This is a genomic window from Miniimonas arenae (assembly GCF_006351005.1).
Lineage (GTDB): Bacteria > Actinomycetota > Actinomycetes > Actinomycetales > Beutenbergiaceae > Miniimonas > Miniimonas arenae.
In genome coordinates this window covers 1-57,671 of record NZ_VENP01000010.1, presented here as the reverse complement: position 1 = coordinate 57,671, position 57,671 = coordinate 1, and the positions used below count along the sequence as shown (strand labels likewise).

General features: G+C 73.7%; 52 protein-coding genes (1 of these 52 running past the window's edge). 12 read left to right on the top strand and 40 right to left on the bottom strand.

Going from position 1 to position 57,671, the window contains the following annotated elements; all coding sequences use genetic code 11:
• From FH969_RS04440 to FH969_RS04405, 8 genes are all read right to left on the bottom strand, one after another.
• A protein-coding gene (locus tag FH969_RS04440; protein ID WP_139986271.1) for an MDR family MFS transporter crosses the window boundary here: on the bottom strand, positions 1–641 show its start. Its footprint begins 943 nt before the window's first position; 641 of the gene's 1,584 nt are visible here — the first part of the coding sequence; it begins with the start codon at positions 639–641; the stop codon falls past the left edge of the window.
• Positions 638–1,366, bottom strand: coding sequence for a TetR/AcrR family transcriptional regulator (locus FH969_RS04435; protein ID WP_139986270.1), 729 nt, complete (start codon positions 1,364–1,366; stop codon positions 638–640). Before FH969_RS04435 ends, FH969_RS04440 begins: the two co-directional genes overlap by 4 nt.
• Positions 1,367–1,479: 113 nt before the next feature.
• On the bottom strand, positions 1,480–3,915 hold the full coding sequence (gene ligA / locus FH969_RS04430) for an NAD-dependent DNA ligase LigA (protein ID WP_139986269.1): 2,436 nt from the start codon (positions 3,913–3,915) through the stop codon (positions 1,480–1,482).
• 240 nt (positions 3,916–4,155) lie between these two features.
• A complete protein-coding gene (locus FH969_RS04425) occupies positions 4,156–5,193 on the bottom strand; it encodes a uroporphyrinogen decarboxylase/cobalamine-independent methonine synthase family protein (protein ID WP_139986268.1) in 1,038 nt (345 codons plus the stop codon).
• The gene (gene mnmA / locus FH969_RS04420) at positions 5,190–6,377 is read right to left on the bottom strand and encodes a tRNA 2-thiouridine(34) synthase MnmA (RefSeq protein WP_108719957.1); all 1,188 of its coding nucleotides are present in this window, start codon (positions 6,375–6,377) and stop codon (positions 5,190–5,192) included. The genes FH969_RS04425 and mnmA overlap by 4 nt, the downstream gene beginning before the upstream one ends.
• 104 nt (positions 6,378–6,481) lie before the next feature.
• The gene (locus FH969_RS04415; protein WP_108719958.1) at positions 6,482–7,312 is read right to left on the bottom strand and encodes an ABC transporter permease; all 831 of its coding nucleotides are present in this window, start codon (positions 7,310–7,312) and stop codon (positions 6,482–6,484) included.
• A 23-nt stretch (positions 7,313–7,335) separates the two neighbouring features.
• Positions 7,336–8,391 carry an ABC transporter permease gene (locus tag FH969_RS04410; RefSeq protein WP_246071697.1) on the bottom strand — a complete coding sequence of 352 codons (1,056 nt, stop codon included), beginning with the start codon at positions 8,389–8,391 and terminating at the stop codon, positions 7,336–7,338.
• Entirely contained in the window at positions 8,384–9,331 is a 948-nt protein-coding gene (locus tag FH969_RS04405; protein ID WP_108717871.1) for an ABC transporter ATP-binding protein, read from the bottom strand. Before FH969_RS04405 ends, FH969_RS04410 begins: the two co-directional genes overlap by 8 nt.
• 268 nt (positions 9,332–9,599) lie before the next feature.
• On the opposite strand from FH969_RS04405, the gene FH969_RS04400 reads away from it, so the two are divergent.
• On the top strand, positions 9,600–10,895 hold the full coding sequence (locus tag FH969_RS04400; protein WP_139986267.1) for a DUF4921 family protein: 1,296 nt from the start codon (positions 9,600–9,602) through the stop codon (positions 10,893–10,895).
• 30 nt (positions 10,896–10,925) lie between these two features.
• On the top strand, positions 10,926–11,987 hold the full coding sequence (locus FH969_RS04395) for an NAD-dependent epimerase/dehydratase family protein (RefSeq protein ID WP_108717873.1): 1,062 nt from the start codon (positions 10,926–10,928) through the stop codon (positions 11,985–11,987).
• 18 nt (positions 11,988–12,005) lie between these two features.
• On the opposite strand, the gene FH969_RS04390 is transcribed toward FH969_RS04395, so the two are convergent.
• The 5 genes from FH969_RS04390 to FH969_RS04370 are packed head-to-tail and all read right to left on the bottom strand — an operon-like array spanning position 12,006 to position 16,148.
• On the bottom strand, positions 12,006–13,199 hold the full coding sequence (locus tag FH969_RS04390; RefSeq protein ID WP_139986266.1) for a cysteine desulfurase family protein: 1,194 nt from the start codon (positions 13,197–13,199) through the stop codon (positions 12,006–12,008).
• Positions 13,196–13,456 carry a hypothetical protein gene (locus FH969_RS04385; RefSeq protein ID WP_139986265.1) on the bottom strand — a complete coding sequence of 87 codons (261 nt, stop codon included), beginning with the start codon at positions 13,454–13,456 and terminating at the stop codon, positions 13,196–13,198. Before FH969_RS04385 ends, FH969_RS04390 begins: the two co-directional genes overlap by 4 nt.
• 43 nt (positions 13,457–13,499) lie before the next feature.
• Entirely contained in the window at positions 13,500–14,456 is a 957-nt protein-coding gene (locus FH969_RS04380; RefSeq protein WP_108717876.1) for an aminoglycoside phosphotransferase family protein, read from the bottom strand.
• Positions 14,457–14,469: 13 nt separating this feature from the next.
• On the bottom strand, positions 14,470–15,315 hold the full coding sequence (locus tag FH969_RS04375) for an electron transfer flavoprotein subunit alpha/FixB family protein (RefSeq protein WP_108717877.1): 846 nt from the start codon (positions 15,313–15,315) through the stop codon (positions 14,470–14,472).
• Positions 15,312–16,148, bottom strand: a complete 837-nt coding sequence (locus tag FH969_RS04370; RefSeq protein WP_108717878.1) for an electron transfer flavoprotein subunit beta/FixA family protein — start codon at positions 16,146–16,148, stop codon at positions 15,312–15,314. Before FH969_RS04370 ends, FH969_RS04375 begins: the two co-directional genes overlap by 4 nt.
• 123 nt (positions 16,149–16,271) lie before the next feature.
• Between FH969_RS04370 and glgX the strand changes: the two genes are divergently transcribed.
• Both glgX and FH969_RS04360 read left to right on the top strand, forming a co-directional pair.
• On the top strand, positions 16,272–18,611 hold the full coding sequence (gene glgX / locus FH969_RS04365) for a glycogen debranching protein GlgX (protein WP_139986264.1): 2,340 nt from the start codon (positions 16,272–16,274) through the stop codon (positions 18,609–18,611).
• Entirely contained in the window at positions 18,608–19,819 is a 1,212-nt protein-coding gene (locus tag FH969_RS04360; RefSeq protein WP_139986263.1) for a hypothetical protein, read from the top strand. Before glgX ends, FH969_RS04360 begins: the two co-directional genes overlap by 4 nt.
• Positions 19,820–19,898: 79 nt before the next feature.
• On the opposite strand, the gene FH969_RS04355 is transcribed toward FH969_RS04360, so the two are convergent.
• Positions 19,899–21,023 (bottom strand): 6-phosphofructokinase, encoded by a 1,125-nt coding sequence (locus tag FH969_RS04355; protein WP_108717881.1) that lies wholly within the window; start codon positions 21,021–21,023, stop codon positions 19,899–19,901.
• A gap of 182 nt (positions 21,024–21,205) precedes the next feature.
• On the opposite strand from FH969_RS04355, the gene FH969_RS04350 reads away from it, so the two are divergent.
• The 3 genes from FH969_RS04350 (at position 21,206) to glgB (ending at position 28,723) form a co-directional block, all read left to right on the top strand.
• Positions 21,206–23,239 (top strand): alpha-1,4-glucan--maltose-1-phosphate maltosyltransferase, encoded by a 2,034-nt coding sequence (locus FH969_RS04350; protein WP_180359667.1) that lies wholly within the window; start codon positions 21,206–21,208, stop codon positions 23,237–23,239.
• A gap of 128 nt (positions 23,240–23,367) precedes the next feature.
• A complete protein-coding gene (treS, locus tag FH969_RS04345; RefSeq protein ID WP_108719960.1) occupies positions 23,368–25,050 on the top strand; it encodes a maltose alpha-D-glucosyltransferase in 1,683 nt (560 codons plus the stop codon).
• Entirely contained in the window at positions 25,043–28,723 is a 3,681-nt protein-coding gene (glgB, locus tag FH969_RS04340) for a 1,4-alpha-glucan branching protein GlgB (RefSeq protein WP_246071696.1), read from the top strand. The genes treS and glgB overlap by 8 nt, the downstream gene beginning before the upstream one ends.
• A 103-nt stretch (positions 28,724–28,826) precedes the next feature.
• Here glgB and FH969_RS04335 read toward each other — a convergent pair whose 3' ends face one another.
• The 3 genes from FH969_RS04335 to FH969_RS04325 are packed head-to-tail and all read right to left on the bottom strand — an operon-like array spanning position 28,827 to position 32,167.
• The gene (locus tag FH969_RS04335; RefSeq protein WP_139986262.1) at positions 28,827–29,771 is read right to left on the bottom strand and encodes a tetratricopeptide repeat protein; all 945 of its coding nucleotides are present in this window, start codon (positions 29,769–29,771) and stop codon (positions 28,827–28,829) included.
• A gap of 60 nt (positions 29,772–29,831) precedes the next feature.
• Complete coding sequence (locus tag FH969_RS04330) at positions 29,832–30,833, bottom strand: DUF8094 domain-containing protein (RefSeq protein WP_139986261.1); 1,002 nt, start codon at positions 30,831–30,833, stop codon at positions 29,832–29,834.
• A complete protein-coding gene (locus tag FH969_RS04325) occupies positions 30,830–32,167 on the bottom strand; it encodes a hypothetical protein (protein ID WP_139986260.1) in 1,338 nt (445 codons plus the stop codon). Before FH969_RS04325 ends, FH969_RS04330 begins: the two co-directional genes overlap by 4 nt.
• 157 nt (positions 32,168–32,324) lie before the next feature.
• On the opposite strand from FH969_RS04325, the gene FH969_RS04320 reads away from it, so the two are divergent.
• Positions 32,325–33,935, top strand: coding sequence for a coiled-coil domain-containing protein (locus FH969_RS04320; protein WP_139986259.1), 1,611 nt, complete (start codon positions 32,325–32,327; stop codon positions 33,933–33,935).
• 4 nt (positions 33,936–33,939) lie between these two features.
• The gene (locus FH969_RS04315) at positions 33,940–34,347 is read left to right on the top strand and encodes a hypothetical protein (RefSeq protein WP_108717886.1); all 408 of its coding nucleotides are present in this window, start codon (positions 33,940–33,942) and stop codon (positions 34,345–34,347) included.
• A 243-nt stretch (positions 34,348–34,590) separates the two neighbouring features.
• On the opposite strand, the gene FH969_RS04310 is transcribed toward FH969_RS04315, so the two are convergent.
• From FH969_RS04310 to FH969_RS04290, 5 genes are read right to left on the bottom strand one after another with little or no spacing between them, the layout of a single operon-like run.
• Complete coding sequence (locus FH969_RS04310; RefSeq protein ID WP_234417747.1) at positions 34,591–35,367, bottom strand: alpha/beta fold hydrolase; 777 nt, start codon at positions 35,365–35,367, stop codon at positions 34,591–34,593.
• A 33-nt stretch (positions 35,368–35,400) separates the two neighbouring features.
• Positions 35,401–36,153 carry an alpha/beta hydrolase gene (locus FH969_RS04305; protein ID WP_108717887.1) on the bottom strand — a complete coding sequence of 251 codons (753 nt, stop codon included), beginning with the start codon at positions 36,151–36,153 and terminating at the stop codon, positions 35,401–35,403.
• Positions 36,154–36,184: 31 nt separating this feature from the next.
• Entirely contained in the window at positions 36,185–36,565 is a 381-nt protein-coding gene (locus tag FH969_RS04300) for a type II toxin-antitoxin system VapC family toxin (protein WP_108719963.1), read from the bottom strand.
• Positions 36,562–36,819 carry a ribbon-helix-helix protein, CopG family gene (locus FH969_RS04295; protein ID WP_108717888.1) on the bottom strand — a complete coding sequence of 86 codons (258 nt, stop codon included), beginning with the start codon at positions 36,817–36,819 and terminating at the stop codon, positions 36,562–36,564. The genes FH969_RS04300 and FH969_RS04295 overlap by 4 nt, the downstream gene beginning before the upstream one ends.
• 19 nt (positions 36,820–36,838) lie before the next feature.
• Positions 36,839–38,515, bottom strand: a complete 1,677-nt coding sequence (locus tag FH969_RS04290; protein WP_108717889.1) for an ABC-F family ATP-binding cassette domain-containing protein — start codon at positions 38,513–38,515, stop codon at positions 36,839–36,841.
• Between the two features lie 367 nt (positions 38,516–38,882).
• Here FH969_RS04290 and FH969_RS15935 point away from each other — a divergent pair, with 367 nt between their 5' ends.
• Both FH969_RS15935 and FH969_RS16200 read left to right on the top strand, forming a co-directional pair.
• Positions 38,883–40,559 (top strand): rhamnogalacturonan lyase family protein, encoded by a 1,677-nt coding sequence (locus FH969_RS15935; RefSeq protein ID WP_484203923.1) that lies wholly within the window; start codon positions 38,883–38,885, stop codon positions 40,557–40,559.
• Between the two features lie 16 nt (positions 40,560–40,575).
• A complete protein-coding gene (locus FH969_RS16200; RefSeq protein ID WP_218975260.1) occupies positions 40,576–41,814 on the top strand; it encodes a rhamnogalacturonan lyase family protein in 1,239 nt (412 codons plus the stop codon).
• A 106-nt stretch (positions 41,815–41,920) separates the two neighbouring features.
• On the opposite strand, the gene FH969_RS04280 is transcribed toward FH969_RS16200, so the two are convergent.
• The 14 genes from FH969_RS04280 to FH969_RS04215 all read right to left on the bottom strand — a co-directional run bounded on the left by FH969_RS04280 (position 41,921) and on the right by FH969_RS04215 (position 52,902).
• Positions 41,921–42,229 carry a hypothetical protein gene (locus FH969_RS04280; RefSeq protein WP_108717890.1) on the bottom strand — a complete coding sequence of 103 codons (309 nt, stop codon included), beginning with the start codon at positions 42,227–42,229 and terminating at the stop codon, positions 41,921–41,923.
• A gap of 23 nt (positions 42,230–42,252) precedes the next feature.
• A complete protein-coding gene (gene nucS, locus FH969_RS04275; RefSeq protein WP_108717891.1) occupies positions 42,253–42,975 on the bottom strand; it encodes an endonuclease NucS in 723 nt (240 codons plus the stop codon).
• A gap of 31 nt (positions 42,976–43,006) precedes the next feature.
• Entirely contained in the window at positions 43,007–43,429 is a 423-nt protein-coding gene (locus FH969_RS04270) for a DUF2550 domain-containing protein (protein WP_139986258.1), read from the bottom strand.
• A gap of 10 nt (positions 43,430–43,439) precedes the next feature.
• Positions 43,440–43,694, bottom strand: a complete 255-nt coding sequence (locus tag FH969_RS04265; RefSeq protein WP_139986257.1) for a F0F1 ATP synthase subunit epsilon — start codon at positions 43,692–43,694, stop codon at positions 43,440–43,442.
• Positions 43,691–45,169, bottom strand: coding sequence for a F0F1 ATP synthase subunit beta (atpD, locus tag FH969_RS04260; RefSeq protein ID WP_139986256.1), 1,479 nt, complete (start codon positions 45,167–45,169; stop codon positions 43,691–43,693). Before atpD ends, FH969_RS04265 begins: the two co-directional genes overlap by 4 nt.
• Positions 45,170–45,187: 18 nt before the next feature.
• Complete coding sequence (locus tag FH969_RS04255) at positions 45,188–46,078, bottom strand: F0F1 ATP synthase subunit gamma (protein ID WP_139986255.1); 891 nt, start codon at positions 46,076–46,078, stop codon at positions 45,188–45,190.
• Between the two features lie 2 nt (positions 46,079–46,080).
• Positions 46,081–47,712, bottom strand: a complete 1,632-nt coding sequence (gene atpA / locus FH969_RS04250) for a F0F1 ATP synthase subunit alpha (protein ID WP_139986254.1) — start codon at positions 47,710–47,712, stop codon at positions 46,081–46,083.
• 69 nt (positions 47,713–47,781) lie between these two features.
• Complete coding sequence (locus FH969_RS04245; RefSeq protein ID WP_139986253.1) at positions 47,782–48,594, bottom strand: F0F1 ATP synthase subunit delta; 813 nt, start codon at positions 48,592–48,594, stop codon at positions 47,782–47,784.
• On the bottom strand, positions 48,594–49,181 hold the full coding sequence (locus FH969_RS04240) for a F0F1 ATP synthase subunit B (protein WP_108717898.1): 588 nt from the start codon (positions 49,179–49,181) through the stop codon (positions 48,594–48,596). The genes FH969_RS04245 and FH969_RS04240 overlap by 1 nt, the downstream gene beginning before the upstream one ends.
• Entirely contained in the window at positions 49,181–49,402 is a 222-nt protein-coding gene (gene atpE / locus FH969_RS04235; RefSeq protein ID WP_108717899.1) for an ATP synthase F0 subunit C, read from the bottom strand. Before atpE ends, FH969_RS04240 begins: the two co-directional genes overlap by 1 nt.
• Before the next feature lie 110 nt (positions 49,403–49,512).
• The gene (gene atpB, locus FH969_RS04230; protein ID WP_234417749.1) at positions 49,513–50,301 is read right to left on the bottom strand and encodes a F0F1 ATP synthase subunit A; all 789 of its coding nucleotides are present in this window, start codon (positions 50,299–50,301) and stop codon (positions 49,513–49,515) included.
• Between the two features lie 201 nt (positions 50,302–50,502).
• Complete coding sequence (locus FH969_RS04225) at positions 50,503–50,961, bottom strand: Cg1360 family ATP-synthase-associated protein (protein ID WP_139986252.1); 459 nt, start codon at positions 50,959–50,961, stop codon at positions 50,503–50,505.
• Between the two features lie 67 nt (positions 50,962–51,028).
• A complete protein-coding gene (locus tag FH969_RS04220; RefSeq protein WP_139986251.1) occupies positions 51,029–52,150 on the bottom strand; it encodes an MraY family glycosyltransferase in 1,122 nt (373 codons plus the stop codon).
• Positions 52,147–52,902, bottom strand: coding sequence for an L-threonylcarbamoyladenylate synthase (locus FH969_RS04215; protein ID WP_246071695.1), 756 nt, complete (start codon positions 52,900–52,902; stop codon positions 52,147–52,149). The genes FH969_RS04220 and FH969_RS04215 overlap by 4 nt, the downstream gene beginning before the upstream one ends.
• Before the next feature lie 168 nt (positions 52,903–53,070).
• Between FH969_RS04215 and FH969_RS04210 the strand changes: the two genes are divergently transcribed.
• Positions 53,071–53,454: a VanZ family protein gene (locus tag FH969_RS04210; RefSeq protein ID WP_108717903.1), complete on the top strand. Its 384-nt coding sequence runs from the start codon at positions 53,071–53,073 to the stop codon at positions 53,452–53,454.
• A gap of 91 nt (positions 53,455–53,545) precedes the next feature.
• Here the strand turns inward: FH969_RS04210 and prmC are convergent, their stop codons facing one another.
• The 4 genes from prmC to rho form a co-directional block, all read right to left on the bottom strand.
• Positions 53,546–54,421 carry a peptide chain release factor N(5)-glutamine methyltransferase gene (prmC, locus tag FH969_RS04205; protein ID WP_139986250.1) on the bottom strand — a complete coding sequence of 292 codons (876 nt, stop codon included), beginning with the start codon at positions 54,419–54,421 and terminating at the stop codon, positions 53,546–53,548.
• Positions 54,418–55,512: a peptide chain release factor 1 gene (prfA, locus tag FH969_RS04200; RefSeq protein ID WP_108717905.1), complete on the bottom strand. Its 1,095-nt coding sequence runs from the start codon at positions 55,510–55,512 to the stop codon at positions 54,418–54,420. The genes prmC and prfA overlap by 4 nt, the downstream gene beginning before the upstream one ends.
• 100 nt (positions 55,513–55,612) lie before the next feature.
• Entirely contained in the window at positions 55,613–55,828 is a 216-nt protein-coding gene (rpmE, locus tag FH969_RS04195; protein ID WP_108717906.1) for a 50S ribosomal protein L31, read from the bottom strand.
• Positions 55,829–55,932: 104 nt separating this feature from the next.
• On the bottom strand, positions 55,933–57,671 hold a 1,739-nt coding region (gene rho, locus FH969_RS04190; RefSeq protein ID WP_180359666.1), incomplete at its 5' end, for a transcription termination factor Rho.

Here is a 57,671-nt window from a genome sequence, read left to right as displayed (position 1 = left end):
TAGTCGAACGGCTTGGAGTCCTTGTGGCTGGGAAGCTTGAGCGCGAACCAAGACACGACGATCGCGGCGATCCCGACCGGCACGTTGACCCAGAACGACCAGCGCCACCCCGGACCCTCGGTGAACCAGCCACCGAGCAGCGGGCCCACGACGGCGGAGATGCCGAACAGGGCGCCCATCGGACCCATGTACTTGCCGCGCTCGCGGGCCGGGACGATGTCGGCGATGATCGCCTGCGACAGGATGATGAGGCCACCGCCGCCGAGCCCCTGCACACCGCGCCAGGCGACGAGCTCGGGGAACGTCTGCGCGAAGCCCGAGCCCGCGGACCCGATCGTGAAGAGCGCGATCGCGACGAGGAACGGCCACCGCCGCCCGACGACGTCGCCGACCTTGCCGTAGAGCGGCATCACGACGGCGATCGCGAGGATGTAGGCGGTGATCAGCCAGCCCTGGTGCTCCACGCCGTCGAGCTCGCCGACGATCGTGGGCATCGCGGTGCCAACGATCGACTGGTCGAGCGAGGAGAGGAACATCGACGCCATCAGGGCGCCGAAGATGATCCAGATCGTGCGCTGGGTGAGGACGACGGGCGCTCGGCCCGCGTCGTGCTCGACGAGCGCCGGAGTCGGCTCGGTCATGGTGCTCCCTGTGCTTCCTGCTGGTGGATGGTGCCGCCCGCCAGGCGCCGGACCTGGGCGAGCACGTGGGTGACGGCGTCCTCGGGACTGCCGAAGACGCCCGGGGCGTGGTGGGGCGCGCAGCGCACGACGGCGGAGCCCGCCTCGGTCGCGGGAGTCGCGTCGGGCGGGGGGTCGCCGGGCGCGTGGTGGCCCGGCGTCGCGTCGCCACGCCAGGTGAGGACCGCGGCGCGGAACATGGCCACGACCGTGGTCGCGGTGACGACGGGGTCCACGCCGCTGGGACGCACCTCCTCGCGCCGGGTGATCAGGTCCTGCAGGGCGCGGCGCTGGGTCTCCATCCAGGCGAGGTGCCGCACGAGCAGCTTGGGCTCGGAGTGCACGAGCTCGAGCAGCTCGGCCAGCTCGTCGCGACCCTCCTCGTCCTGCGCGAGGATCTCGGCGACCAGCCGGCCGCAGTCCTCGAGCAGGTCGCCGGTCGGGCCGCCGGCCGCGAAGGCCTCGCGCGTCTGCGGGGCGCCGATGGCGGTGTCGACCGGGACGCCGAGCACGGCGTCCTCCTTCGTGGCGAAGTAGTTGAAGAACGTCCGGGGTGACACGCCGACGACGTCGCAGACGTCCTCCACCGTGACCCCGTCGAGGCCGCGCTCCCGCACGAGGCGACGTGCGGCGTCGACGAAGGCGTCGTGACGGGCGGCCTTCTTGCGGGCGCGGAGCGTGGGCACCTGGAGATTATTGCACCCACTGCAAATGTGCAGCGACCGCAGGGTGGGTGACGTGCCTCACCCTCAGGAGGACGCCAGGGACGCGCCGTGGTGCGCGACGCGACCGGCCCCCCTCAGGCGTCGTCCGCCGCGGGTTCGTCCGCGGCCGCGTCGTCCGCGACCGCCTTGTCGGCACTCTTCGGCGTCGCGGACTCGTCCTGCTCGGCGTCCGCCTCCTCGACAGGACCCGGGATGGCGTCCCGGCCCCGTGCCAGGAGGTCCCCGAACGCCGACTGGTCGAGGATCGGCAGGCCGAGCTCCCGCGCCTTGGCCTCCTTCGACCCCGCGCCGGGGCCGAGCACCACGACGTCGGTCCGCTTCGACACCGAGCCGGCCGCCTTCCCGCCACGGGCCAGGATCGCCTCCTTGGCCTCGTCGCGCGAGTACCCCTCCACGGCCCCGGTCACCACGACGGTGAGCCCGGCGAGGATGCCGCCCTCCCCCGGCGCGGCACCCGCGCCCGGCCCGGGGTGGCCCGGTGTCGCGGTCCGCACGCCGTCGCGTTCCCAGTTCCGGACGATCTGCTCGTGCCAGGGAACCTCGAACCACTCCCGGAACGAGGCCGCGATCACGGGACCCACGCCGTCGACCGCGGCCAGCTCCTCCTGGCTGGCCGCACGCATGGCCGTGAGCGAGCCGAAGTGCGCGGCGAGCGCGCGGGCCGCCACCGGTCCCACGTGGCGGATGTTGAGCGAGACGAGCACACGCCACAGGTCCTTCGTCTTGGCTCGGTCCAGCTCGTCGAGCAGGGTGAGCGCAGCCGCCGACGGGACGAACTCGGGCAGGGCCTCGCCGGCGGCCTCCGCCTGCGCGCGCCGCGCCTTCGAGTACGTCACCTTCCGGCGGAACGGCGTGCGGACGCGGACCTCCCCGGACTCTTCCCGACGCGGAAGCCCGGTCTCCGGGTCCCGCACGATCGCCACGACGGGCATGAGCGTGTCGAGGCTGCGCTCCCGGACCCGGCTGCGGGTCTCCTCGTCCGCGTCCGCGGGGTATCCGACGAGCGCGAACAGGTCGGCCTCGTTGTGCAGGGGTGGCTGCGCCGGAGACTCCGGCTGGGTGAGCGCGGCCGCGGTGACCTCTCCGAGAACCTCGATGTCCAGCCCGCCGCGCGAGCCGATGTGCCCCAGCCGGCCCCGCACCTGGGCGGCGCAGGTCTCGGCGTTGGGACAGCGCAGATCGACGTCGCCCTCCTTCATCGGACGCAGCTCGGTGCCGCACACCGGGCAGCTCGTCGGCATCTGCCAGTCCGTGCGCGGGTAGTCGTCGTCCGGCGCGGCGGGCGCCGGGCCGAGGATCTCGGGGATCACGTCGCCCGCCTTGCGCAGCACGACCATGTCCCCGGGCCGAACCCCCTTCGCCCGGACGACGTCCTGGTTGTGCAGCGTGGCCTGGCGCACGGTCGACCCCGAGACGAGGACCGGCTCCATCACGCCGAACGGCGTGGCGCGGCCCGTGCGCCCGATCCCGACCTCGATGGCGAGGAGCCTGGTGTACACCTCCTCGGGCGGGTACTTGAACGCGATCGCCCAGCGTGGAGTGCGGGAGGTGAACCCGAGCCGGCGCTGGTCGGCGAACGCGTCGACCTTGATCACGAGGCCGTCGATCTCGTGGCGGAACCCGTGCCGGTCCTCGCCGACCTGCTCGATCCGGCGCGAGACGTCGGCCAGGTCGTGCGCCGGCTCGGTGTACGGCGAGATCGGCAGGCCCCACGACGCCAGGAGCCGGTAGGTCCCCGAGAGCGAGTCCGGCGCGTCCTCGCCCGGGTCCGCGACGCCCCAGTCCAGCGCCCCGAGCCCGTGCACGTACATGTCGAGCGGTCGGGAGGCCGTCACGGCCGGGTCCTTCTGGCGCAGCGATCCCGCCGCAGCGTTACGCGGGTTCGCGAAGGGAGCCTTGCCGGCGGCGACCTGCGCCTCGTTCACCGCCGCGAAGCCCTCGACCGGGAAGAAGATCTCCCCGCGCACCTCCACCACCGCGGGATGGGCGTGCGGATCACCCGCGAGCTCGTGCGGGATCGAGCCGATGGTGCGCACGTTCGCGGTCACGTCCTCGCCCGTCACACCGTCACCGCGCGTAGCGGCACGGACCAGGCGCCCGCGCTCGTAGGTGAGCGCGATGGCGAGGCCGTCGATCTTGAGCTCGGTCAGGAGCCGGGGTGGCGCCTCGAGCACGCGCAGCGCCCGGTCGTACCAGGCGGCGATCTCCTCGGCGGAGAACGCGTTCTCGAGCGAGTACATCGGTTCGAGGTGACGCACGGCCGAGAACGTCGCCGACGGCGCGCCGCCCACCACCTGGGTCGGGGAGTCCGGGGAGCGCAGGGCCGGAAAGTCCTGCTCGAGGGAGATGAGCTCGCGCATCATCGCGTCGAACTCCGCATCGCTGATCGTCGGCGCGTCGTCCTCGTAGTAGGCGGCCCGGGCGGCCCGGATCTCCTCCGCGAGCGCCTCCCAGCGCTGCCGGGCCTCCGGCGGCGTGGGGTCGGCGGGGACGGTGGGCTGGCTCGTCATGGGGCCATTGTGACCCGAGCCTGCGACATCCCCGCCGCTGCGATCCAGCGCAGATCGACCACGTCCAGACCCGTGGCCACTGCGATGTGCTGGAAGTCGTGGCCGCGGTGGGCCACCCCCGTCGCATGGCGCAGCGCCACCGCCGCGAACCCGGCCAGATCGGTCCCCAGCCGGGAGCGCACGCCGTCGCAGTCCCGCGATCGCCGTGCATCGTGCCGCTCGGACCCCGGGGAAGCCCGTTCAGGAGGCGAGCAGCTCCCCGAGCGAGAGCGCCGCGCGGGCGGTCGCGCGCAGCGTGGCCGCGGCGGCACCGGGCGTCACCTCCGAGAGCCCGGGACGCGGCAGGACCACGACGGGCTGGTCCGCCGTCGTGAGCCCGGTCGCGCGCCACGGCTCGAGCACCGAGCGTGCGACGGCGCCGGGATCGGCCCGCTCGTCGGCGCGGGCGTGCGGCACGACGGCGTGGCGCACCTGGACCCCGGCCTCCACCTGCTCGGCGAGCGCGTCCCAGCCGCGCGCGTCGAGCCGCGCGGTGTCGAGCTGCAGCGCGAACGGCCGCGCGGCGCCGACGGCGCTGATGACGTCCGGGTCGGGCACGACCTGGACGACGACGCGCGTCCCCGGAAGGGCCGCGAACCCGCGCGTGAGCGTGTCCGCCACGACCTCGGGCGCGATCGCGCGCAGGCGACTCATGCCCGAGAACGAGGGGACCGAGCCCGCGAGGATCGCCGGCATGAACGGCTCGTGCAGCACGACCTCGGCCCCGGCGCCCGGGTCGTCCGACCCCGCGACCACCTCACGCGCGGCGCTCACCTCGGCGACGTGCCGCTCGATCCCCAGCGCGAGGGAGCTCACGAGGTCGGCCAGGGCCGCGGCGTCGCCCACCACCCGCTCCCCCACCGGCAGCCAGAGCACGGCGGCGAGGGAGAACGGGCCGAGCACCGGCAGCGTCACGGGGCCCTGCCAGCCTGCCGAGGCGAGCGCGAGCGCCTCGACGTCGGCGCGCAGGTAGCGCCGCGCGAGCTGCTGGTCCGCGCCCGGCACGAGGGCCAGCCGCCACCCGTGGGGCTCGAGGCTCGCGGGCATGCTCTCGGCGAGCGCGAGCGCGCGGCCCGCAGGCTGCGCCCACGGCCCCCGGTTCGGCAGCGCGAGCAGCCCCGGGACGCCGGCCACGCCGCTGGGCGGGTCCGCGAGCACGTCGAGCGCGGCGAGGTGGGCCGCGTAGGCGTCCTCCCCCGGCCAGCCCGACGGACCGGCGATCGCGACGGCGTCGCTCATGCCGGCGCCCCGACGCCCAGGCCCCGCTCGACCTCGCTCGCCGCCCCCGAGCCGGCCACCGCGATCGTGGCCTGACCCAGGACCCGGTCCGAGGGGTCGGGACCGGCATCGGTCGCGTCGTCGGCCGAGGCGGCACCGTCCGGGCCCGCGCCGTAGACCACGAGCGACTGCCCCGGGGCGAGCCCACGCAGGGGCGCGTCGAGGCGCACGAGCAGGCGCTCGCCGTCGCGCACCACGAGCGCGGGGACCGCCTCGCCGTGCGCACGCACCTGCACGAGGACGCGCGTGGGCGCCGCGCAGGGCACGTCCGAGGCGAGCCAGACGACGGCGTGCCCCACGACGACGCGCACGGACAGCAGCTCCGAGGGCCCCACGACGACGCGGTTGGCGGCCGTGTCGACGCCGAGCACGTAGCGCGGTCGGCCGTCGGGGGCCGGCCGGTCCAGGCCGAGACCCTTGCGCTGGCCGACCGTGTAGGCGTAGGCGCCGTCGTGGGTCCCCAGGACCGTCCCGCCGGCGTCGACCACCTCACCCGGGCGCGAGCCCAGGTGCGCCCGCAGGAAGCCCTGGGTGTCGCCGTCGGCCACGAAGCAGATGTCGTAGGAGTCGGGCTTGGCGCTCACGGAGAGCCCGCGGGCGGCGGCCTCGGCACGCACGGCGTCCTTGCTGGGCGCGTCGCCGAGCGGGAACAGCGCGCGGGCGAGCCGGTCGGGGCCCATGACGGCCAGGACGTAGGACTGGTCCTTCGCCGCGTCGACGGCGCGGTGCAGCTGCGGCCCCGCGGCGCCCTCGACGAGGCGTGCGTAGTGGCCGGTCGCGACGGCGTCGAAACCGAGCGCGAGGCCGCGGTCCAGGAGCGCGGCGAACTTGATGTGCTCGTTGCAGCGCACGCACGGGTTGGGGGTGCGCCCGGCGGCGTACTCGGCGACGAAGTCCGCGACGACCGTCTCGGTGAACTCCGCCGACAGGTCCCAGACGTAGTACGGGATGCCGAGCACGTCGGCGGCGCGGCGTGCGTCCGAGGCGTCCTCGATGGAGCAGCAGCCGCGGCTGCCGCTGCGGTGCTGCGCACGGCTGCGGCTCAGCGCCATGTGCACCCCGACCACCTCGTGGCCGGCGTCGACGGCGCGCGCGGCGGCGACGGCGGAGTCGACGCCGCCGGACAGTGCTGCGAGCACGCGCACGGGGTCCTCCAGACGGGTCGGGGAGGGAGCGTCGGGCACGCTCGGCACGTCACCGCGACCTCCGGAACGGGGTCGATTCTACGAACCCGCCCCACCACTGCCCCTCAGTCCTGGAACAGGGCCCGCAGCCGGGAGGTCGCGAAGACGAGCCCGAGCCCGATCATGACGAGGAAGTAGCCGACGTGCACCAGGGTCATCGTGTCCGCGACGCCCAGCGTCAGGCCGCGCACGAGCTCCACGGCATGCCACAGCGGCAGCACCTTGATGAGCCACTGGATCGCCTCGGGGTACACCGTGATCGGGTAGAACGTGGCCGAGAACAGGAACATCGGGAGCATGACGAAGTTGATCCAGTCCATCTGCTGGAAGGTCTTCATGTAGCTCGTCACCGCCATCCCGACGCTCGCGAACGCGAACGCGATGAGCACGACGGCGGGCAGCGCCGCGAGCGCCGTCCACGACCCGTTGAGCCCCATGAGCTGCATCACGACGAGGAAGCCGGCCGCGTACGCCACCCCGCGCAGCAGCGCGTAGCAGATCTCGCCGAGCGCGACGTCCAGCGGTCCGAGCCGCGTGGTCAGCATCGTCTGGTAGAGCTTCGCGAACCGCAACTTGAAGAACACGTTCCACGTCGAGTCGTAGACCGCCCCGTTCATGGCGGACACCGCGAGCAGCGCGGGCGCGATGAACGCCGCGTACGAGACCTGCTCACCGCCCGGCAGCTCGACGTCACCGATGTAGGTGCCGAGCCCCACGCCCATCGCGAGAAGGAAGAACACGGGCTCGAAGAAGCCCGACACCACGACGACCCAGTTGCTGGTCCTGGTCGCCAGCAGCCCGCGGATCACCACGATGCGGGCGTTGCCCGAGTACAGCGCGCGCACCGCGCGCCAGCCGGTGCGCGACGGCGGAGCCGCGCTCTCCCCGACCCTCACCTGCGTCACGTCCGCTCCCCCGCTCACCGCAGCCTCCTCGTGAACGTGCGTCCGGCGATCGTGCCGCCCACGACGGCGAGCGCCACCAGCACACCGACGTGCACGACGACGAGCCTGCCCGGCGTCGGCGCGCCGTAGGACAGCACACGCCCCAACTCGGCCCCGTGCCACACGGGCGAGATCCAGCCGATCCACTGCAGGTACACCGGCAGGGTGGTCAGCGGGTAGAACGTGCCGGAGAAGAGGAACAGCGGCATGAAGATGAACCGCTGGACGAGCGCGAACTGGCCCTTGTCCTCGGTGAGCGAGGCGGAGTACGCGAGCAGCGGCAGCCCGAACGCGAGCGCCGCGAGCGCACCGGTGAGCACCGTGAGTGCCCCGAGCAGGGGCCGGTCCACCGCCCCGAAGAGCACGATGGCCAGGTAGTACACCCCTGTGACGAGCAGGATCCGGAAGGTCACCGCGAGCACCATGCCGCCCAGCAGCTGGCGCGGGGAGACCGGGGAGGCGTTGATCGCGAAGAACGTCTTGTGCCACTTGAAGCCCCCCATCACGGTGTAGGTGAACTCCTCCTGCGTGACGCTCACGCCCGCCGTGACGAGGAGCGCGGGGGCCACGAACGTCACGTAGTCGACCGGGCCGTTCGCGCCGTCGGCCACCGTGGCGTCGATGACCGCCGCGAGGCCGAGCCCGAGACCGAGCAGGTACAGCAGCGGCGAGCCGATCGCGCCGACCAGCAGCGTGCCGCCGTAGCGGCGCATCTGGACGACGAACGACTCGGTGACGTACCACCAGCCGCGACGCCGCGGGACGACGCCCCCGGCGAGGGCGGCGGCGGTGCGGGTGGCCAGGGGCTCGTCGACACCGAGCGCGTTGACGCGCAGCCGCGTGCCGTCCGAGGCGCGCGTGGTGTCGATCCTCGCGCGCTCGACGTACGCGGCGCCGTCGAGGTCGGTGGTCGAGCCGCCCGTGGGCGAGCCGCCCGTCGTCGGGGCGCCCGTCGTCGGGGAGCCGGTGGTCGAGCCGGTCGTCGGGGCTCCCGTCGCCGAGCCTGCTCCCGGCCTGATGTCGTCAGTCAACGAGCGACCTCCCCGTCAGTCGCAGGAACACGTCCTCGAGGCTCGAGCGGCGCACCAGCGACGTGGTGGGCCGCAGCCCGCGCTCGACGACGCGCTCGAGCGCGCCCTCGCCGTCGGGCGTGTAGACGAGCAGGCGGTCCGGCAGCACCTCGACCCGCTCGGCGAGCCGGCCGATCGCGGCGACCTCCTCGGCGGCGGCCGCGTTGCGGTCCGACCCGAACCGGACCTCGAGCACCTCACGGGAGGAGTAGCGCCGGATGAGCTCCGCCGGCGAGCCCTCGGCCATGATCGAGCCCTTGTCCACGACGATCAGCCGGTCGCACAGCTGCTCGGCCTCGTCCATGTAGTGGGTCGTGATCACGAGCGTGGTGCCCTGCTCCTTGAGCCGGAACAGGCGGTCCCACAGCACGTGGCGGGCCTGCGGGTCCAGGCCGGTGGTCGGCTCGTCGAGCATGAAGATCTGCGGCGTGTTCATGAGCCCGCGCGCGATCGTGAGGCGTCGCTTCATCCCGCCCGAGAGGTCGTCCGCCTTGGCGCCGGCCTTGTCCTGCAGCTGCGCGAACGCGAGCAGCTCCTCGGCGCGCTCGCGGCAGACCGCGCGCGACAGCCCGAAGTAGCGGCCGTAGAGCACGAGGTTGTCGCGCGCCGTGAGCTCGGTGTCGAGGTTGTCCTCCTGCGGCACCACGCCGAGCTGCGAGCGGATCTCCGGCCCGTGCGTCTCCGGGTCCAGACCCAGCACCGAGAGCTCCCCCGCGGTGCGCCGCGACACGGCGCTGATCATGCGCATCGTGGTCGACTTGCCCGCGCCGTTCGGCCCCAGCAGGCCGAAGGACTCACCGGGCGCGACGTCGAAGTCGATCGCGTCGACCGCCGTGAACGCGCCGTACGTCTTCGTCAGGCCGCGCGCGCGGATGACCGGTTCGGGGGATGTCTGAGGCACGCTCGGACGCTACCCGGCGGCTCCGACATCGTCGAAACCGACTCCCGGGTGCCTCCGCGCGTCGCGGCCGGACGCCCGCCCCCCGGCCCGCGTGACCGCGTGCCTGCGCGCGTCGCGGTCTGGCAGCCGCCTCCGGCAGGTTCGGTCACGGTTCGGTAACGGCACCCGCTCGCTCGTGACGAGGGCAACCGTGAATCGTTGCGATGTTGTGACCGCGGACCCCCGCCGCGTGGCGCGAACTCTCAGGTTCCGCTGGAATCCTGGACGCATGGCGCATCCCCTGGTCCGGCTCGCGGACGGCACGGTGATGCAGGTGGGACCCCTGACGGGGACACAGGTCTGGTCGGTGCCGGGGCGTTCGCACCGCCCGCTGGACCGGGCTCAGGTGCCGCACGAGGCTCTCGAGCCGGGCGCCGCGAGCCGACTGTGCGCGTTCTGCTCCGACCGCTACCTCGAGACCACGCCCGAGAAGTCCCGACTCGTCCGCACCCCCGACGGCGCCCGGATCGACCGGCGCCGCCTCGCCTCGCACCTGTTCGACGACGTCGCGCAGGTGCGCCGGTTCGCCAACCTCTTCGAGATCGTCTCGACCACCTCCTGGCGGGTCAACCACGGCTTCATCCCGAGCGCGGACACCGTCGCCTGGGCCACGGCCTACCTGGCCGAGCCCGAGGGCGAGGCCCACGTCCGCGACCTCCTGCACCACCGCGCGACGAGCGCGGGCGTGGTCGCCCCCGCCGCCGGGGACGCCGCAGCGCTGCTGGAGGCGACGGTCGACCTCCTCGCCGGCTCGCACGACCTCGTGGTGGCGCGCCGGCACGTCGTCGACGGCGCGACGCACACCGACCAGCTCGCATCGGCGGGCACGCTTACGCCGGCCGAGCACGCCGACTTCATCGCGTTCACGGTCGACACGCTCGCCGATCTCTACGCGCGCCAGCCCGCGGCGCGGTACGTGGCCGTGTTCCAGAACTGGCTGCGCGAGGCCGGCGCCTCGTTCGAGCACCTGCACAAGCAGCTCGTCGCGATCGACGCCAACGGTCCGCAGCTCCAGCGCGAGGCGGGCATGCTGCGCGAGGACCCGCTGCTGTACCAGCGCGCGGTCGTCGACCTCGCGCGCGGGGACCGCCTCGTGATCGCCGCGAACGACCACGCCGTCGCCCTCGCCGGGGTCGGGCACCGCTACCCGGGCGTCGAGGTCTACTCCACCTCCGACCGCCAGCTGCCGTGGGAGCACACCCCGCAGGAGATGCGCGGGTTCTCCGACCTGCTGCACGCCGTGCACGCCGCGACCGGGCCGGCCGTGCCCACGAACGAGGAGTGGCACCACCGCCCGCCCGAGCTGGCGGCGCCGATGCCCTGGCGCGCGGTGATCAAGTGGCGCGTCCACGTGCCCGCAGGCTTCGAGGGCGGCACCAAGATCTACGTCAACACGATCGACCCCTGGACGGTCCGCGAACGCGTGGTCACCGAGCTGCTCGCGCTGCGCGAGGAGGGCGCCGTCGCCCCCCTGCGGATCGGCGACGAGGTGACGGCCGCCGACCTGCGGCTGCGCTACGCCTGACCCGCCCCCGGGATCTGCCAGGCTTGGACCATGCGGATCGTCGTCGTAGGTGCCACGGGCAACATCGGGACAGCGCTGCTGCGGGCGATCGCCCAGCGCCAGACGGTGACCAGCGTCGACGCCGTCTCGCGGCGCGGTCCCGGGCGCCTGCCCGACCTCGGGGGCGTCGCCCGGGTCCGGCACCACTGGCTCGACGTCGCCGGCCCCGACTCCTCCGGCGCCCGCGCGCTCGCCGACATCGCCATCGGGGCGGACGCCGTCGTGCACCTCGCGTGGTCGGCGGAGCGCTCGGCGACCGCGGCCACGGCCGCGAACGTGGCGATCACCCGCTCCGTGCTGCGCGCCGCGACCCGCGCGCGACACCTCGTCGTGGCCTCGTGCGCGAGCGTCTACGCCGCCTCGTTCGGCGACGAGCCGCGGGACGAGACCTGGCCGACGACCGGGATCGCCGACTCGCCCCTGTCCCTGGACAAGGTCGGTCTCGAGCGACTCGTCGACGAGTTCTCCAACCGCCACCCGCGCGTGGTCGTCACGCGGTTGCGGCCGGCGATCACGCTGCAGGAGGCCGCCGGCGCCGAGCTCGTGCGCCGGCACGCGGGCCTGTTCCTGCCGCGCGTCGGGCTGGGCGAGAAGGTGCCGCTGCTGCTCTGGCCCGAGGGGCTCGGGCTCCAGGTCGCGCACGCGGACGACGTCGCGGCAGCGCTCGTCTCCGCGGTCGAGCGCCGGGTCCCGGGCGCGTTCAACGTCGCCTCCCCCGAGGTGCTCGACGGCGAGCAGGTCGCCGAGGCGATCGGCGCCGCACGCCTCGTGGAGGTCTCCCGCTCGCTCGCCCGGACGACGCACCGCGCCGCCTGGTGGGCGCACCTCGTGCGCGCCCGACCCGAGTGGCTGGACACGCTCGCCGGCCAGCCCGTGCTCGACACGACGCGTGCTCGCGACCTGCTCGGCGTCGTGCCCACGTGGTCGGCCGCGGACGTGCTCGCCACCGCGGCCCGCGGCGTCGCGCAGCGGCGCGAGGGTTGGACGCCCGCGCTCTCGCGCCACCACGAGCCGGCCCAGGAGGCCGGCGAGGAGCAGGCGGGCGAGGAGTAGCCGCCCGACGAGGGCGCCTCAGCCGGCCGCGTACCGCGCGGCCACCGCACCCGCCGCGCGGGCCCGCTCCACCGCGCGCGGCAGCACCGCGAGCGCCCGCTCCACGTCGGTGGCGGTCGAGGTCCAGCCCAGGGTGAGGCGCAGCACGCTGCGCGCTAGCCGCTCGTCGTCGCCGACGGCGAGCATCACCTCGCTCGGCTGGGTCACCCCCGCGTGGCACGCCGCCCCCGCGGACGCCTGCACACCCCAGGAGTCCAGCGCGAACAGCAGCGCGTCCACGTCGGCGCCCGGGAGGGTGAGGTGCAGGAAGCCGGGCAGCCGCGCGTCGGCGGCGTTGACGCGCACGTCCGGCACGCTCGCGCGCACGCCGCGCTCGAGCTCGTCCCGCAGGCCCGCGAGCCGCGCGGCCTCGGTCTCGAGCTCGGCCACCGCCTCCTCGATCGCGACGGCGAGCGCGGCCGCGAGCGCCACCGGGACCGTGCCGGACCGCACCCCGCGCTCCTGCCCCGACCCGTGGATCACCGGTGCGAGCGGCGTGGTGCGCTGGACCAGGAGCGCGCCGATCCCCGCGGGAGCGCCGAGCTTGTGCCCCGAGAGGCTGAGGGCGTCCAGGTCGCTCGCCCCGAAGTCGACCGGCACGTGACCCACGGCCTGCACGGCGTCGGCGTGCACGAGCACGGCGTTCCCCGCTTCCCGGCGGACCGCGGCGACGACCGCCTCGACCGGCTGGATCGCGCCCGTCTCGTTGTTCGCCACCATCACGCTCACGACGGCGGTCTCCCGCGCGTGCGCCGCGAGCTCCGCCTCGAGCGCGGCGACGTCGAGCACGCCGTCGGGCCCGACCGGCGCGACGACGTGCGTGCCGCCGTGCACCTCGGCCACCGCGCGGCCCGCGCCCCGCACCGCGGCGTGCTCGACGGCGGAGGTGACCACCCGCCGTCGAGCCGGGTCCGCGGCGCGCGCGGCGAGGTACCCCCCGACCACCGCGAGCGTGTCCGCCTCGCACCCACCGGAGGTGAGAGCGACCTCGGCGGGCTCGGCCCCCAGGGCCGCGGCGATCCGCTCGCGGGCGTCCTCGAGGGTGCTGCGGGCCGCGCGGCCGGCACCGTGCAACGAGCTCGGGTTGCCCACCCGCTCGGCAGCGCGGGCGAGGGCGGCCAGCGCGGCCGGACGGACCGTCGTGGTCGCGGCGTGGTCGAGGTAGACGCTCACGGGCAGGTCGAGCCGGTCGGGCCGGTGTCCGCGTCGTTCGTCACCTCGCGCCGCACCACGTAGGAGCTGCCGTCGGGGCGCTCCACGCGCTCGAGCGTGGACTGCAGCCGGCGCTCACGGTCGCGCTCGACGTCGGTCACGGGCGTGGCCAGGTCGTGCCGCGAGAGCTGCGCGGGTCCGAAGAAGCGCCGCGCCATCCGGTAGAGGCGGCTCTGACCGCTCCACCGCGGGGGCTGCTCGCCGGTTGCGGAGGTCATCGGGCCACGCTCCCACACCGTCCGGGTCGCGTCGAGCGCGTGCTCATCGCAGCCGTCCGGCGAGCCACGCGACGCACACCTGCCCCTGCGCGCGCTGGAACGCCCGCAGGTGCGGGATCCCGGGCGGGGGCGGCTCGAGCGAGGAGGCCACGAAGTAGCCCGCGAGCGCCACGCCGAACGCGGTCACGGCGTCGGGGTCCGCGGCGCGCGCGAGCGGGTGGTCGGCGAGCACGTCCTCGGGCGCGGGTCCGCCCTCCAGGCGCAGTGCCGGGAGCCAGCCGAGCAGGTCGCAGAACGCGGCGCCGCGCGCGGCGTGCGGCCAGTCCACGAGAACCGCCTCGCCGTCGCGGGTGAGGAGCACGTTGTCGCCCCGGACGTCGTGGTGCAGGAGCGTCTCGCCCGCGACCGCCGCGGGCCAGCCCGCCTCGAGCACGGCCAGCCGCTCGAGGTTCGCGGTCACCCACGGGTCGTAGGTCGCCAGGCCGGCCGCGTCGCGGGTCCCGCCCGCGAGCTCGCGCCACCCGTCGAAGCCCGTGCGGTCGGCGAGGGCGGGCAGCCCGGCCGGCGCGGTCACGCCCGCGAGGCGCGTGAACACGCGCGCGACGGCGTCGACGTCGGCGCGCACCCAGGGCACCCGGGGGTGGCGGCCGTCCACGACGTCGAACGCCAGCACGACCCACGGCACGTCACCCTGACCGTCCTCCCCCGGGAGCACCGCCTCCTCGACCCAGCGCAGCCGCGGCGTCGGGACCGCCGCGGGCAGCGAGCCGGCGATGACCGCCTCGCGGCGGTGGAACCGCAGCGCGTCGGGGTTGACCGCGCCGTCCGCGGCCTTGACGAACAGCCGCTCGCCGTCGGCCGCGGTGAGCGTGAGCGCCGGTCCGGGCGAGTAGCCCGAGTCGTGGCTCGCCCAGGCGACCACGGGCCGGCCCAGGCGCGCCTCGACGAGGCGACGCACGCCGTCGGGCAGCTCGGGCCACGTGGGCCGCCGCCGGGTCACGCGGTCCGCCGGGTCAGCCGCGCCGCGCGCGGACGAGCTCGGCCGCCCGCGTGAGTATCTCGCCCGCGTCGCCCACGATCGCGAGGTCCGCGGTCTGCATGAGAGGGGCGTCGGGGTCGGTGTTGACGGCCACGATGACCTCGGCGGCACGCATGCCGAGCATGTGGTGCGGCGCGCCCGAGATGCCGGCCCCGATGTAGAGCCGCGGCGCGATCATCGTGCCGGTCTGGCCGACCATGGCCTCGTGCCCGATCCAGTCCTCCTCGACGATGTCGCGGGTCGCGCCGACCGCCGCGCCGAGCGCGTCCGCGAGGGCGCGGACCGGCTCGAGGTCGCCGGCGAGGCCGCGACCGCCGGCCACCACCGCCGCCGCGTCCGCGAGCGCCACGCCGTCGCGCTCGTGCTCGGTGCGCGCGAGGACCTCCACGTCGCGCCCCACCGCGGCGGCGTCCGGGACGGCCACCTCGTGCGCGACGACGTCGGGCACCTCGCCGTCGTCGGCCACCGGGGCCGCGAGCACCACCGCGGCACCGCGCACGTCGCACGTGACGTCCCAGGTCCCGCCCAGCTCCCGCTTGTCCGCGCTCACCCCGTCCGGGGTGCGGCGCGCCGTGTGCGCGTCGGCCACGATCCCGGCGCGAAGCGCGTGCGCCACGAGCGCCCCGACCTCGCTCGCCCAGCGCGAGACGGGCAGCAGCACGACGTCGGCGCCCACCTCGCGCGCGAGCGTCACGATCGCGGTGGCGGCCTGGGCGGACGTCCCGTCCGGGGTCACGGTGTGCACGTCGCCGAGCCGGGCGGCCAGCCGCGCGAGGTCGCCGGGCACCTCGCCGTGCGCGGCGGCGACGACGGCGCTCACGCGCCCACCTCCAGCAGCCCGCGCGCGGCGAGGAAGTCGACCAGGGCGGCCGCGCCGTCGCGCGTCACCACCTCCGGTGCCGGCCGCGGCGGCCGGGGTGCGGCCTGCGTCACGACGGCGCGCGCACCGGCTGCGCCGACGCCGCCACGCTCGCCGGGCTCGAGTCCGAGGTCCGCGGCCGTGAGCACCCGCAGCGTCGCCTTGCGCGCCGCGAGCATCGTCTGGAAGCTCGGCACCCGCAGCGAGGCGATCGTGTCGGTCACCGAGACGACGGCCGGCAGCGTCGCGCGCAGCGTCTCCTCCCCCGCGTCGGTATCGCGCGAGACCGTCACCGCGGCGCCCTGGCTCTCGTCGCCCGGCGTGATCTCGACCGAGTCCGCGAACGACGCGACCGGCCAGCCGAGCTCGGCGGCGACGAGCGCGGGGACCACGCTGGACAGGCCGTCCAGGGCGGCCATGCCGGCGACGACCAGCCCGACGCCACCGTCGCCGTCGCCCTCCTCCTGCGCCAGCAGGCGGACGGCCGCGGCCAGGACGCGCGCGGTCCCGACGGCGTCGCTCCCCGCGAGCGCGTCGTCCAGCACGTGCACGCCGAGGCTCGCACCGACCTGCAGCGCCTTGCGCACGACGCCGGCCGCCGACGGCGGACCCATGGTCACCGCGACCACCGTCGCCCCCAGGGCGTCACCCGCGCGCAGGGCGGTCTCCAGGGCACCCTCGTCGATCTCGTTGAGCACCGCGTCGCGCTCGGTGCGCACGAGGCGGTGGTCGTCGCCGAGCCGGCGGTCGGAGACGATGTCGGGCACCTGCTTGACGAGAACGACGACACGCATCCCCCTAGCCTGCCAGGCGCGCCGTGGTGCTCGGGCGTTCCGTCCTCGGGTCGGTCGCGCCCGCGACGCGCGAGGAGAACGTTCTCGCCGCCCACAGCCGCGAGTGCGAGGATGTGCCCTGCCATGACAGCGCTCCCGCACGCCTCCCTGCCCGACGAGCCCGAGGGTCCTGACCGCCTGGTCGACCCGCTCGTCGAGCTGTCCGGCGCCCGGATCCTCGACCCGGCGCCGCTGGCCTCCTCGCCCGCGCGCTCGCTCGCACGCCTGGGCGCGCACCCGGTGGGCGACGGCATCGACGTCGTGGTGTCGGTCGGTCAGGTCCGCGCCGTCGACCTCGTGCTGCTGCACGGTCCGCGCGAGGCGCTGCGCGAGGAGCGGATCGGCCTGCTGCGCGCCCGGCACGGCCTCTGGCACGCGCACGTGCCCGACGTGCGCCCCGGCCAGCGGTACGGGTTCCGGGTGCACGGGGACTGGAACCCCGCGGCCGGTGCGTTCCACAACCCGCACAAGCTCCTGCTCGACCCGTATGCGCGCGGCATCGACGGCGAGGTCGAGCTCGTCCCGGAGGTCTTCGGGCACCGCGTGCAGGACGTGCGCGCCACCCACCACGGCGTCGCCACCATGGACACCCGCGACTCCGCGCCCTACGTGGCGCACGGCGTCGTGCTGGACCACGAGGACGCCGAGACCACGCAGGCCCGCCTCGACCGGCGCCCGCGCACCCCCTGGGCCCACACCGTCGTGTACGAGGCGCACGTGCGCGGCCTCACGCTGCAGCGGTACGACATCCCGCAGCAGCTGCGCGGCACCTACGCCGGGCTTGCGCACCCGGCCGTGATCGAGCACCTCGTCCGGCTCGGCGTGACGACGCTCGAGCTGCTGCCGATCCATGCCTCGTTCACCGAGCACGCGATCGCCGCACAGGGTCGGCAGAACTACTGGGGCTACTCCACGCTCGGGTTCTTCGCGCCCGAGCCGCGCTACGCGACGGCGGCGTCCCGGGCCGCCGGGCCGGGCGCCGTCGAGGCCGAGGTCAAGGCGATGGTGGACGCGCTGCACGACGCAGGCATCGAGGTGATCCTCGACGTCGTCTACAACCACACGGCCGAGGGCGGCGTCGATGGGCCCCTGCTGAGCCTGCGGGGCCTGGACAACACCGGCTACTACCTGCACGACGGCGGCACGCCCGCCCGGTACGCCGACGTCACCGGGACCGGGAACTCCCTGGACTTCCGCCGCCAGCAGGTCGTCAAGCTGACGCTGGACTCGCTGCGCCACTGGGTCGGCGAGATCGGCGTGGACGGGTTCCGGTTCGACCTCGCGGTGACGCTCGCCCGGCGCGCCGGAGAGTTCACCCCCGACCACCCCTTCCTCGTCGCGATGGCGACCGACCAAGTCGTCGGGGACGTCAAGCTCATCGCCGAGCCGTGGGACGTGGGCCCGTCGGGATGGCGCACGGGCCAGTTCCCGCCGCCGCTGCACGAGTGGAACGACCGCTTCCGCGACGCGGCGCGCCGGTTCTGGCTCGCCGACGCCCGCGCGCTCGCGCACGGCGACCAGGGGGCGCCGCACGACCTGCGCGACCTCGCGACCCGGCTGTCCGGGTCGGCCGACATGTTCCACCACTTCGACCGCGGCCCGACGGCGAGCGTCAACTACGTGACGGCGCACGACGGGTTCACGCTGGCCGACCTCGTCGCGTACGACCACAAGCACAACGAGGCCAACGGCGAGAGCAACCGCGACGGCAGCGACAACAACCTCTCGTGGAACCACGGTGTCGAGGGCCGGATCGAGGCGGGCGCCCCCGGCTCGGACCTGCTGCCGATCCGCCGTCGCTCGATCCGCAACCTGCTCGCCACGATGATCGCGGCCGCGGGCACGCCGATGATCACCGCGGGCGACGAGTTCGGCCGGACGCAGCAGGGCAACAACAACGCCTACTGCCAGGACTCCGAGATCTCGTGGGTGAGCTGGGACCTCAACACCTGGCGCGAGGAGCTCCTGGCGACGAGCCGCTACCTGCTCGAGCTGCGTCGCGCCAACCCGGCGCTGCGGCCCACCCGGTTCGCCTACGGACGCCCCCGGTCCAACGACCCGTTCATCGATCTGGCCTGGTTCGCCGAGGACGGCGCCCCCATGGAGGGGCACGCCTGGCACAACCCCTACCGCCGCGTGCTCCAGATGCGCCGGGCGGGAGGCGCCGCGATCGACCCGCGCGCCGCCATCGCCCACGAGATCGCCGGCGCCCGGGACTTCCTGCTGGTGCTCAACGGGGCGCTCAACGAGGTCGACGTCACGCTCGCTCCCGCCCGCGGCCGCGGCTGGGACCTCGTCTGGGACTCCGTGTGGGAGACGCCCGCCGAGCTGCGCGACGCCGCCGTGGCCGGGGCGCTGCACCCCGACGCCGGCGAGGTGGTCCCGGTCGAGCCCCTGAGCATCCGGTTCTACCTCTCACGATGACGCTGCCCGACGGCGAGCCGGCCCTGACGCGTCGGCAGTGCGAACGCTTCTTCCGGCGCCAGGGCCTGCCGCTGCTGGTGGAGGAGCACTCCCTCGGCCGCGACGTCTTCGGCCGCTCGGCGCCGTTCCTGCTCGTCGTCGGCGTGCTCGAGGTGGCGGCGTCGATCAGCAGCCGGTGGTCGCCGTGGCAGAACGCCCTCGCCGTGCTCGGCGGCCTCGCGCTGCTGAGCGGGAGCTACGCGCTGCTCAACGTGCTGCGCGGGCGCCGCGCCACGAGCCTGCCGCAGTCCGTGCGGGCGCCCGAGCTCACGTTCTTCGTGCTCGTCCCCGGTCTGGTCGCCGGGCTGCTGGGCGGGTCGTGGCGCTCCGCCCTCGTCCTGGTGGGGGCCAACCTCGCGATCCTGCTCGCGCTGCGGGTCCTCGTCGGGTTCGGCCTGCTGCAGACGCTGGGCTGGGGCACGGCACGCCTGGCCGGACAGCTCGGCACGTCGCTGCGGCGGCTCGTGCGGCTGCTGCCGCTCGTGCTCGTCTTCTCGATCGTGCTGTTCTTCACCACCGAGCTGTGGCAGGTGTTCGACACCATCTCCGGACAGGCCGACGTCGCCCTCGCGGCTTTCTTCGTGCTGCTCGTCGTGGTGCTCACCGGGGTCGGCGCGCGGCGCGAGGCGGACGCCGTGCTCGAGGAGGCGCGCGGCGAGGTCGCCCCCGAGGCCACGGCGTTCAGCGTGCCCCAGCGGCGCAACCTCGTCGCGATGGTCGCCGCCACCCAGCTGCTCCAGGTGCTCGTGGTGAGCATCGCGACCGGGGTGTTCTTCGCCGTCGTCGGCCTGCTGGCCATCACCCCCGAGCTGCGCGAGGTGTGGGGCGTCTCCGGCGGCTCGTGGTCGCTGCCCGTGACCTTCCTGGGCACCGACCTCGTCCTGGACCAGACGCTCGTGCGGGTGTCGCTCGCCCTGGCGACCTTCAACGGGCTCTACTACGCGATCAACGTCCAGGTCGACGCCGTGTACCGGACCGAGCTCGTCGACGACATCGCCGCGCAGCTGCGCCGCGTGGTCCGGGTGCGGGCGCACTACCTCGGCCTGGTCGGGGGCCCGACGACGACGAGCGCGGCGACGACGAGCGCGGCGACGACGAGCGCGGCGACGACGAGCGCGACGACGACGGCGACGGCAGCGAGCGCGGCGCGCTCGGACGCCACCGCCTGAGGAGCTGCCCCGACCGCACTCGGGGCGGCCCGTTCGCTCACCGGCACGGGGCGACGACGCCCCGCGCGGTGCTGGCGCGTCAGTCCCCGAGCCCCGTGCCCACCTTGCGCGCGGCCGTGACCCAGTCGTGCTCCAGCGGGACGAGCTTGACCTTGCCGGCCACGTCGGCGAGCGGGACCGGCTCGGTGCCCTCGCCGCGCGCGGCCACCATGTACCCCGACTCCCCCGCGGCCACGAGGTCCGCGGCGGCCGCGCCGAGCCGCGTGGCCAGGATCCGGTCCGCCGCCGACGGCGAGCCCCCGCGCTGCACGTAGCCCAGGATCGTCACGCGCGCCTCGAGCCCGGTGGCCGCCTCGAGCTCGCGCGCGAGGGTGAACGTGTGCTCGCGCTGGGAGTCCTCGACGTGGCGCAGGTGCGCGCGCGCCGCACGCTGGGCCTCCGGGGTCCGAGCGTTCTTCACGAGCAGCTGCGCGGCCTGGTAGTCGGCGGTGTCGGCGACGTCGCGCGCGCCCTCGGCCACCGCGACGACGGAGAACGTCGAGCCCCGTGCGGTGCGGGCGCGAATGGTCTGCGCGACCGACTCCACGGTGTACGGGATCTCCGGGATGAGGATGATGTCCGCCCCTCCCGCGATGCCGGCGCCGAGCGTGAGCCAGCCCGCGCGGTGCCCCATGATCTCGGTGAGGATGATGCGGTGGTGGCTGTGCGCCGTCGAGTGCACGCGGTCGATCGCCTCGGTCGCGATCTCGAGCGCCGTCGCGAAGCCGAACGTCGTGTCGGTGAGCGCGATGTCGTTGTCGATCGTCTTCGGCAGGTGGATGACGCGCAGGCCGGCGTTCGCCAGACGCATGGCGTTCTTCGCGGTGCCGCCGCCGCCGAGCATGATGAGCGCGTCCAGGCCGGCCCGCTCGTAGTTCTCCACCACGGTCGGCACCATGTCGACCGGGCCGTCGGGGGTGGGGAACTTGTGCACCTTGTCCCGCGAGGTCCCCAGGATGGTGCCGCCGACCGTGAGGATGCCGGACAGCGCTCGGCCGTCCAGCGGCTCGTACCGGTCCTCCACGAGGCCCGTCACGCCGTCGCGGAACCCGACGAGCTCCATGCCGTACTCGCCGATCGCGGTCTTGCCGAACCCGCGGATGGTGGCGTTGAGCGCGGGACTGTCCCCGCCCGCCGTGAGGATGCCGACCCGCTTGGTGCCCATCGCCGCCTCCTGTCGCGCCGCACCGCGCGAGCGGCGGCGGCGCCGGGCGCGCGCCGCCACCCGAGGGTGCCGGACGTGGCCGCCCGGGCGGACGGCCACGCGCAGTCTGCCCGAGGTCTGTTTCCGTGTCGTGACGTGCGCCCTCTCCCGGTGCGGTGACGAACCCCACTAGGTTCGGTGGTGTGACGTCGACGCCAGCCCCTCGCCCCACGCCGCACACCCCGATCGGTCGGATCCCCGTGATCGACGTGGGTCCGACGGTCGAGAACGGGCGATGGCCCACCAAGGCGGTGGTCGGCGAGGTCGTCCCGCTGCGCGCCACCGTGTTCCGCGAGGGGCACGACGCCGTCGCCGCCTCGGTCGTCCTCGTCCGCCCCGACGGCACGGTGCACAGCCGCGAGCGCATGACGTGCGTGAACAGGGGCCTGGACGACTACCGCGGCGTCGTGGTGCCGGACGCCACGGGCGACTGGACCTTCCGGGTCGAGGGGTGGTCGGACCCGTACGGCACGTGGGCGCACGACGCCGACATCAAGGTGCCGGCCGGGATCGACGTCGAGCTCATGCTCGCCGAGGGTGCCCTCGTGCTCGACCGGGCCGCGGCGGCGATCACCGACGGCGCACCCGCCGCCGACGCGCAGGTCCTGCGCGACGCCGCGGCGGCGCTGCGCGACACCGACCGGCCGCCGCTGCACCGCCTCGGCGCGGGCCGGTCGAGCGCGGTGACCCGTGTGCTGGACCGTCACCCCCTGCGCGACGCCGTCTCGCCGAGTGCCGACTACCCGCTGCGGGTGCACCGCACGCGCGCGCTGTTCGGCTCCTGGTACGAGCTGTTCCCCCGCTCGACCGGCGCGTGGCAGGACCCCGAGACCGGCGCGTGGCGCTCGGGCACCCTGCGCACCGCCGCGGACGGGTTGGCCCGGGTCGCCGAGATGGGGTTCGACGTCGTCTACCTCACGCCGATCCACCCCATCGGCACGACGAACCGCAAGGGGAGCAACAACACGCTCGTCGCCCAGCCGGGCGAGCCCGGGTCCCCCTACGGGATCGGCTCGGCCGAGGGCGGCCACGACGCGATCCACCCGGACCTGGGCACCTTCGACGACTTCGACGCGTTCGTCGCCCGGGCGCGCGAGCTGGACCTCGAGGTCGCGATCGACATCGCGCTGCAGGCCTCCCCCGACCACCCGTGGGTCACCGAGCACCCCGAGTGGTTCACCACGCGCGCCGACGGGACCATCGCGTACGCGGAGAACCCGCCGAAGAAGTACCAGGACATCTACCCGCTCAACTTCGACAACGACCCCGAGGGCATCTACGCGGCGATCCGCGACATGCTCGAGCTCTGGATCGAGCACGGGGTCACCGCGTTCCGGGTGGACAACCCGCACACCAAGCCGCTGGACTTCTGGGAGCGCCTGCTCGGGGAGATCCACGACGCCCACCCCGAGGTGCTGTTCCTGTCCGAGGCGTTCACGCGCCCCGCGATGATGCGCACGCTGGCGGCGATCGGGTTCCACCAGAGCTACACGTACTTCACGTGGCGCACCACCAAGCCCGAGATCGAGGAGTACCTGGCCGAGGTCTCCGGCGACTCCGGCGCCGTGCTGCGGCCGAGCTTCTGGCCCACCACGCACGACATCCTCACGCCGTACATGCAGCAGGGCGGGGTCGCCGCCTTCGCGATCCGCGCCGTCCTGGCCGCGCTCGGCGCGCCGACGTACGGCATCTACTCCGGCTACGAGCTCGTGGAGAACGTCCCGCGCCCCGGCGTGGAGGAGCAGATCGACAACGAGAAGTTCCAGTACGTCTCCCGCGACTGGTCGCGCGCGGACGACCTCGGCATCGCGCGCCTGCTGGGCATCCTCAACGACGTGCGACGCCGGCACCCCGCGCTGCAGCAGCTGCGCAACCTCACGGTGCACTCGTCCTCCGACCCCGCGACGGTCGTGTTCTCGCGCCACCTCGCGGCCGAGCACAGCCCGACCGGCCGCGCCGACACCGTCGTCGTGGTCGTCACGCTCGACCCGTTCACCACCCGCGAGGGCGTGGTGCACCTCGACCTCGGCGCGCTCGGCCTGCCCCACCCCAACGGGGGGACCCGGTTCACGGTGCGCGACGAGATCACCGGGGCCCGCTGGGAGTGGGGCACGGAGAACTACGTCCGGCTGGACCCGCGGTTCGCCGTCGCCCACGTCCTGGCGGTGGGCGAGTGACGCCGCCGACCGCGTTCACGCGTCCCCAGCCCGGCTACTCCGCCGCGTCCGCTGCGAGGCCGGGCTCGCCGTCCGACCCGGGCGCGACGGCGAACCCGGCCTCCCCGGGGGCGACCCACCCGGGCGAGGTGGAGCAGGCGGACGCGCGCACGGCCGACCCGGAGTGGTACCGCACCGCGGTGTTCTACGAGGTGCTGCTGCGCGCGTTCGACGACTCCACCGGCTCCGGTACCGGGGACATCCCCGGCCTGATCCGGCGCCTGGACTACCTGCAGTGGCTCGGCGTGGACTGCCTGTGGCTGCCGCCGTTCTTCCCCTCGCCCCTGCGCGACGGCGGCTACGACGTCGCCGACTACACCTCGGTCGCGCAGCAGTACGGCACGATCGAGGACTTCGAGCGGCTCGTGCACGAGGTGCACGCGCGCGGCATGCGCGTGGTCATCGACCTCGTGATGAACCACACCTCCGACGCGCACCCGTGGTTCCAGGCCTCGCGCAGCGACCCGGACGGGCCGTTCGGGGACTACTACGTGTGGCGCGACGACGCCACCGGCTACCAGGACGCCCGGATCATCTTCATCGACACCGAGACGTCCAACTGGACGTACGACCCGGTGCGCGGGCAGTACTTCTGGCACCGGTTCTTCTCCCACCAGCCCGACCTCAACTTCGACAACCCCGACGTCCGGGAGGCGATGTTCGACGTCGTGCGCTTCTGGCTGCGCACGGGCGTGGACGGCTTCCGGCTGGACGCCGTGCCCTACCTGTTCGAGGACGAGGGCACCGACTGCGAGAACCGGCCGCGCACGCACGAGTTCCTCGCGGACCTGCGGGCGATGGTCGACGCCGAGGCACCGGGCACGATCCTCCTGGCGGAGGCGAACCAGTGGCCGCAGGACGTGGTGGCCTACTACGGCACGGCCGAGCGGCCCGAGTGCCACATGTGCTTCCACTTCCCGGTGATGCCGCGCCTGTACTACGCGCTGCGGGACCAGCGGGCCACCAACATCGTGGAGATCCTCCACGAGACGCCCGACATCCCCGCCGGCGCGCAGTGGGGCACGTTCCTGCGCAACCACGACGAGCTCACGCTCGAGATGGTCTCCACGAACGAGCGCGCCGCGATGTACGGCTGGTACGCCGAGGACCCGCGGATGCGCGCCAACGTCGGCATCCGGCGCCGGCTCGCCCCGCTGCTGGGCAACTCGCGCGCGGAGATCGAGCTCGCGCACTCGCTGCTGCTGTCGCTGCCGGGCAGCCCGTGCCTGTACTACGGCGACGAGATCGGGATGGGCGACAACATCTGGCTGCCCGACCGGGACGCGGTGCGCACGCCCATGCAGTGGACGCCGGACCGCAACGCCGGGTTCTCCACGGCCGACCCGGGCAAGCTCTACCTGCCGGTCATCCAGTCGCTCGTCTACAACCACCAGGCGGTGAACGTCGAGTCCCAGCAGGCCCAGGGCACCTCGCTGCTGCACTGGGTGCGCGGTCTGCTGGCCGTGCGGCGGCGCCACCCGGCGTTCGGCTCCGGGGAGTACGTGCCGCTGCCGAGCGACAACGACGCCGTGCTCGCCTTCCTGCGCCGGATGCCCGGGCGCGACGGCGAGACCGTCCTCTGCGTCGCGAACGTCGCCAACACCCCGCGCACGGCGACGGTGCGCCTGCCGGACGTGGCCCGCGCCCACCTGCGGGACGTGTTCGGCGGGACGGAGTTCCCCCCGGTCGTGCCGCACGCCAGCGGCGGCGGGGCCGTGATGCTCACGTTCGGCTCGCGGGACTTCTTCTGGCTGGAGGTGCGACGTGGCTGAGATCCACACCGGCGCGACCCTCGTCCCGGGCAAGCTCGAGCTGCTCGCCCCGTGGCTGCCGCACCAGCGCTGGTACACGGGCAAGGGTGGGGCGGGTGAGCTCCCGGTGCTCTCGAGCGCCGGCGGGTTCCGGCTCGACGACCCGGCGGGCGACGTCGGGATCGAGGTCCTTCTCGTCACCGACTCCTCGGGCGCCGCGCCGGTGACCTACCAGGTGCCGCTCACCTACCGCGGCGCGCCGCTGGCCGGGGGCGAGCAGGCGCTCGTGGGGACGCTCGAGCACAGCGTGCTGGGGCGCCGCTGGGTGTACGACGCGTGCTACGACCCGGTGTTCGCCGCGACGTTCCTCGACCTGTTCACGGGCAACGCGCAGGCCCAGGCGCGCACGCCGAGCGACACCCCCGAGCCGCGGGTCGTCGGCAGCACGCTGGGGCACGCCGCGCACCTGCACGTCACGGGCCACCAGGTCCTCGCGGGCGAGCAGTCCAACACCTCGCTCATCTGCTCGCTCGCGACGGCCGACGGCACCGCTGCGGCGCCCGTCATGGTCAAGGTCTTCCGCGTGCTGGCCGCGGGCGAGAACCCCGACGTCGTGCTCGCCGGGGCGCTGTCCGCCGCGGGCTCGCCGCACGTGCCCCTCGTGTTCGGCTCGGTGCGCGGCGTGTGGACCACGCCCGACGGGGCCGAGGTGAGCGGCCACCTGGCCTTCGCCCAGGAGTTCCTGCCCGGCGTGGAGGACGCGTGGCGGGTGGCCTCGCGAGCGGCGCTGGCCGGGGAGGACTTCGCCGACCGTGCGCGCGAGCTCGGCGCGGCCACCGCGGCCGTGCACACCGCGCTCGCCGCCTCGCTCGGCACCGCCCCCAGCACGCCGCAGGACCGTGCGCGGCTCGTCGCGGAGGTCCGCGCCCGCGCGGAGGTCGCCCTCGCCGAGGTGAGCGACCTGGACCGCTGGAGCGGCGCCGTGGCCGGCGTGCTCGCCACGCTGGAGACGAGCGCGGACTGGCCGCCGCTCCAGCGCATCCACGGCGACTACCACCTGGGGCAGGTGCTGCGCACCGACCGCGGCTGGGCCGTCATCGACTTCGAGGGCGAGCCCCTGCGCCCGCTCGCCGAGCGGACCAAGCCCGACCTCGCGCTGCGCGACGTCGCCGGCATGCTGCGCTCGCTCGACTACGCGGGCGGCAACGCCGAGCAGCAGGGCGTGGACGCGCGGGCCTGGGTGCAGGCCGCGCGCGAGGCGTTCCTCGCCGGCTACCGGGAGGCCGGCGGGGTCCTGCCGGACGGTCCGCTGCTGCCCGCGCTCGAGCTCGACAAGGCGCTGTACGAGGCCGTGTACGAGGCGCGGAACCGCCCGAGCTGGCTGGGCATCCCGCGGGCGGCGCTGGCGCGCCTGCTCGCCCCGCGGGAGGAGCAGAATGGGCGCGTGCCCGACGATGAACACACCACGACGGACGGAGTACCTATGACCACCCCCGCTCCCCTCGCACCGGCCCCGGTCGACCACGCGATCCTCGGCCCCGTCGCTCGAGGGGAGTACCCCCTGCCGCACGACGTGCTCGGCGCGCACCCCGCCGACGGCGTGGTGACCCTGCGCACGCGGCGACCGCTCGCGGACAAGGTGACGTTCCTCGTCGCGGGCGACGACGGCGGGACGACCCGCGTGCCGGCGACGCACGAGGTGGACGGCATCTGGGTCGCGGCGGTGGCCGGCGAGCACGTGCCGGACTACCGGGTCGAGGTGGTCTACGACGGCTACGCGAGCGTGGTCGACGACCCCTACCGGTTCCTGCCGACCCTCGGCGAGATCGACCGCCACCTCATCGGCGAGGGCCGCCACGAGCGGCTGTGGGAGGTGCTCGGGTCGCACCTGCGCACCTTCCCGTCCGTGCTCGGCGACGTGCACGGCGCGTCGTTCGCCGTGTGGGCTCCCAACGCCGCGGCGGTGCGCGTGGTGGGCGACGTGAACGGCTGGGACGGCCCGTCCAGCGCGATGCGCTCGCTCGGCTCCTCCGGCGTCTGGGAGCTGTTCATCCCGGGTGCGGCGATCGGCAACCGGTACAAGTACGAGATCCGCTACCAGGACGGCTCCTGGCACGAGAAGGCCGACCCGATGGCGCGCGCGTGCGAGGTTCCGCCCTCGACCGCGTCGGTCATCACGGACGCGTTCTACGAGTGGCAGGACGACGACTGGATGCGTCGGCGCGCCGAGACCGACCCGCACTCCGGGCCGATGTCGGTCTACGAGGTGCACCTCGGCTCGTGGCGCAAGGGCCTGTCCTACCGCGAGGCCGCCGAGCAGCTCGTCGAGTACGTGACGTGGCTCGGGTTCACGCATGTCGAGCTCATGCCGCTCGCCGAGCACCCGTTCGGCGGGTCGTGGGGCTACCAGGTGACGTCGTACTTCGCGCCGACGTCGCGCTTCGGTGTCCCGGACGACCTGCGCTACCTCGTCGACCGTCTGCACCAGGCCGGCATCGGCGTGATCATGGACTGGGTGCCCGCGCACTTCCCCAAGGACGCCTGGGCGCTCGCCCGGTTCGACGGCACGGCGCTGTACGAGCACCCCGACCCGCGGCGGGGGGAGCAGAAGGACTGGGGCACCTACGTCTTCAACTTCGGCCGGACCGAGGTGCGCAACTTCCTCGTCGCCAACGCGGCGTACTGGCTGCAGGAGTTCCACGTCGACGGTCTGCGCGTCGACGCCGTCGCGTCCATGCTCTACCTGGACTACTCGCGCGAGGCCGGCGAGTGGGAGCCGAACGTCTACGGCGGCCGGGAGAACCTCGAGGCGATCTCGCTGCTGCAGGAGGCCAACGCGGTCGCGTACCGGCTCGCCCCGGGCGCCATCACGATCGCCGAGGAGTCCACGTCCTTCCCGGGCGTCACGACGCCGACGAGCGGCGGGGGCCTCGGGTTCGGCCTCAAGTGGAACATGGGCTGGATGAACGACACGCTGCGGTACGTCGCGGAGGACCCGGTCAACCGCCGCTACCACCACGGCGAGCTCACGTTCTCGCTCGTCTACGCGTTCTCCGAGCAGTTCCTGCTGCCGATCTCGCACGACGAGGTCGTTCACGGCAAGGGGTCGCTGCTGGCCAAGATGCCCGGTGACCACCGCACCAAGCTCGCCGGGGTGCGCGGCCTGCTGTCCTACCAGTGGTCCCACCCGGGCAAGCAGCTGCTGTTCATGGGGCAGGAGTTCGCCCAGGGCGCGGAGTGGAACGAGGAGCGCGGGCTGGACTGGTGGCACATGGACGACCCGGGCCACCACGGCGTGGCCGAGCTCGTCCGCCGGCTCAACACGGTCTACCGCGAGCACCCCGCGCTGTGGGCCGACGACTTCATGCCGGGCGGCTTCCAGTGGCTCGACGCCAACGACGGCGACCACAACGTCCTCGCCTACCTGCGCACGGACGCCGCGCGCGGGGGCGACGACGTCGTGGTGGTCGTGCAGAGCTTCTCCGGCATGACGCACGAGAACTACCGCGTCGCGCTCCCCTCCGGCGGGACGTGGCGGGAGATCCTCAACACCGACGCCGAGGAGTACGGCGGCTACGGCGTGGGCAACCTCGGCGAGGTCGAGGCGCGGCCCGAGCCCTACCACGGCCGGGCCTGGTCCACCACGCTGCGGGTGCCGGCGCTCGGCGCGGTCTGGCTCACGCCGAAGGGGTAGGCGTGCGGGTCGCGCTGCGGCCCGCACGTGGTGCGCGACGGCGAACGCTCGCCGTCGCGCACACCGCGCCTTCGCCGTCGGGCGCCTCGCGAGGGGGCGCGACTCAGAACAGCGCGAGCGCGAGGTTGCGCCGGGCGACCTTGAGCTCCTCGGCGTTGGGGTCGACGAGCTCGAAGAGCGAGACGAGCCGCTTGCGGGCGGTCTCGCGCTCGGGTCCGGACGTCGCCCGCACGACGGCGACGAGGCGCGCGAACGCGGCGCTCACCCGGCCCGCGGCCATCTCGATGTCCGCCGCGAGCAGCTGCGCCTCCACCGCCGTGGGACCGGCCGCGTCGGCGGCCTGGAGGTCGGCGACCGGGTCGGTCACGCCGTCGAGCCGCTCCATCAGGACGACCTGGCCGAGCCCCGCCTTGGCGTCGAGGTCGCCGGGGTTCTCGTTGAGCGCCTGCTGGTAGGCGGCGGTCGCCGCGGCCCAGTCGCCGCGTTCGATGGCCTCGTACGCCGCGGCGTGCAGCGGCGGGACCTCGGGCTCGGGCTCGGGCTCGGCGTCGGGCTCGGCGTCGGCACCCGCGACGGTCCCCGTCACGCCGGCCTGGGCGGCGGCCTCGAGCACCTGCTCGAGCACCTGCGCGACCTGCTCGGGGCTCGGCGAGCCCTGGAAGAGGGGCAGCGGCTGACCCTGGATCACGGCGAGCGCGCACGGCACGCCCTGCACGCCGAACACCTGGGCGATCTGCGGCTGGGCGTCGGCGTCGACCCGGGCGAGGACGAACCGGCCCCGGTAGGCGATCGCCGCCTTCTCCAGCGTCGGCGTCAGCTTCTCGCCGGTCGCGGACCGGCTCGCCCCGATCGCGACGATGAGCGGGACGGTGGCGGACCCCTCGACCACCTGCTGGAAGTTCTCCGGCGTGAGGTCGACGATGACGCCGGGCGGCGCGGCCGCGGCCGCCTTGGCGGAGGCGGCGGCCGCCTGCGCCTGGGCAGCGGTCGGCTTCTGCAGCATCGACAGGTCGACGGCACCCCGGGGGTCGAAGCGGGGCTGACTCATGGTGCTCCTCGGAAGGGTGAGCCGGACGTGCGCCGGCGCGGGGTCGGGACGGGCGGGCGGTCAGTCGACGCGCTCGACCTTGGACAGGACGCGGTCGGCGCCGAGCAGCTGCATCTGCGCGCTCGATCCCGCCGGCGGGATGTACAGGGTGACCATCTGCGAGTAGGTCGCGTTCGCCGCGGCCGTGACCTCCTCGGTGCCGCCGAGGGCTGCGTAGAGGCTGCCCAGCGTCAGCGTGGAGCCCTCGACCGTCTTGCGGAAGGTGACGACCGTGTCCACCGAGGCCATCACGAGGGCCCCGCCATCGGCGGTGCCGATGCCGAGCACCACGGACCCCGGCGTGGACGTCGTCGTCACCGAGCCTGCGGCCGCTACGTCGGAGGTCAGCCGCGCGATCTCGTCGGCGAAGAACGTGCGGTAGGGGTCGGCGGGGAACTCCCCCGCGTACTGCCCCTGCGGGTTGGCGATCGTGTCCGCGAGGTGGGCGACGGCGTCGGTCGGCGTCATGAGCAGGCCGGTCTGGTCGGCGGTCACGGGGGCGCTGCCGATGTCGGCGGACGCGAACGTGGGCGTCGTGACCCCCGGCAGCAGACGCGACCAGGCGACGAGCTTGTACTGGTCGCGCGGGCTCTGCTGGACCAGGCCGAGGTACAGGCGCGCCGTGGTGCCCTCGGTCGGGTTCGTCACCGCGAGGATCTCCCGCGGCCACGAGTCCGTGGCGGTGATGACCGTGATGTCGGAGTCCGTCCACAGCTTCTGCGGGACCTCGGTGCCGCCCGTGGCGCTCTGCAGCTGGTACTGGGCGCGCCGGATGTCGGACGCCGGGGCCACCACGCGCGGTGCGAGCTCGTCGGCGTTCGCGGAGGCGTCGGCCACCTCGATGACGTCGCCGACCTGGTCGAGGATGTCCTGGGCGCGGCTCTCCGACACCGACGGCGGCGCGAACTCGGGGACCGCGGGCGGCGTGAAGGTCGGCACCGGCTCGGGCGCACAACCCGCGAGCAGGACGGCCCCGAGGGCGGCCGCCGCCGCGCCGCGCAGGAGGCGTGGGTCGCGGCTCATCGCTCGTCACCCTTCTCACTGGTCTCGGCCGTGGGCTCGTGGTCGTCGGTCGGCTCGGCGGACTCGTCCGGCTCCGTCGTCTCCGTCGGCCTCGTGGCTGCCGGTTCGTCGTCGGGCGCGGGCTCGACGGCGAGCGCGGGCTCGTCGCTCTCGTCCGCGAGCTCGCCGTCGTGCGCGACCGCGGGCTCGCCGTCGTGCGCGACCGCAGGCTCGCCGTCGTGCGCGACCGCGGGCGCGCCCTCACTCGCCACCGCGGCCGAGCCGGCGCCGGCGGCCGGCGCGGCGACGCCCCAGCGTCGACGCCACGCGTCGGAGTCGCCACCCGCTTCCTCGGCCGCAGCGTTCGGCGCCGTGGCGCCGGCCTCGCCGCCGCCGTCGCCGCCCTGGCGCAGCCAGCTCGGGTAGGCGTCGGGCGCGTCGGGGGCGGAGGCGACCTCGGGCGCCGCCGCGATGCCCGCCGCGATCTCCTCGACCGGCTTCTCCCCCGCCTCGACGGCCCGGAGCTGACGCAGCTGGCGTCGGGTGAGGATCTGTGTCTCGACGGTCTCGGGACCGGGGTCGGACAGGGCCGATCGGGCCTCGCCCGAAGCTGCACCGTCTCCGTCGGACGCCGCCGCGGCCGTCGCACCGGTCCCGGCGCCCACGAGTGCCGCGTCGGCAGAGCTCGCCGAGTCGGCGCCCTCGGCGCCCGAACCACCCGCAGACGGCCCGTCCGGCCCGCCGTCGGTGCGCGGCGCGCGCGCCGCGAACGACCAGATGAGGACCCCGAGCCCGATCACGAGCGCGGCCACCCCCGCCGCCACGAGCGGCACGAGGTAAGGCGTCTCGACGTCGCGCTCCCAGGTGAAGGACACGGTGGGCGCCGGGCCGGCGCTGCCGTCGCGCGCCACGAGGAGCACGGTGCGGTCCTGCGGGACGTCCCACTGGAAGGACACCTCGCCGGTGCCCTGCTCGGTGCGCAGCCACATGTCGCTTCCGACCGGGTCGGGCGCATCGCCCACGCCCTCGGTCTCCTCGGTCGTCAGCGCGTCCCAGTCCGCGAGGCCCGTGACGTGCTGCACCCCGGCGTCGGCCACCCAGCCGTCGACGTCGACATCGCGGCCGAAGATCACGGCGACCGCCTGGTCCGGGCTGTCCGCGGTGACGGTGATGGTGACGAAGCGGTTGACGATCCCGGCCACGCCGGGCTCGACGACGACGTACGGCACGTCGGCCTGCGGGGTCGTCACGGTCACGACGTCCGAGGTCCGCCACTGGGTGGCGGACAGGATCCCGAGGGTGATCGAGGCCGCGCCGAGCAGCATGAGCAGCATCCCGACGACACGACGTGCCATCCGGTCCTCCCTTCGGGACTGACGTGGGTCGGTCCGACGACTCGGGCGGTGCGCCCCCGGCAGCGCGACCGGCGGTACGAACGCGCCGCTCCAGGGTACCCGTCCCGGTTACGCTGGACGGGTTGAGTCGAGGATCGATGGCGGGAGCGGGACAGGGATGAGCGACGAGCAGAACACGTTCCCGGTGGTGCTGCGGGGCTACGACCGCGCCCAGGTCGACCAGCACATCGCCGACCTGCAGCGCACGATCGCCGAGGCGCGCCGTCAGGTCGAGGCCTCCGACGCCGAGGCGCTGCGCCTGGGCGGTCAGCTCTCGGAGGTCCAGCGCGCCCTGAGCGAGACCGAGACCCCCACCTACGCAGGACTCGGCTCGCGGATCGAGCACCTCCTGCGCTCCGCCGAGGAGCAGAGCACCGACGTCGTCACCCAGGCCACCAAGCGGGCCGAGACCCTCGCCGCCTCGAGCCGGGCCGACGCCGAGCGCACGCTCGCGAGGGCCGAGCGCGAGGCGGCCGACCTGGTCGCCGCGGCGCGTCGCGAGGCCGAGCACGTCACGATCGCCGCCCGCACCGAGGCCGACAGCGTCCGCTCGAACGCGACACTCACCGCGACCGAGCTCGTCGAGTCCGCCGAGCGCGAGGCCCGGGGCGTGCGGGGCGCGCTCGCCACCGAGATCTCCGAGCGGCGCGGGGCGCTCGAGCGCGAGCTCGCGGCGCGCACCGCGCAGGTCGAGCGCGAGACCACCGAGCTGCGTCTGGCCACCGAGCAGCAGGCCCGCGACCTGCTCGCCACCGCCACCGCCGAGGCGGCCCGCCTGCGCAAGGAGGCCGAGGAGTTCGCGACCGGGCTGCGCGAGCGCAGCCGCGGCGAGGCGGAGGCCCTGCTCGCGGAGGCGTCCAGCACCGCCGCCGGCGTGACCGCCGACGCCGAGGAGCGCGCGATCGCGCTCGTCGACCAGGCGACGCGCGAGCGCGCCGAGGGCGAGCTCGACATCGCGCTGCGCCGGGAGGCCGCCGAGGCCGAGAACACCGAGCTGCACGCGGCCGCCAAGGCGGACGTCGACCAGCTGCTCGCGGACGCCCGAGCCCAGGTGGCCGACGCCGAGCAGCGCGTGGTCGACGCGCTCGCCCGCGCCCAGGCGATCGCGAGCTCGTCGGAGGCCTCCGCGGCCCAGACCCTCGGGTCCGCGCGCGACCAGGCCGACCGGATCGTCGCCGACGCGAAGGAGCAGGCCGACCGCACCCTCGCCCGCGCGAGCGAGGAGGCCAAGCGGCAGCTCGGCGAGATCCGCGACGAGGTCGCCGACCTCGAGAAGCAGCGCGAGGCGATCACCACCTACCTCGACGAGCTGCGCGGCCTGCTCGGCTCCTCGACCGTGCCGGACGCCAGCCTCATCGAGAAGGCGGACCAGGCCGAGGCCGCGCTGCGCGAGGCCACCGAGAACGACGGCGAGCAGGGCTCCGCACGCAAGGCCGCCTCGAGCGACACGCCCGAGGGCGACGGCGCGCCGTCGGACGAGACGGGGGCTGAGGCACCGGCGTCCGCCGAGGTCGACGTCGAGGCCGACACCGACACCGACACCGACACCGACACCGACACCGACGACGACATCAAGGCCGACTCCGAGGCCGATGCCGAGGCCAACGACAACTCCGGCGACGACTCCGACGACTCCGACGACGACTCCGAGCACACCGAGGTCCTGACCGCGGTGTCCGAGTCGAGCTCGGCCGAGGAGACCACGGACCCCGCCGCGGCCCGTCGCTGAGGCGATGGACGAGCAGGACTGGGCCCAGGGCCGCCGGGAGGCGGCCGCCGAGCACGCGCGTCGACTCGTGGCGCGCAAGGACGCCGAGGCCGAGCGCGCGCAGGCGATGATCGACGCCTTCCTCGCCACCGCCGAGCGCGACGCCGTGCCGCCCGAGCCCCTCGTCGTGCGCGGTCGCAAGGGCGGCCAGGCGAAGTCGGGGTTGATGGGCTGGTACCTCAAGACGGACCGCTCGGTCGCGGTGGCCACGGACGGCCACTTCTACGTCATGACGGCCGACCTCGGCCTGGTCGAACGCATGCGCGGCTACCGCCCGAAGCCCGTTCAGCCACCCCTCATCGTGGGCGAGGGCGGCGGAGACGGCGAGACGATTGACATGGACGCCGCTCTGGCGCGCCACCTGCGCCACTAACCCGCCGGGCCGGATGCGTGGAGCTGCCGGGCGCATGTTCGCAAGACTCGCGAAGTGGCGGACCGAGCGGGGGGGACGAGCGAAGCGAAGCGGCGGACGACGCGAGCGGCGGCGAAGCCGTCGAGCCGTAGCGGAGCTCGCGAGGAACGAGCGAGCGTGAGCGAGGCGAGCCGCCGCTCGCGTCGTCCGTCGCTTCGCACCAGCCCTCAAGCGCCAGCCCGCGCACACCGGCCAGAGACCGCCCTACCGCCCGGTGACCCGCCGCCAGAACGCCTCGAGCGCGTCAGCCACGGCCTCCGGATCCTCGGTCGCGGTCATGTGCCCCGCCCCCGGCACGATGACGAGCTCGGCGTCGCCCCCGTTCGCGGTGATCGCCCGCACCATCGCCTCGGCGTCCTCCTGCGTGGCGATCTCGTCCTCGGCGCCGCGCAGCACGAGCCCGGGCACCTCGAGGTCCTCGAGCACCGCGAAGCGGTCGGGCCGAGCGGCCATCGCCCGCTGACCCCACGCGATCCCGGCGGGCGACGCGGCGGCGAGCCAGGCGCGGTGCTGCGCCACGACGTCGGGCTCGGTGGCGAGCGTCGTCGCGCCGAGGAGCTTCTCGAGCATGCCGGCGACGGCGCCGCTCCCCTCCTCGCCCTCGGCAGCGTCCGCGATCCGGAGCCGGTTCTCCCGCGCCGCCGGCGGGTCGGCGCTCGCCTTGGTGTCGAGCAGCGCGAGGCCTGCGACGAGCGACCGATGCCGTTGCGTCGTCGCGAGCGCGATGTAGCCGCCCATCGAGAGGCCCGCGAGGATCGCCCGGTCCAGGCCGAGCTCCTCGAGCACCTCCGCGACGCCGTCGGCCGCGACGTCGAGGGAGGGTTCGCCGTCGGGCACGGGAGACTCACCCGCCCCGGGGGCGTCGATCGCGATCGTGGGCACGTCGCGCTCGCCGAGCAGCTCGACGACGTCGTCCCACATGGTGGCGTCGAACGGGAAGCCGTGCAGCAGGACTACGGGGACGACGTCGGGCTCGGACACGGTCACTCCTCGGTGCGGTCGGACTCGGTGCGGTCAGATCTCGGCGGACGGGTCGGGCTCGTCGGGGAGCTCGCCCGCCCACTCGGTGGGCAGCGGCAGAGCGGCCGGGTTGACGACCTCGAGGATCTGGGAGAGCACCCAGCGCACCGCGGTCTCGCCGACCCAGAGGTGTTTCATCCCCTCCCCCGCGATGACCCGCGCCTGGGGCACGCGCGCGAACCGCTCGCGCGCCTCGTCGGGTCGCAGGTAGTCGTCGAGCTCGGGCACCAGCACGGTGAGCGGCTTGCCGAACTCGGCCCACGCGTCCAGGTCGGCGTCGGTGGCGCGATGCAGCGGCGGGGACAGCAGGATCGCACCCTCGATCGAGGGGTCCCGGCCGTGCATGAGGGTGAGCTCGGTGCCGAACGACCAGCCCACGAGCCAGCGGTTCGGCAGGTCGTGGAACTCGGCGTAGTCCAGCAGCGCGGCGACGTCGTGCCGCTCGTCGTGCCCGCCGTCGAAGCGGCCCTGGGACACGCCTCGGGGCGACGCGGTGCCGCGGGTGTTGAACCGCAGCACGGCGACGTCGGCGAGCGCCGGGAGGCGCCAGGACGCCTTGCGGTACACGTGGCTGTCCATGTACCCGCCGTGGGTGGGCAGCGGGTGCAGCGTGAGGAGCGTCGCCGCGGGCTCGGCCTCCTCGGGCAGGGCGAGCTCGCCCACCAGCGTGAGGTGGTCGGCGGTGTGCAGCTCGATGTTCTCGCGCTGCGCGGGCAGCACGGTCAGCGGTCCGATCGGGGTGCTCATCGCCGCCCAGCCTACGGCCCGTTCGGCCGGCTCAGCCGACGGCGAACGGCGGCTCGAGGCCGGGGAACATCGAGAAGTGGCGCGTGTTGAGCGTAGCCAGCTGGAAGCCGTGCTCGAGGGCCGTGGCCGCGATGAGGTAGTCCCCCAGCGCGATGCCCGAGTGGCTGCGGTCGAACGCGCGACGCAACGCGCCGGCTCGCCGCGCGACCGGATCGGTGACCGGAACGGTCGGGAGCACCCCGAGCAGTGCGGTGACGGCGCGCTCCTCCGACTCCCGCATCCCACCCGTCACCTCGGCCACGGTCACCGCGCTGACCGTCAGCGTCTCCGCCGGCGCGTCGCGCAACCAGTCGCGGGCGCTCGCGACGCCCCGCAGGTGGGCGATGAGGACGTCGGAGTCGACCAGGATCACGCGTCCCGACCCCACATGCTCGCGAGCTGGGCCGCGCGCGCGTCGTCGGCGCCCCGCTCCACGGCGATCCGGGCGGCGGCACCGAAGGAGAGGTCGATCGCGGCGCGTCGACGCGCCTCGGCGTTCCCCTCGCCGTCGATCGCGCGGTCGATGATCCGGCGGATCACCTCGGCGCGCGAGACACCCTCGAGGCGCGCCATCGCGTCCAGCGAGTCCGTCTGTCGCTCCTCGAGGAAGATGTTGGTGCGCTGCATACACCGCGCCCTACACCGCTCACCTCCGCGCGCGGCCGACCTCCCACACCGGCTCGTCCGTCACGCTGACGCGACCGTCGCCGTCGAACACCACGAACCGGTCCAACGACCGGGCGAACCAGCGGTCGTGGGTCACCGCGACCACGGTCCCCTCGAACGCCGCGAGTCCGGCCTCGAGCGCCTCGGCGGAGTCGAGGTCGAGGTTGTCGGTCGGCTCGTCGAGGAGCAGCAGCGTGGCGCCCGAGAGCTCGATGAGCAGGATCTGGAACCGGGCCTGCTGGCCGCCCGACAGCGTCTCGAACGTCTGCTCCGCGCTGCGCGCGAGCCCGTACCGGTCCAGCGCGCGGGAGGCCTCCTCGCGCGGGCGGCCCGCGCGGTGCGCGTCGCCGCGGTGCAGGATCTCCAGCAGCGTGCGGCCCACGAGCGTCGGGTGCTGGTGCGTCTGGGCGAACCAGCCGGGCCGCACGCGCGACCCCAGGCGGGCCACCCCGGTGGCGCGCACCGGCTCGGGCCGCACGTCGCCTACCGGCTGGTGCTCGACGTCGGGATCGGTCCCGCCCGCCGCCAGCAGGCGGAGGAAGTGCGACTTGCCCGTCCCGTTGGCGCCGAGCACGCCGATCCGTTCGCCGTACCAGAGCTCGGCGTCGAACGGCCGGGTCAGGCCGGTGAGCTCGAGCTGCTCCACGACGACGGCGCGCTTGGCGGTGCGCCCGCCGCGCAGCCGCATCGACACGGCCTGCGTCTGCGGCACCTCCTGCGGCGGTCCGGCCTCCTCGAACTTCGCCAGCCGGGTCTGCGCCGCCTGGTAGCGCGCCGCGAGCCCGTCGTTGTACGCAGCCTTCGTCTTGTACATGAGGACGAGCGCCTTGAGCTTGGCGTGCTCCTCGTCCCAGCGCCGGCGCAGCTCCTCGAGCCGACTCAGCCGATCGGCGCGGGCCTGCGCGTACGTCGCGAACGGACCGGCGTGCACCCACACGGTCGCGCCCGCCGCGCCGGGCTCGAGCGTCGCGACGCGCGTGGCGACCCGGCCGAGCAGCTCGCGGTCGTGCGTGACGAGCAGGATCGTGCGCCCGCTCGCCACGAGCGCGTCCTCGAGCCACCGCTTGGCGGGCACGTCGAGGTAGTTGTCGGGCTCGTCGAGCATGAGCACCTCGTCGCCGCCGCGCAGCAGCGCCTCGAGCACCAGCCGCTTCTGCTCCCCGCCGGAGAGGGTCGAGACCCGGCGGTAGGCCGCGCGGTCGTACGGGAGGGCGAGCGCCGCCGTCGTGCACACGTCCCAGACCGTCTCCTGCTCGTAGCCACCGACATCCGCCCAGTCCGCGAGCGCCTGCGCGTAGGCGAGCTGGGTCGGGGTGTCGTCCCGCACGAGCATCTCCTCCTCGCAGCGGTCGACGGCGAGCCCCGCCGCCCGCACGCGCTCGGGCGCGACGGACAGCAGGAGGTCGCGCACCGTGGAGGAGTCGCGCACCGAGCCGACGAACTGCCGCATGACGCCGAGCCCACCGCTGCGGGTCACGGCGCCGGAGTCGGGCGCCTGCTCCCCCGCGACGATCCGCAGCAGCGTGGACTTGCCCACCCCGTTCGGCCCGACCAGCGCGACGCGCTGCCCCTCGCCGACGCGCAGGTCCACGCCGCCGAGGAGCGGACGTCCGTCGGGGAGCGCGAACGTGATGCCGGCAAGATCGAGGTGGCCCATACGGACCACCCTGCCCGACGGCGAGCCCACCGGTCACCCGCATATCGCGCCGACACCTCGGTCGGCCGCCCGGGTCGGGGGCGTGCGTGCTGGCGCGGCGCGCACGCCCGGCGCACGCTCCCGGCGGACGCTCCCGGCGCACGCTCCCGGCGCACGCCCGGCGCACGCCCGGCGCGCGCGCTCGCGCCAGGGATGCGCGTCCACGGCGAGCCGGCGCGGGCATCGACTTTCGGCCAGTGACGTAGCCGTTCGGCGCATAGCCAGTCTCCCCAGGCGGCTCATAGGATGGCAGCAACCGGGCCGTAAATCGTTTCAACGTCGACGATCGCCCGGGCGACCGCACGTCGATGCGCGGGGCGGTCGGCACGTGCGGCGTCCGACGCGCGACCCACGCCAGGCACCACGCACGACCAGACGCACGACACCCGCACCACCCGGAGGACTCGATGACGAACCCCACGCGACCCGTCCCGCCCCGCTCCCCCGCCACCCGCACCGCGTCGCCGGCGTCCTCGCCGCCGCGGTCGGCCTCACCCTCGCGGCGTCCCCCGCCTCGGCGGCACCCGACACGGGCGCCACCAGCACGGCGGCGACAACGGGTACGACGGCGACGAGCGCCGTCACCCCGCACCTCGAGCTGCTCGACCGTGGCCTCGTCGCGGCCACCACCCCGCAGGGCGTCTTCCTGTCCTGGCGACTGCTCGGCTCCGAGGCGACCGGCACCACGCCCGAGGGCGTGACCGGGGCCGACTTCGTCGTCTACCGGGACGGCGCGGCGATCGCGACCGTCACCGACTCCACCAACTTCCTCGACGCGAGCGGCACCGCGACGTCGCGCTACGCCGTCGCGGCCGTGGTCGACGGCGTGGAGCTGCCCGCGTCCGCGGGCGTCACCCCGTGGGCCCAGGCCTCGGTCGACATCCCGCTCCAGCGCCCCGCCGACGGCGTCACGCCCGTGGGCGAGGCCTACACGTACTCCGCGAACGACATGAGCGTCGGCGACGTCGACGGCGACGGCGCGTACGAGTACCTCGTGAAGTGGGACCCGTCGAACTCCAAGGACGTCTCGCAGGTCGGCTACACCGGCAGCGTGTTCCTGGACGCCTACGAGCAGGACGGCACCCTGCTGTGGCGCCTCGACCTCGGCGTCAACATTCGCGCCGGCGCCCACTACACGCAGTTCCTCGTCTACGACTTCGACGGCGACGGCCGCGCCGAGGTCATGCTCAAGACCGCACCCGGAACGCGGACGATCACACCCGACGGCGAGTCGTCCTTCATCACGATGCCGCAGTCCGACCTGGACGCCGGCTACACGAACGCCGATGACTACCGCGTGAGCAAGGCCGACTTCCACGCCCACCTCGTCGAGACCTTCCAGGGCTGGAGCACGCGCGAGGAGGTCACGTCCGGGCAGTGGCCGGCGACGCTCGAGGAGGCCTGGGGCATCGCGCCGCGCTACTCCTACCCGCTGAGCGAGGCGGACGCCGCTGCGCTCGTGGACTACTTCATGGACGTCTACGCGCCCAGCCGCAGCGCCAACAACCGGCTGCGGAACTTCGAGGGGTTCATCCTGTCGGGTCCGGAGTACCTCTCGGTGTTCGACGGCGCGACCGGGGCCGAGCTCGAGACCGTCGCCTACGAGCCCGGGCGCACCGACGACGGCCTGCTGTGGGGCGACTACGCGATGGCGCGCATCGAGCCGGGCAACCGCGTGGACCGCTTCCTCTCGGGGGTGGGCTACTTCGACGGCAGCACGCCGTCGGCGATCTTCGCGCGCGGCTACTACACCCGCAGCACGATCGCGACGTACGACTGGGACGGCGAGCACCTGTCCCAGCGGTGGTTCGTCGACTCCGGGTGGACGCCCATGACGAACCCGTTCAACGACGGCCCGCACGGCCGGGACGGCAGCGACCCGGAGTTCGGCACGATCACCACGCAGGGCTTCCACTCGCTCTCGGTGGCCGACGTGGACGCCGACGGTCGCCAGGAGCTCGTCTACGGCTCCGCGACGATCGACGACGACGGCAGCCTCCTTTAACGGCTCCTTCGCCACGATGCCGCCGCAGAGCGCGACGCCCGGGATCGAGGCGCGCCTGGGGCACGGTGACGCCATGCACGTCACCGACATCGACCCCACCCGCCCGGGCCTGGAGATCTACACGGTGCACGAAGGTGCGACCTACGCCCCGTACGGGTTCGCCATGCGCGACGCCGCGACCGGCGAGGTGCTGTGGGGCGGCTACACCGGTCGCGACACGGGACGCGGGATGATCGGCGACATCGACCCGACCCGGCCAGGCCTCGAGGCGTGGGCGACCGACCTGCGCACTGCGCAGGGCACCCCGATCGGCACCGGCCTGGGCACGAACCAGTCCATTCGGTGGGCCGGTGACGGGTCCACGCAGATCGTCAACGGCTCGGGCAACCAGGACGTGACGGTGAGCGACCGCACGCACGGCACGATGCTCACCGCCACTGGCACGCGCGCGAACAACGGCACCAAGGGGAACGCCGGCCTCGTGGCCGACGTGCTCGGCGACTGGCGCGAGGAGCTGCTCGTGCGCACCGCCGACTCCTCCGCGATCCGACTGTTCGTCTCGACCGACCTCAGCGACGTCAAGCTGTACACGCTCATGCACGACGCCCAGTACCGCCCCGAGGTCGCCCGCCAGCAGACGACCTACAACCAGCCGTCCTACCCCGGCTTCTACCTGGCGACGGACACCGACTTCACGACCGTGCCCCTGCCCGCGGCCGACCGCACACCGCCGGTGCTCGACACGCGCTTCTCGGAGCCGGCACGCACGCTGACGATCGTCGCCTCCGACGCCCAGACGGGCGACTCCGGGATCGCCGTGGTCCAGTACCGGGTCGGCTCGGGCGGGTGGCAGACCTACACGGCACCGATCGCGCTGCCCGCGGCGGCGAACGTGCACTACCGGGCCGTCGACCGCGCGGGGAACGCGACCCGGCAGTGGTCCCAGACGATCCCGGCGGCGGACAGGGGCGCCGTCGATCTCGGCATCAGCGTCAGAACACAGTGCGTGGGCACGACGGCTCAGCTCGCCGTCCACCTGCTCAACAAGGAGAGCGCCAAGGCCCACCTGCGGATCATCACGCCGTTCGGCGAGCACAAGAGCACCGGCGTCGCGGCGAACGGCACGGTGTACCGGACCTTCGACGCCGGCGCGCTCGCGGCGGGCACGCTCACGGTGGCCGGGTACACGTGGGTCGACGGCACCGCGTCCTACTCCGCCTACACGGTTCCGTTCGCGGCGGTGAGCTGCGGCTAGCACGCCGCAGGCAAGGGGGTCGAGGACGGGCGCGGCCGGGTGCTGCCGGCCCGTCCGTCCTCGTCGGTTCGCGCCTCGACGCCGGACGCGACCCGGCGCCCTGGCCTCAGCGCCGCCGGGTGGGGCGTCGTCCGGCGCGCCAGCACGAGGTGTGCCAGTGCCTGCGGTCGGCCAGCGCCGCGTCGTCCCCGAGCAGATGGTCGGCCGGCCAGACCACGAGGTGCGGCGTCCCGGGTGCGATCATCTGGTCGCAGCCCGGGCACCGGTAGGGCTTGTCGCTCCCGCCGACGCTGCGGGTCTGCCACGCGTGACCGTCGTCCGTGCTCTCCCGGCGCACCCAGCCGCGGGTGAGGGAGTCGACGTCCAGCTCGGGATGCTCGCCGCCGTAGTCACGCTTGCGGGAGCGGCGGGCCATGACCACGAGGCTACCCGGGGTGGTCAGAACAGCCGCGAGTCCGGGTCGTCCACGCCGCGCATGGCGTCGTAGTCGAGGACGAGGCAGGCGATCCCGCGGTCGACGGCGAGCGTGCGCGCCTGCGGAGCGATCGACTGGGCGGCTAGCACCCCGCGCACGGGCGCAAGCAGCGGGTCGCGGTTGAGCAGCTCGAGGTACCGCGTCAGCTGCTCGACGGCGTCGATCGTCGCGCGTCGCTTGATCTCGACCGCGACGTGCCGCACCGGGACGCCCGCCTCGACCGACGCACCCCCTGGGGTGCGCACCATGAGGTCGACGGGACCGATCGCCGTCGGGAACTCCCGGCGTACGAGCGTGTGGCCGGCGCCGAGAAGCTGGACCTGCTCGGCGAGCAGCTTCTGCAGGTGCGCCTCGACGCCGTCCTTGACGAGGCCGGGATCCACGCCGAGGTCGTGGCTGACGTCGTGCAGGACCTCGTGCAGCGCGATGACGAGCTGGTCCTCGGACTTCGCGGCGGACACGGTCCAGACCTCGCGCACGCCGTCGGCCGCCTGCTCGACGCTCGGGGGCGTGACCCGCACCGTGCACGGCGGGCTCATCCAGTTGAGCGGCTTGTACGAGCCGCCGTCGGAGTGCACGAGCACCGAGCCGTCGGCCTTGACCATGATGACGCGCGTGGCCAGCGGCAGGTGGGCGGACAGCCGCCCGGAGTAGTCCACCGCGCAGGTGGCGACGAGCACGCGCACGGGGTCCTCCTTCGGCGTGGTGTTCGAACGGTCAGAGCGTGCGTTCGCGCGGCGGCGAGGACTCCAGCCAGGACGCCAGTCCGGCGTACGAGGCGGTCGACATCGCCAGCACGTACTCTTCCGAGGCCGTGCGGCAGGTCACCTCGAGGATGCCGGAGGCTGCGCCGTCGGGCGTCGGACGCACCGCGCGCTCGAGGACGTCGAGGTCCGTCCGAGGGAACTCGCGCGCGGGGCGCGGCGCGAGCGACACGATGCGGTACCAGCGCAACGTGCTCATCCCGTAGTGCGCGATGCCGCCGGCCCACCCCGTCTGGGTGCGCAGCGCGCACTCGAACGAACCGACCCGGCGGCCCAGGGCGCGCAGCCGCACCCAGAAGGCGAGGGCGGCCAGCACGACCACGACGGCGAGCACCACCGCGGCGACGGCCAGCACGTGGGTCAGGACCTCCCCCACCCAGGCTGCCTCAGTGCCGCCCGCCGACGACGACCGTCACGACGTTCGCGTCGAACGACAGGAAGCCCTGCTCCACGGGGAACTCGGTCACGTCACCCCCGGCGCGCACGCGCACGGCACCCGCGCGCAGCAGCGCCAGCACCGACTCGTGCCCGGGCAGCAGGCCGAGCGCGCCGTCGGCCGCGGGGGCGCTCACGAAGTCGGCGTCCCCGGACCACAGCACGCGGTCCGGGGCGACGATCTGGACCGTCAGCGGTAGGCTCACTTCAGCTCCGACTGGATGCGCGCCCAGTTGGCCTCGAGGTCCTCGAGCCCACCGATGTTGAAGAACGCCTGCTCGGGCATGTGGTCGTACTCGCCGTCGCTGATCTTGTCGAAGGCCTCGATCGTCTCCGCGAGCGGCACGGTCGAGCCGGCGACACCGGTGAACTTCTCGGCCATGTACGTGTTCTGCGAGAGGAACTGCTCGATCCGCCGGGCGCGAGCCACGGTGACCTTGTCCTCCTCGGAGAGCTCGTCGACACCGAGAATCGCGATGATGTCCTGCAGCTCCTTGTTCTTCTGCAGGATCTGCTTCACCCGGGTCGCGACGCGGTAGTGCTGCTCGCCGACGAACTGCGGGTCGAGGATCCGGCTCGTCGAGGCGAGCGGGTCCACGGCGGGATACAACCCTCGGGAGGCGATGTCACGCGACAGCTCGGTCGTCGCGTCCAGGTGCGCGAACGTCGTGGCCGGCGCCGGGTCGGTGTAGTCGTCCGCGGGGACGTAGATCGCCTGCAGCGACGTGATCGAGTGACCACGGGTGGACGTGATGCGCTCCTGCAGCTGGCCCATCTCGTCGGCCAGGTTCGGCTGGTAGCCCACGGCCGAGGGCATCCGGCCGAGCAGCGTGGAGACCTCCGAGCCGGCCTGGGTGAACCGGAAGATGTTGTCGATGAAGAGCAGCACGTCCTGCTTCTGCACGTCGCGGAAGTACTCCGCCATCGTCAGCGCCGACAGGGCGACCCGCAGACGCGTGCCCGGCGGCTCGTCCATCTGGCCGAACACGAGCGCGGTCTTGTCGAAGACGCCCGCCTCCTCCATCTCGACGATGAGGTCGTTGCCCTCACGGGTGCGCTCGCCGACCCCGGCGAACACCGACACACCGCCGTGGTCCTGCGCGACGCGCTGGATCATCTCCTGGATGAGGACGGTCTTGCCGACGCCGGCACCGCCGAACAGGCCGATCTTGCCGCCCTGCACGTACGGGGTGAGCAGGTCGATGACCTTGATGCCGGTCTCGAACATCGTCGTCTTCGACTCGAGCTGGTCGAACGCGGGCGCCTTGCGGTGGATCGACCAGCGCTCGGTGATCTCCAGCTCGGAGGCCGGCACGTTGAGCGGCTCGCCGATCACGTTGAACACGTGGCCCTTGGTCACGTCGCCGACGGGGACTCTGATCGGGCCACCCGTGTCGCGCACCTCGCCGCCGCGCACGAGGCCGTCGGTCGGCTTGAGGGCGATCGCGCGCACGAGGTTGTCGCCCAGGTGCTGCTCGACCTCGAGCGTCAGCGTGATCGAGTCGGCCTCGCCCTCGCTCTGGCCGCGCATGTCGATCGTCGTGACGAGCGCGTTGTAGATCTCCGGCAGGACGCCGGAGGCGAACTCGATGTCGACGACGGGCCCGATGACACGGGCGATCCGTCCGGTCCCGGCGCCGGTGGTCGTCTCAGGCGTGGCCGGCACGGTCTCTGCAGTCATGGTTGTCCTTCTCGTGGGTCAGCCGGCCAGGGCGTCGGCACCCGAGACGATCTCGCTGATCTCCTGGGTGATCTCCGCCTGCCGGGCCGTGTTGGCCAGGCGGGTGTAGGTACGGATGAGGTCCTCGGCGTTGTCGGTCGCCGTGTGCATCGCCCGCTGGCGCGAGGCCAGCTCGGACGCGGCGGCCTGGTGCAGCGCCGTGAAGATGCGGGCGAGGATGTACTGCGGCAGCAGCGCGTCCAGCACCACCTCGGGTGAGGGCTCGAACTCGTAGAGCGGCAGGGGGTCCTCCCCCGGCGGCACCACGCCCTCCACCACCTCGAGCGGGAGGATCCGGACCACGCGCGGCTCCTGGCGCACCATCGAGAGGAACCGCGTGTAGACGATGTGGATCTCGGACACGCCGCCGTCGCTCACCGGCGCGCGGAACGCACGCAGCAGCTCCTCGGCGATGTCCCGCGCCGTCTCGAGCTGCGGCGCGTCGGAGTTGCCCGTCCAGGTCTTGACCATGGGCCGGGACCGGAAGTGGAAGAAGCCCACCCCGCGGCGGCCGGCCACGTACAGGACCGGCTCCTTGCCCTCGTCGATCAGGCGCGCCTGGAGCCGCTCGGCCTCCCGCAGCAGGGAGGCGTTGTACGCGCCCGCCATGCCGCGGTCCGCCGTCACCACGAGCACCGCGACCCGGTTGGTGTCCTTCCGCTCGGACGTGAGCGGATGGTCCACCTGCGCGTGGGTCGCGACGGCCGAGACCGCCTGCGTGATGGCGCGCGAGAACGGGGCGGCGGACTCGGCCTGGGCGCGCGCCCGGCCGATCCGCGAGGCAGCGATCAGCTCCATGGCCCGGAAGACCTTCTTCAGGGTCTGGGTGGAGCGGATGCGCTGCTTGTAGATGCGCTGCGAGCCGGCCACGCTCAGCCCCGCTTCTGCCGGACGATCGTCTCCTGCTCGACGTGCAGCTCCTCGCCGTCGTCCGTCGCGTCCTCGACCAGCAGCGAGCCGTCCGAGGTCGTGAACGTCCGCGTGAAGTCTTCGACGGCGGCCTGGAGCGCCTGCTCCGTGGCGTCGTCGAGCTTGCCGGAGTCCGCGATGGTCGACAGCACGTCGGTGGACCGGCGCACGTGGTCGATCAGCTCGCGCTCGAACCGCAGCACGTCGGCCACCGGCACGTTGTCGAGGTGACCCTTCGTGCCCGCCCAGATGGAGACGACCTGCTCCTCGACGGGGTACGGGGAGTACTGCGGCTGCTTGAGCAGCTCGGTCAGGCGTGCACCACGGTCGAGCTGCTGGCGCGTCGCGGCGTCCAGGTCCGAGGCGAACATCGCGAACGCGGCCAGCGAGCGGTACTGCGCGAGCGTGAGCTTGAGCGTGCCCGAGACCGACTTCATCGCCTTCACCTGCGCGGCACCACCCACGCGGGAGACCGAGATGCCGACGTCGACAGCGGGGCGCTGGTCGGCGTTGAACAGGTCCGACTGCAGGAAGATCTGGCCGTCGGTGATCGAGATGACGTTGGTCGGGATGTACGCCGAGACGTCGTTCGCCTTGGTCTCGATGACGGGCAGGCCCGTCATCGAGCCGGCGCCGAGGTCGTCGGACAGCTTCGCGCAACGCTCGAGCAGGCGGCTGTGCAGGTAGAACACGTCGCCGGGGTACGCCTCGCGGCCCGGCGGGCGGCGCAGCAGCAGCGACACCGCGCGGTAGGCCTCGGCCTGCTTGGACAGGTCGTCGAACACGATGAGGACGTGCTTGCCCTCGTACATCCAGTGCTGGCCGATCGCCGAGCCGGTGTAGGGGGCCAGGTACTTGAAGCCCGCCGGGTCGGACGCGGGCGCGGCGACGATCGTCGTGTACTCCAGCGCGCCGGCGTCCTCGAGCGCACCGCGCACGGCGGCGATCGTCGAGCCCTTCTGGCCGATCGCGACGTAGATGCAGCGCACCTGCTTCTCCGGGTCCCCGGAGTCCCAGTTGGCCTTCTGGTTGAGGATCGTGTCGATCGCGATGGCGGTCTTGCCCGTCTTGCGGTCGCCGATGATGAGCTGACGCTGGCCGCGGCCGATGGGGATCATCGAGTCGATGGCCTTGATGCCGGTCTGCAGCGGCTCGTGCACGGACTTGCGCGACATCACGCCGGGCGCCTGCAGCTCGAGGGCGCGGCGCGTCGTGGTCTCGATGTCACCGAGCCCGTCGATCGGGGTGCCGAGCGGGTCGACGACGCGGCCCAGGTACCCGTCCCCGACGGCGACCGAGAGCACCTCGCCCGTGCGCCGGACCTCCTGGCCCTCCTGGATGCCGGCGAACTCGCCGAGGACCACCACACCGATGTGGCGCACGTCCAGGTTCAGCGCGAGGCCGAGCGTGCCGTCCTCGAACGTCAGCAGCTCGTTCGCCATGGCGCCCGGCAGGCCCTCGACCTCGGCGATGCCGTCGGCGGCGAGCGTGACCCGCCCGACCTCCTCGCGGGCGTCGGCGGTGGGCGTGTAGGAGCTGACGAACGTCTCGAGCGCAGCCCTGATCTCCTCGGGCTTGATCGTGAGCTCAGCCATCGGTTCCTTCTCTCGTTGCTCTCGCGCTCTCGCGTGCGCGAGACACGGTGTACGTGTGGTGTCGGGCGGTCAGCCGGCGATCCGGCGTCGCGCTTCCTCGAGCTTGGACAGGATGGTGGCGTCGACCACCTCGGCGCCGACCTGGATGCGCAGCCCCCCGAGGAACGAGGGGTCGACGCCCGCGTTGACGTGCACCTCGGTGCCGTACGCGCGGGACAGGATCCCGGTGAGCCGGTCGAGCTGGGCCTGCGTGAGCGGGGCTGCGGACAGCACGCTCGCCACAACCCGCTTGCGGCGCTCCGCGGCCAGCTCGCCGATCCGGGCGAGGCGGCCCGTCACGGACCGCTGGCGCAGCGCCGAGACCGTTCGCCGCACGAGAGCGATCGTCTCGGGGCTCGCGCCCTCGAGCACGCGCTCGGCGAGACCGACCCGGTTCTCGGCCGGGAGCCTGCGCGCGGCGAGCGCCACCCGCAGCTCCCGCTGGTCGGCGAGCACCCGGCCGAACCGGAACAGCTCGTCCTCGACCGTCATGAGGCCGGGACCGTGCTCGGCGGCGACGAGCTGCGCCGTCGTGCCCAGGTCCTCGAGCGCGTCTGGCAGGTCGGTGTCCGCCGACCAGCGCTCCCGCGCCATGCCCGCGACCAGCGCCACGACGTCCGGCCGCACCGAGCCACCGAGCAGGCGCTCCGCGAGCTCGGCCTTCGCGTCTGCCGACCGGGTGGGGTCGGTGAGCGCGCGGCGCAGCGACGCCGAGGAGTCGAGCGCGTCCACGACGGCGAAGATCTCCTCGCCGACCTGGCCCGCCTGCTCCCCCGCGGCCGCGAGCACAGGCTCGAACCGCTCGGTCGCCGTCGTGAGCGACGCCTTGCTGGTCGCGCGCATCAGCCCTCCGTCGGACGCTGGTCCGTGGGACCGGCTGTCGCAGCGGTCGGCGCGGTGCTCGCGTCGAGCTCGTCGAGGAACCGGTCCACGAGGCGCGACTGACGCGCGTCGTCGGCGAGCGACTCGCCCACGATGCGCGAGGCGAGCTCGGTCGCGAGGCTGCCGATGTCCGCGCGGAGCGAGACGACGGCGGACTGCCGCTCGGCCTCGATCTGACGGTGGGCGTTCTCGACGATGCGCTGCGCCTCGGTCTGGGCCTTCGCCTTCGCCTCGGTGACGATCTCGGCGCCCTCACCGGTGGCTCCCTCGCGGATGCGAGCGGCCTCCTGGCGCGCGGCCACGAGCTCGGCGTCGCGCTCCGCCTTGGCGGCCTCGGCCTCGGCCTGGACCTTCGCGGCGTGCTCGATGCCACCCTCGATCTTCGCGGCGCGCTCGTCCAGCAGCGCGGTCATCTTCGGCATGAGGTACTTGAAGAAGAAGAACGCGAGGATCGCGGTGACGATGAGCGAGCCGACGATGTCGTACGACGCGGGGAGGAAGACCTCGATCCCCGACACCGCCTCGTCGGCCAGCAACGTCCCCGGCATCAGAACAGGAAGCCGGTGATCAGGCCGAGCAGTGCGAGCACCTCGACGAAGGCGACACCGATGAACATGTTGGTGCGCAGCGTGTTGGTGACCTCCGGCTGGCGCGCCATGCCCTCGAGCGCCTTGCCGATGAGGATTCCGAGGCCGATGCCGGGGCCGATCGCGGCGAGGCCGTAACCGACGGTGGCGATGTTGCCGTTGAGCTCGGCGAGGATGTCCATGGTTGTCCTTCCTGAGGCGGCGGGTTCCTTACCCGTCGTCGGGGTGGTGGGGTCGAAGGGCGGGTGCGGTGCGCTGACCGGTCGCGCCGCGGCGGCTCAGCGCGAGCGGATCAGTGCTCCTCCTCCACCGACATCTGGATGTAGACGGCGGTGAGGAGCGCGAAGATGTAGGCCTGCAGGGCGGCGACGAAGAGCTCGAAGCCCGTGATGCCGATCCCGGCTACGAACGTGAGCACGCCGGTGAGCTTGATGAGGCCGCCACCGTCGAGGATGAGGAAGCTCGTGGCGCTGAAGCACAGCACCAGCATGAGGTGGCCGGCCATCATGTTGGCGAGCAGTCGCAGCGCGAGGGTGAACGGCCGGAGCACGAACACCTGCAGGATCTCGATCGGCGTGAGCAGGATGTACAGCGCCTTCGGCACGCCCGGCGGGAAGAGGTTCGTCTTGAGGAACCCGCCCAGCCCTTGGGCGCGGATGCCGGCCGCCAGGTAGGTCACGTACGCGATGAGCGCGAACAGCAGCGGCAGACCGACGACGGACGTGCCCGCGATGTTGAGGAACGGGATCACACCGCCGAGGTTCATCACGAGGATCGAGAAGAAGATCATCGTGATGAGCGGGGTGTAGCGACGGCCGAGCTTCTTGCCGAGCGTCGACTCGCAGATCTGCACCCGCACGAAGTCCAAGAGCAGCTCCACCACGCTCTGGGCGCGTGAGGGCACGAGCTTCGCGTGCCGGGTGGACAGCCACAGCCAGAGGATCAGCCCGATCATGAGGATGTAGCGGACCAGCTGGATGCGGTTGATCTCGAACGGAGTGCCGTCGAACCAGATGGCAGGCGGGAAGAACTCCTGGATGGACGGGGCGTGGAAGCCCGATCCGTGATCGCTCTCGGCCATGAGAAGTCCAGCCGTGTTCATGCTCTCCCCGGGTCTTGTGGTTCGGCGCAAGGCCCAGCAGCGGCGCTCTCACGCCGTTGTGTGCTGGCTCAGCGGGTCTGGTGGCAGCCTACCGGATGGCCCGGACTGGTCCGGGTGATCGCCGACGGGCGGGACAGACGCCCGGGTGTGGGCACGGTCACACCGCCCGCGCGGGGCGCGTCACTGCTCGGGTGTGCTGCCCGCCGAGGGGTTGACGACCGGGATCCGCGCACCGCGGACGGCCATCGTCTCGATGACGAGAGAGGCCAGCACCATCACCACGAGGGTGACGGCGAGCACGACCTTGTCGTAGAACGTGCGGCCCTGCAGGGACGCCAGGATCGCGATGATCACGACCATCTTGACGACCCACCCACCGAGCACCGCGACGGCGAGGAACTGGGGTGATCGGCCCTCACCCAGCTGCATGGTCACCACCGTGGTGAGGCAGAAGATGACGCCGACCAGACCGCCGAGCAGCCCGCCCCACAGGCCGGGCGTCCCCCGCAGGAGCAGCCCCAGCAGCGCACCGAGCACGGTCACCGCCGCGGTCACGACCACGAGCCGGCGCAGGATCTGCGCGAACAGCTCGCGAGGGGTGGTCGGGGGGCCGGCGGGGGTGCGTCGCGCGTCGGTCACGGCACCTACTTTCTCACGGCGCCTCGGCCCGCGCTGCAGCCGAGCGGTCGCCGGAACGGTCGCCCGCTCAGGGCGTGCGTGCCCGCTCGTGCCGCAGCCGCGCGCCCCCGCGGACCGGCAGCGGCACGAGCGTCACGACGATCCCGATGGCCACGGCCACCGTGAGCGCGACCACCATGGTCCGCGCGGGCAGGAAAGCGAAGCCGACCGCCCCGAACGCGAAGACCGTCGTCCAGCAGTACATGATGAGGACCGCCCGCCGGTGGGAGTGCCCGCGCGCGAGCAGGCGGTGGTGCAGGTGCCGCCCGTCGGCGGTGAACGGTGACTTTCCTGCACCCACGCGGCGCACGACGGCGAACGCGAAGTCGACCAGCGGCACGAGCATCACCGCGACCGGCAGCAGGATCGGCAGGAAGGCGGGGAACGTCGCCACCTCGTACTGCACGCCCGGGTCGATGTTTCCGGTGACCACGACGCCGGCGGCGGCGAGCGTGAGCCCCAGGTACAGCGCCCCGGAGTCGCCCATGAAGATCGAGGCCCGGTAGAAGTTGTGCGGCAGGAACCCGAGGCACGAGCCGACGACGGCGGCCACCACCATCGTGGCGAGGTCGGAGTAGTCCGACTCCGTCGCCACGGTCAGCAGGTACGAGTACACGAAGAAGGCGAGACCGCCGATCGCCACCATGCCGGCGGCCAGCCCGTCGAGGCCGTCGACGAAGTTGACGGCGTTCACCGCGACCAGCACGACGAGCAGGGTGATCACGAGCGACATCGTCGAGGACAGGATGCTCAGCCCGAAGAGCGGCAGCGTCAGGAGCTGGACGCCCTGCCACACCATGACCCACGCGGCGAGCACCTGGCCCGCCAGCTTCGTGACCCAGTCGAGGTCCCAGATGTCGTCCGCGGCGCCGAGCAGGCAGATGAAGGTCGCGGAGCCGAGGATCGCCCACGCCTGGTTCGAGGCCTCGAAGACCTCGCCGAGGAACTCCGTGCGCGAGGCGACGAGGAGCGCGACGGCGAACCCCGCCATCATCCCGACGCCGCCCAGCCGCGGGGTCGGCACGCGGTGCACGTCGCGCTCGCGCAGCGGGGTCACCGCGTTCACCCGTCGGGCCAGCACGCGGACCGCGGGGATCACGAGGAAGGTCACGGCCGCGGCGATCGCCATGACCAGGAGGTAGATCCTCACGCGGGCGGACCGCCGTCCTCACCGACGCGATCGGTGTGCTCGCCGTCGCGGCCGGGGTGCTCGCCGTCGCGGCCGGTTGGCTCGCCATGCTCGCCGGACGCCCCTGCGGGAGCAGGCGTGGGGGCGAGGTGCGGGACCACCCGACCGAGCTGCTCGCCCGTGACCGCACCCGCGCGCACGACCCGCAGGACCGGCCCGGTGGCGTCCACGATCGTCGAGGCGACCCCGCCGCGCGCCGGCCCGCCGTCGAGGTAGGCGGCCACACGGGCGCCCAGCTGGTCGCGTGCGCCGTCGGCGGTCGTGGCCGCCGGGGCGCCGGTGCGGTTCGCGGACGACACCGCGAGCGGCCCCGTCCGGCGCAGCAGCTCGAGGGCCACTTCGTCGTCGGGCATGCGCAGCGCGACCGTCCCGGCGGTGTCACCGAGGTCCCACGTGAGGGTGGGTTGCGCGCGCAGGATGAGCGTGAGCGCGCCGGGCCAGAACGCCTCGGCGAGCGCACGCGCCGCAGGAGGCACGTCGACGGCGAGCACGTCGATCATCGCCGGCGACGCCACCAGCACGGGCGGCGGCATCTGCCGACCGCGACCCTTCGCCGCGAGCAGCGCCGTGACGGCGTCGGCGTCGAAGGCGTCGGCCGCGATGCCGTACACGGTGTCCGTCGGCAGGACGACGAGCCCCCCGTCCGCGAGCACCCGGGCCGCCTGGTCGATCGAGTCGGCGCGGGCGTCGTCGTCACAGGGCAGCACGATCACGCGCTCGATCCTGCCACCGATCGGGGCTCGACCCGGTCCGCTCGGCGCGCGCGGCGCCCTGGACGGTGCCGCTCCGGGCGCCTTTCCGACCACCCTCCGGGCGCCCCGATGGTCCGCTCACGCCCGAGCCGCCCGCGCGCGGTCCCGCCGGGATGCCACGATCGTCCCGTGTCCCCTGCCCCGCCGTCGCCTCGCCCCGGCCACCGTCGGGCATGGGCGGTCGCCTTCGTCCTCGCGCTCGCCGTCAACCTCTGGGTGCTGTACGCCCCGCGCGTCCCGGGCCCGCCGGGCGGCCTGCGGCTGGACCTCCTCGGGCATGCCGCGACGTTCGCCGCGCTCACCGCGACCGGGCTGCTCGCGGGCATCCCGACGCGCCTCCTGCTCGCCGCAGTCGCCCTCAACGCGGTCGTGAGCGAGCTGGTCCAGCACTTCTTCCTGCCTCACCGCAGCGGCGACGTCACCGATCTCGCCGCCGACGTCGTCGGGATCGCGCTCGGTGTCCTGCTGCACCGCTGGTTCACCGCGCGCGCGTCCCGCCCGCCCCGCGCGTGAGGCCGCGCCGCCGGCCCTCCGCTCGACCCGCCCCGCGCACGGGGCACGCGCGCGTCGTCGGCGAGTGTGCGCCGTCGGGCATGCGCTCGACTCACCGCACGGCGCGCACGCCCCGGGGGCGACCGGTGAGGTCGTCGAACGACGTCACCTCGCGCAGGCCCGCGGCCAGCGCGGCCTGGCGCGCCGCGGCCGCCTGGACCTCGGCGTGCTCCATCACGAAGACTCCGGCGGGACGCAGCAGGCGCACCGCGGCGCGCACGACGGCGCGCGGAACCTCCAGGCCGTCGGCTCCCCCGCCGTAGAGCGCGAGCTGGGGGTCGTGGTCGCGGACCTCGGGGTCCACGGGAACGGCGTCCGGGGGGATGTAGGGCGGGTTGGCCACGAGCACGTCGACGGCGCCGTCGAGCGCGGCGAGGAGCTCGACGTCGCGCACGTCACCGACCAGCACCTCGAGGTCGGCGCCGACGCGCTCCGCGTTGGCGCGGGTGAGCGCCACCGCCTCCGGGGAGGCGTCGACGGCGAGCACGCGCACCCGCTCGACCTCGGTCGCCAGCGCGAGCGCGATGCCACCGGCGCCGCAGCACAGGTCGACGACGACGGGCGCACGACCGGCTCGCGCGACCTCGCGAGCGGCGTCGATCGCGTGCTGCGCGACCACCTCCGTCTCGGGCCGCGGCACGAACACGCCGGGCCGGACGAGCAGGTCCAGATGCCGGAACGTCGTCCGGCCGAGCAGGTGCTGGAGCGGCTCGCGGCGACGGCGCCGCTCGACCAGCTCGGCGAAGGCGGCGGCGAAGGTGTCGGGCAGGTCGACGCCGACGAGGTACTCCAGCCGATCGCGCCCCAGCGCGTGCGCCGCGAGGGCGCGCGCGTCGTGCCCGGGCGAGGGCACGCCCGCCTCGGCGAGCAGCGCGGTGGCGCCGGCGACGTACTCCCGCAGCGACGCCGTCGGGCGCTCGTGCGTCACGACTCGCCCGCGGCGGCGAGCTTCGCCGCCTCGTCCACCTCGATCGCGGACGCGATCACGGCGTCGAGGTCGCCGTCGAGCACGGCGTCGAGGTTGTAGGACTTGTAGCCCGTGCGGTGGTCGGCGATGCGGTTCTCGGGGAAGTTGTAGGTCCGGATCCGCTCGGACCGGTCGACGGTGCGCACCTGCGAGCGGCGGGCCTCACTCGCTGCAGCCGCGGCCTCCTCCTGGCGCGCCGCCAGGATCCGCGCGCGCAGCACGCGCATGCCGGCCTCGCGGTTCTGCAGCTGCGACTTCTCGTTCTGCATCGAGACGACGATCCCGGTGGGCAGGTGGGTGATCCGCACGGCCGAGTCGGTGGTGTTCACGCTCTGCCCGCCCGGGCCGGACGAGCGGAACACGTCGATACGCAGGTCGCCGGGCTCGATCGCGACCTCGCCCTCGTCCTCCACCTCGGGCAGGACGAGCACCCCCGCCGCGGACGTGTGGATGCGCCCCTGCGACTCGGTCACCGGGACGCGCTGCACGCGGTGCACGCCGCCCTCGTACTTCAGGTGCGCCCACACGCCGTCGGGCTCGCCGTCGGCGCCGACGCCGCGCGACTTGACCGCGAGCTGGACGTCCTTGAACCCACCCAGCGCGGACTCGGTGGCCTCGAGCACCTGGGTGCTCCAGCCGCGGCGCTCCGCGTAGCGCGTGTACATCCGCAGCAGGTCGCCGGCGAAGAGCGCCGACTCCTCACCGCCCTCGCCCGCCTTGATCTCGAGGATCACGTCGCGTCCGTCGTCGGGGTCGCGGGGCACGAGCACGCGGCGCAGGTGCTCCGCGGCGGCCTCGCTCTGCTCGAGCAGGGCCGCGTGCTCGCCTGCGAAGTCCTCGTCCTCGGCGGCGAGCTCAGCGGCGGCCTCGGCGTCGTCGCTCGCCTGGCGCCAGGCGCGGTAGGCCGCGACGACGCGGCCCAGCTCGGCGTAGCGCCGCCCGACGGAGCGGGCGCGGCCGGCGTCGGCGTGCAGCGCGGGGTCGGCGAGCTCGGCCTCGAGTCGTGCGTGCTCGGCCAGCATGGGCGCCACGACGGCGAAGTCCTCGGCCATGTCACTTCCTCTCAGCACCGCGGTGGTCGGCGCAGCCGTCGCTGCCCGGAGACGACGCGAGCGCCGGCACCCTGGCGGGTGCCGGCGCTCGTCGACGTCGTTACTTGGCGGTCTTCTTGCCGTACCGCGCCTCGAACCGGGCCACGCGGCCGCCGGTGTCGAGGATCTTCTGCTTGCCCGTGTAGAACGGGTGGCAGGCGCTGCACACGTCGGCGCTGATGTGGCCGGACGTGGCGGTGCTACGGGTGGTGAAGGTGTTGCCGCAGGTGCACGTCACCTCGGTGATGACGTACTCGGGGTGGATCCCGCTCTTCATGGTGTCCTCCAATTCGGGGAGCCGCCGGGTCGCCGCTCGTGCGAGTGACGTGAACCGGGGGCCAGCGTTCTATTCTGCCACCCGCGTCAAGTCGCGGGTCGCCCTCAGCCGACGAGCTCGTTGGCCTGGCTCGGGACCGTCGGGGTGGTCTTCTGGACGGTCATGAGGAACTCGGCGTTCGTCGGGATCTCGCGCACCTTACCCAGAAGAAGCTCGAGCGCCGGCTGCTGCTCGAGACCGCCCATGAGGCGACGCAGCTTCCAGACGATCTTGAGCTCGTCCGCGGAGATGAGGATCTCCTCGCGGCGGGTGCCGGAGGCGTTCACGTCGATCGCCGGGAAGATGCGCTTGTCCGCGAGCTGGCGGGACAGGCGCAGCTCCATGTTTCCGGTGCCCTTGAACTCCTCGAAGATGACCTCGTCCATCTTCGAGCCCGTCTCCACGAGCGCGGAGGCCAGGATCGTCAGCGAGCCGCCGTGCTCGATGTTGCGCGCGGCGCCGAAGAACTTCTTGGGCGGGTAGAGCGCGGACGCGTCCACACCACCGGACAGGATGCGGCCCGACGCGGGAGCGGCGAGGTTGTAGGCCCGCGAGAGCCGCGTGATGGAGTCCAGCAGCACCACGACGTCCTTGCCGAGCTCGACGAGACGCTTGGCGCGCTCGATCGCGAGCTCCGCGATGATCGTGTGGTCGCCCGGGGGACGGTCGAACGTCGAGGCGATGACCTCGCCCTTGACCGTGCGCTCCCAGTCCGTGACCTCCTCGGGACGCTCGTCCGCGAGCACCACCATGAGGTGGACCTCGGGGTTGTTCGTGGTGATCGCGTTGGCGAGCTGCTGCATCACGATCGTCTTGCCCGCCTTGGGCGGGGCCACGATGAGGCCGCGCTGGCCCTTCCCGATCGGCGAGACGAGGTCGATGATGCGGGCCGTGACGGCGCGCGGCTCGGTCTCCAGGCGCAGGCGCTGCTGCGGGTAGAGCGGGGTGAGCTTGCCGAACTCGGGGCGCTGACGCGCGCGGTCCACGCTCATCCCGTTGACGGTGTCGAGGCGGACCAGCGCGTTGAACTTCTGGCGCTGGTTGCCCTGGGACTCACCCTCACGGGGGGCGCGTACCGCACCGGTGATCGCGTCGCCGCGACGCAGGCCGCTCTTCTTGACCTGGTTGAGGGGCACGTAGACGTCGTCCGAGCCGGGGAGGTACCCGCTCGTCCGGACGAAGGCGTAGTTGTCGAGGATGTCCAGGACGCCGGCGACGGGGACGAGCACGTCGTCGTCGGTCACCTCGACCTCCTCGTAGGCGACCTGGGCCTCACCGCGGCCGCCGCGACGCTTGCGGTCGCGGAAGCGGTCACGACCCCGACGGCGACGGCCGCCCTGGTCGTCGTCGTACACGTCGGGGCCGGCGGCCTGACGCGTCCGGTTGTTCTGGGAACTCGCCGAGCCGGCCGAGCCGGAGCCCTGGTTGCCGCCCTGGTTACCGCTGGGCTGGCCGCCCTGGCCGCCCCGGACGGGGGCGTCCTCGGCGCGGGGCTCGGGCAGCTTGATGTCCTCGAGGCTCGCGCGGCGTCCGTCGCGCTGCTGGCCGTTCTGGCCGTTCTGGCGGTTCTGGCCCTGGCGGCCGCTCTGCGCGTTGTCGCGCTGGCCGCCCTGGGAGTTCTCGCGCTGGCCGTTCTCGCGCTGCGCATTGCGCGCGCCGTCGCGCTGGCCCTCGCTCGAGTCGTCACGCGGGGCGTTGCGCACGCTGTCGCGCTGGCCACCCTCGCTCGAGTCGTCACGCGGGGCGTTGCGCACGCTGTCGCGCTGGCCACCCTCGCTCGAGTCGTCACGCGAGGCGTTGCGCA

Bases quoted from the DNA above. Each gene is read 5' to 3' on its own strand.
- ligA (WP_139986269.1), bottom strand. From the start codon at position 3,915: ATGACGAGCCAGCCCACCGTCCCCGCCGACCCCACGCCGCCGGAGGCC.
- FH969_RS04425 (WP_139986268.1), bottom strand. From the start codon at position 5,193: ATGAGCGACGCCGTCGCGATCGCCGGTCCGTCGGGCTGGCCGGGGGAG.
- FH969_RS04400 (WP_139986267.1), top strand. From the start codon at position 9,600: ATGGCGCATCCCCTGGTCCGGCTCGCGGACGGCACGGTGATGCAGGTG.
- FH969_RS04395 (WP_108717873.1), top strand. From the start codon at position 10,926: ATGCGGATCGTCGTCGTAGGTGCCACGGGCAACATCGGGACAGCGCTG.
- FH969_RS04385 (WP_139986265.1), bottom strand. From the start codon at position 13,456: ATGACCTCCGCAACCGGCGAGCAGCCCCCGCGGTGGAGCGGTCAGAGC.
- FH969_RS04370 (WP_108717878.1), bottom strand. From the start codon at position 16,148: ATGCGTGTCGTCGTTCTCGTCAAGCAGGTGCCCGACATCGTCTCCGAC.
- glgX (WP_139986264.1), top strand. From the start codon at position 16,272: ATGACAGCGCTCCCGCACGCCTCCCTGCCCGACGAGCCCGAGGGTCCT.
- FH969_RS04360 (WP_139986263.1), top strand. From the start codon at position 18,608: ATGACGCTGCCCGACGGCGAGCCGGCCCTGACGCGTCGGCAGTGCGAA.
- FH969_RS04355 (WP_108717881.1), bottom strand. From the start codon at position 21,023: ATGGGCACCAAGCGGGTCGGCATCCTCACGGCGGGCGGGGACAGTCCC.
- FH969_RS04335 (WP_139986262.1), bottom strand. From the start codon at position 29,771: ATGAGTCAGCCCCGCTTCGACCCCCGGGGTGCCGTCGACCTGTCGATG.
- FH969_RS04330 (WP_139986261.1), bottom strand. From the start codon at position 30,833: ATGAGCCGCGACCCACGCCTCCTGCGCGGCGCGGCGGCGGCCGCCCTC.
- FH969_RS04325 (WP_139986260.1), bottom strand. From the start codon at position 32,167: ATGGCACGTCGTGTCGTCGGGATGCTGCTCATGCTGCTCGGCGCGGCC.
- FH969_RS04320 (WP_139986259.1), top strand. From the start codon at position 32,325: ATGAGCGACGAGCAGAACACGTTCCCGGTGGTGCTGCGGGGCTACGAC.
- FH969_RS04315 (WP_108717886.1), top strand. From the start codon at position 33,940: ATGGACGAGCAGGACTGGGCCCAGGGCCGCCGGGAGGCGGCCGCCGAG.
- FH969_RS04305 (WP_108717887.1), bottom strand. From the start codon at position 36,153: ATGAGCACCCCGATCGGACCGCTGACCGTGCTGCCCGCGCAGCGCGAG.
- FH969_RS04295 (WP_108717888.1), bottom strand. From the start codon at position 36,819: ATGCAGCGCACCAACATCTTCCTCGAGGAGCGACAGACGGACTCGCTG.
- FH969_RS04290 (WP_108717889.1), bottom strand. From the start codon at position 38,515: ATGGGCCACCTCGATCTTGCCGGCATCACGTTCGCGCTCCCCGACGGA.
- FH969_RS16200 (WP_218975260.1), top strand. From the start codon at position 40,576: ATGCCGCCGCAGAGCGCGACGCCCGGGATCGAGGCGCGCCTGGGGCAC.
- FH969_RS04280 (WP_108717890.1), bottom strand. From the start codon at position 42,229: ATGGCCCGCCGCTCCCGCAAGCGTGACTACGGCGGCGAGCATCCCGAG.
- atpD (WP_139986256.1), bottom strand. From the start codon at position 45,169: ATGACTGCAGAGACCGTGCCGGCCACGCCTGAGACGACCACCGGCGCC.
- atpA (WP_139986254.1), bottom strand. From the start codon at position 47,712: ATGGCTGAGCTCACGATCAAGCCCGAGGAGATCAGGGCTGCGCTCGAG.
- FH969_RS04245 (WP_139986253.1), bottom strand. From the start codon at position 48,594: ATGCGCGCGACCAGCAAGGCGTCGCTCACGACGGCGACCGAGCGGTTC.
- FH969_RS04240 (WP_108717898.1), bottom strand. From the start codon at position 49,181: ATGCCGGGGACGTTGCTGGCCGACGAGGCGGTGTCGGGGATCGAGGTC.
- atpE (WP_108717899.1), bottom strand. From the start codon at position 49,402: ATGGACATCCTCGCCGAGCTCAACGGCAACATCGCCACCGTCGGTTAC.
- atpB (WP_234417749.1), bottom strand. From the start codon at position 50,301: ATGGCCGAGAGCGATCACGGATCGGGCTTCCACGCCCCGTCCATCCAG.
- prfA (WP_108717905.1), bottom strand. From the start codon at position 55,512: ATGGCCGAGGACTTCGCCGTCGTGGCGCCCATGCTGGCCGAGCACGCA.
- rpmE (WP_108717906.1), bottom strand. From the start codon at position 55,828: ATGAAGAGCGGGATCCACCCCGAGTACGTCATCACCGAGGTGACGTGC.